The sequence below is a fragment of the Roseomonas elaeocarpi genome (genome assembly GCF_042433915.1).
Classification (GTDB): Bacteria; Pseudomonadota; Alphaproteobacteria; order Acetobacterales; family Acetobacteraceae; genus Roseomonas; species Roseomonas elaeocarpi.
Genome location: NZ_JBHLUN010000013.1, coordinates 1 through 57671 on the forward strand (window position 1 = coordinate 1; position 57671 = coordinate 57671).

A 57671-nucleotide genomic window follows, 5' to 3' on the forward strand; every position below is an offset into this window, starting at 1 on the left:
TTTCCGCCGCGGCGCCTTCCGCCACCATCACGTCGTGCGCGTCGAGCTCGACGTGGAAGTACTCGACCTCGGCCACCTCCTCCTGCACCACGGTGGCGCCGTTGATCAGCGTTTCCGCGTGCACCAGCACGCCGCGGAGAAACAGCGCGTGATCCGGGCTCACCAGGAGGTCGCGGTGCGGCACGCCCTCGGCCAGCGAGCCGGCGCGGAAGCGCACCGGCCGGGCGCGTTCTGGCATGGGGTGGTGGCGCAGCGCGACGCGGCGATGGCCGACCCAGCGCACAGGTCGGAAACCCTCCGCGCCCAGTAGCACGCGCACGCGGTCGCCCTCGCGCAGCTCCTCCACCGGCACCTCGCCGCGATCGGTCAGGATGCGGGTGCCGCGCGCGTAGCAGGGCTCAGCGGCCCAGGCCTGTAAGGTCGAAAGGCTGACTGTTTCGGAATAGGGACCCGTGCCGCCATACTGGCTGACGGAAAATTGCACCTGCTCAACATCGTGTAGCGTAAAGGAAGGTTCGGCGGCGTTGGCGTAGGAAACAGTCAGCCCGCTGGGATCACCTTTAACGAGGCCGAAGGAGTAAGCCGCGCGAACAAGGCTGCTATCAGGAACCTTGGTCGGGCCACTATAGGAGCTGCTGATATAAGCAGTGTCGAAACCCGCGCCGCCATCTGCCAGACCACTGCCGGTGAACTCCAAGGTGTCATTGCCTGCACCGCCTTCCAGTGTGCCAGCACCTGATAGACTATCGTCGCCGCCGCCACCGCGCAGGAGATCCTGACCACCCCAACCCCTGATGGTATCGCCAAGAGAGCCACCAATGATCGTGTCGGCCAGACCGCTTCCGGTGATGTCGAAGCGCTCGAAGTTGGCCGCGGTGCCACCACCCGACAGATGCATCATGCTGCTGAGAGTGAGTACGCTGCCGTGGTAAGGGTCCAGGTCCGTGCGGAGCGTATCGATCCCGTCACCTCCGTCAAACGTGCTGCTGCTGGCGCCGGAGATCCAGTCGTTGCCGCCGCCACCGCTCAGCACATCCTGACCACTCAAATAAACGTAGCCGGGGGTGGACGTGTAGCCCGCGATCGTATCGTCGAAGTCACCGCCGGTGATGGTGTCGTTGCCGGAACTGCCTTGAATGTCGAGAATTTCGAAATTCGATACAGCAGGACCGCCCGGGATCTGGTTCGTGGTGCCGAACAGAAACTCGCCGTTCACGTCATCCTTGAACTTCGCGTGCAGCGTGTCGTTGCCGTCCCCGCCATCGGCCGCACCGGCTGCCCCGCCTTGAAGTGGCGCCCCTATATAGATCTGATCGTCACCCCCGCCGCCACTGAGGAAATCCGAAGGCCGGGATGCCAGGGAATAGCTGGCGAGACGCGTCGGGTCTGTTCCGTCGATGCTGGCGCTGCCAGCGACGAGGATATCGTCACCTGAGCCACCAAGGAGCGTGGGCGTATAGCTATAGGATCCGGTGCCTGTGCCGTAGGTCGCCTGAATCACCATCTGGCCGCTCCATTGGACGATGGCTGCGGGAGCCGAACAGTCGGACAGCACGTCCCATCTCCGGAAGTCTCCGGCAGATCATTGCGGACGTAAAGTGACCGGACATGCGTCTGACGTGTTGGATAGCCGTCCGCCGTGAAGCCATCCGTGGTTCAGAGGACCCATGGGAGCCCCTCAGTCTTCTACCTCCACCAGCACCGGCACATGGTCGGAACACTGCTCCCACCCCCGTGCGGCCTTGAGCACCTGATGCCGTCGCAGCCCGGGCGCGAGGTCCCGGCTGACCCAGACGTGGTCCAGCCGCCGACCGCGATCGGCCGCCTCCCAGTCGCGGGCGCGGTAAGACCACCAAGTGTAGAGCTTCTCCTCCTCCGGCACGAAGTGGCGCAGGGCGTCGTGCCAGTCGCCGGCGCGCTGCCAGCCCGTCAGAGCCTCGACCTCCACCGGCGTGTGCGACACCACGCCCAGCATCTGCTTGTGTGACCAGACGTCGTGTTCCAGCGGCGCGATGTTCAGGTCGCCCACCAGCACGGCGCGCTTTGCCGCACCGCGCCCGGCGGTCCAGGCGGTGGCCTCGGCGATGAAGTCCAGCTTGTGCGCGAATTTGGGGTTGGCATCCCGGTCAGGCGTGTCGCCGCCGGCAGGGACGTAGAAGTTGTGGACCTCGATCGGGCCGCCCGGTGTTTCCACGTCGACGCCCAGGTGGCGGCAGTCGCCCCGGGCGCACCAGTCGGGCTCATTGGGGCGGAGTGTGAGCGGCAGGTGCGACAGCACCGCCACGCCGTTGTAGCCCTTCATGCCGCGGATGATGCGGTGCTCGAAGCCCAGCGCGGCAACCGCATCGTGCGGGAAGTGCTCGTCCGGGGACTTGGTTTCCTGCAGGCACAGCACGTCGGGCCGCAGCTCATCCATGAGCTGCCGCAGCAGCGGCGCGCGTAGACGCACGCTGTTGATGTTCCAGGTGACGATCTTCAACGGAGCAGACCTACGTAACGGGGCATGGAGGAAGGAAGGCGCCGCCCGGATGCCACGGCCCGGGCCGGGAATGCCGCCGCGAAAGCGGCGGCTCCCTTCCGCCCGTCAGGCTCAGCGGATCGTGGTGCGGACCTCGCCCACGCCTTCGACCGTGCCTTCCAGCACGTCGCCCCGCTTCACCGCGGCCACGCCCTCGGGCGTGCCGGTCATGATCAGGTCGCCCGGCGCCAGCGTCACGAGTCGCGACAGGTTGGCGATCACCTCGGGCACCGACCAGATCATCTTGGACAGGTCCGAGACCTGGCGGGTTTCGCCATTCACGCGCAGCTCGATGCGGCCCTTGCCCGGGTCGATGCCGGCGGCGGGCACCATCTCGCCCACCGGGGCGGAATGGTCGAAGCCCTTGCTCATGTCCCAGGGCCGCGCGGTCTTCTTGGCGGCGTTCTGCAGGTCGCGGCGCGTCATGTCGAGGCCGCAGCAGTAGCCCCAAACGTGCTTCAGCGCGTCGGCCTCATCAATATCCTTGCCGCCGGTGCCGATCGCCACCACCAGTTCCATCTCGTGGTGCAGATCGTTGGTCGCGGGCGGGTAGGGCATGTCGGCGCCGCCCGTTACCACGGCGTCAGAAGGTTTGGTGAAGTAGAAGGGCGGCTCGCGCGTGGGATCGGAGCCCATCTCGATCGCGTGCTCGGCATAGTTGCGGCCCACGCAGAAGATGCGGCGCACCGGGAAGGCGCCGCCGCCCCGTACGGGGATGGTGGCCAGCGGGGGTGGGGCGATCACGGTATCGGCCATGGCGCTGCGCGTACTCCTTGCGGAAAGACGAACGCAGCATAGGCGGGCGGGATGAGGTGCGGAAGCGGGGGAAGGTCAAGACCACGAGTGGCGCCCGGCCTAGGGGGAAGCCGGGCGCCGTACTCATAACAACTTCCGATCGGAGTCGTGGTCGGGCGAGCCGGTGGGGGGACCGGCCGCTGTCGGCTAGAGTAGAAGCCGACAGCCACAGTTTAGCCCCGATTCAACTTGCGATGCAAAAGGAAGTTCTCCGCAAGACGCGGGTGTGAGTCACGCCAGTCATCACCCCCTCGTTACCTTCGTTACGACGCGGAATGATTCGCCGCGTGGCTCCGGAACGAGGCTTCTTCAGGCAGCGGCCGTCAGCCGCGGCGGCTGGCTGCGGGCCCGGCGATGGTTCTCGGCGGCCTGTCCGAAGACTTCGAAGAGTCGGCGGCTCCGCGCATCCTCGCGCCAGTCATATTCCGGGTGCCACTGAACACCGCAAGCAAAACCGCGCGAACCTTCCACGCGCACCGCTTCCACGGTGCCATCGGGCGCCCAGGCCTCGGCCGCCAGCCCCGGGGCCAGCCGTGCGATGCCCTGGTTGTGCAGGGAGTTCACCGCCACGGCCTCCAGCGCCCCCAGCCCGCGCCAGTGGGCCGCCAGGTGTGAGTCGGGCGCCACGCGCACCGCGTGCGCCTTGCCGGTGCGGACGCTCGACATCGGCTGATCAGAGGGCGTGGAATGGTCCATGCGGCCGGGCAGGTCCTGGATACGCTGGTCCAGCGTGCCGCCGAGCGCGACGTTGAGCTCCTGAAATCCGCGGCAGATGGCCAGCAGCGGCAGCCCGCGCGCCAGGGCCGCGCGGATCAGCGGCAGGTTGGTGCTGTCGCGCTGGGCATCCTCGGGCGTGCCTTCCAGATGCGCCGGCCCGCCGTAGAGCGTGGGGCAGACGTTGGAACGCGAGCCCGTCAGCATCACGCCGTCCAAGTGGTCCAGCACCTCGGCCAGCGGCGCCTCGCCGAAGGCCGGGATCAGCACCGGCACCCCGCCCACGGGCCCCAGCACCACGTCGGGGTAATGCGCGGACACGGCGTGGTTGGGCATGCCGATCGCCCCGAAAGCCTTCATGCAGCAGGGAATGCCGATCAGCGGGCGCATGGCGTGTCCTGATTCTCCTTAGGCGGGGCGACCGTAGCAAAATCGTAGCAAACACTGTGCCGGCTCGTGAGCAATCCGGCGAAACAGTTCCTACTGCCGACGGCGCGCCTCGTTTTCCATGAAGCGCGGGTCGTTGAATTCGAAGAGCAGGGGGTCGAAGCGGCCGCCCACCTCGATCTGTGACAGGCTGACGCGGGTTTCGCGGCGCTGGGGGTCGAGCACGACCCACTGCCGCAGTTCCATCGGGCTCTCGGCCAGAACCAGCGTCAGCTGCCCTTCGGAAGGGCTGCTCGTGCGCTGCACCGTCACGCGCAGGAAGCCGCCGGACCGCTCGCCGCCCACCACCGTCACGTCGCCCGACAGCTTCAGCTGCGGCTGGAGAAGGAAGGACAGCGGCGTGGCCGAGGTCGGCACCACGCTGGGCTGCCCGAGCTCACGGTCGAACTGCATGAACTGGCTATGACTCGCCACCAGCAGCAGCCCGTCGGCGGCATCGTACTCGAAGCGCATCCGGCCCGGCCGCCAGATCCAGGCGGTGCCCTGGGCGCTGCTGCCGCTCTGCCCGATCTGCAGGAAGCGCGCCTTCAGCGTGGTCAGGCTGTTGAAGTAGTCCTCGATTCGCCGCAGGTCGGCCTGGGTGAGGCCGCCGCGCGCGGCGGACTGGGCAAAGGACCAGCGAGGCGCGAGGGCCAGCAGGGGGGCGGACAGCAGCAGGGAGCGGCGCAACATGACCGACATGTGGCGGGCAGGTCGTGGCAGGAAAAGGGCGGATCGGCACCCAACCGGCGGTGTGCCCGCCACCCTGCCCCGCGACGGTTGCGGGGCGGGCCGCGATCGGTGCCCGTCGTGGCAGGCAGGTACGTCGGTGACCACCTCGGGCAACCCCCTCGGGCCGGTGCCCGGGTGGCCGCGCCCTCGCAGGCTCAGTCGGCGAAAAGGCCCACCGGCACGCCGGCCACCTCCATGCGGAGCTCCAGCAGGCTGCCCTCGATCGGACCATCGCCGTCCTTGCGCAGGCTGGTGACGTAGAGCGTCCGCATGTCGGGGCCACCGAAGCAGGGCATGGTCGGCCACTTCACCGGCAGCTTGATCTGCCGATCCAGCGTGCCGTCGGGCAGCCAGCGGTTCAGCACCCCGGCCGACACGCCCGCCGACCAGTAGCCGCCTTCCACGTCGGTGGCGCCGCCATCGGGCCGGCCGGTCTCGTTGGGAACCTGCGCGACCTCCCGCTGCGGGCCGATGGTGCCGGTCTCGGGGTCGTAGTCGGCGGTCCAGATCCGGGCATGGCGGGTGTCGGAGTGCCACAGGGTCCGCCCATCCGGGCTCCAGGCCAGGCCGTTGGAAATGATCAGCCCGTCCACCAGCCGACGGCAGCTGCCGTCGGCCGAGATGCTGTAGAGCGCGGCGCCCGCCTCCTTGTCGTCGGTGTCGTCCATCGAGCCAACCAGGAAGCGCCCTTCCGGGCTCGCCTTGCCGTCGTTGAGGCGGTTGCGCGGCCGGTCGGGCTCGGGGGCCACCAGCAGTTCCAACGCGCCGCTCACCGGGTCGAAGCGGTGGACACCGCTGCGCAGCGCCACGAGCAGCCCGCCGGAGCGGCACAGCGCGAAGGAGCCGATATGCTCGGGCAGGGTCCAGCTCTCGAGGCGCTGGCCGTGCACGTCCACGCGGTGCAGCGTCGGGCGCTGGATGTCGATCCACCAGAGGTGGCCGGTACGCCCGTCCCAGACCGGGCACTCGCCCGTGGTGGTGGCGGGCGGGGCGTCGAGGATGCGGATCTGCGGGTCGGCCATGGCGGTTCCTCCGGCACTGGTTCGGGCAACGATGAAGCGAACGGCCGGAAACTGCGAGAGGGGAGCGGCCCGGTCACCGCCGCGCTCATCCGGTGGCCCTGCGCATCTGACAAGGATGGTTGCCGCAATTTAATCGCGCTGCGAGGCATCTTTGCCGGATTTCGGACGGCGATGGGTTTATGCGGAGCCACCCTGGGGAGGGTGGAAGTTGATGAATCCGTTTGCGAAATCTTTCTCCTGCGTTGCTGCGACGCCCCCGCGCGAGCAGGCCGTGCGCCTCGGCCGCGCCGCGCTGCTCGGGGCGGCGGTGCTGTCGCTTCCCATCTGGCTCCTGTCGGCGGCCCCTGCCTCGGCACAGTCGATCGAGGAGCTGAAGGCCCAGCTCAACATGCTTCAGCGCCGCATCGAGCAGCTGGAAACCGAGCAGAAGCGTGCCGCCCGGCGGGAAGCCGAGGCACAGCGCCAGGCGAGGCTGGCCTCACAGGATGCGGCGCGCAACGCGCGCGTGGCCGAGGCATCCCCCACCCAGGCATCCCCCACCCAGGCGCCCGCCACGAACCAGGGCGCCCCGGCAGCGGCCCCGAGCTCGGCATCCCAGGGCTTGACGGCTTCTTCCGCGGGGCGCCAGCCCGCGGGCGATCAGGCCCCGGCAGCGCAGTTCCCGATGGCCCAGAGCGGTACCGGAACCGTGACCCCGCCGCAGGGGCGCGGCGGTTCCGGGCAGCCGCAGCCGGCACCCTCCACCACGCCCTCCCGCCAGGCCAACGACCAGGCACCGCCGCAAGTGGCCTCGGCCCTGCCGGTACAGGAGCAGGCAGCCAACGACCCGCTGTCGCAGTGGCGCGGCTCCTTCCCCGGCTCCTTCCGGGTGCCCGGCACCGATACCTCGGTCCGCCTGTACGGCTTCGCCAAGCTGAACATGATCGAGGATCTCGGGCCGCGGAATCGGTCCGACTCGCTGGGCAGCGGCATCCCGCTGGACCACGGCGCCGGTGGCGGCCGTACCAACGGCGACTTCCAGGCCAGCGCCCGCCGGTCACGCCTGGGCATCGAGACGCGCACGCCCTTCGACCGCGACTTCGGCGAGGTCCGCACCCAGCTCGAGATCGACTTCGCGGGCCAGACCAACGACCTGACCGCGCAATCGACCAGCAATCCGTATACGCCGCGCCTGCGGCAGGCCTTTGCCGAGTTCGGCAACTTCGAGGCCGACGGCTGGGGCACGGTGCTGGTGGGGCAGTCGAACTCGCTGTTCAACGACAGCGTGCTGATCCCGCTGCAATGGCTGAACGACTGGACGGCGCTGGGCGCCAGCGCGGTGCGGCAGGCGCAGCTGCGCTACACCCACCGCTTCGCCGGCGGCCTCACCACCAGCATCTCGCTGGAAAATAGCTACAGCGACGTGACCTCCACGAGCGGCACCAGCTATCCCGACAGTAACGGCGGCGCAGGCTTCGGCATCAGCGAGGCGCCCGACCTCGCGGCGCAGGCGATCTACCAGGGCGACTGGGGCTTCGCGGCGCTGCGCGGCGTGGTGCGCGAGGTGCGGATCGACAACGGCGCGGCCAGCAACGCGGCGCAGCGCTACAACGACACCACCGTGGGCTACGGACTGGGCTTCACCGGCGCCTTGAACCTCCTGGACAAGCGGCTGGTGCTGGCGACCACGGTGAACTACGGCAAGGGGCTGGGACGCTATCTCGACAGCTCCTCCAACGGCTACAGCGCGGTGACGGACTTCGGCTTAAGCGGCGTGTCCGGCGCGCAGGCCAAGATCGACGCGGTGCAGGTGCTGTCGGGCATCGTCGGCGCGCAGTACCACTGGAGCGACAAGTGGCGCTCCAACGCCATGCTGCACGGCGTGCGCCTGAACTACCCGAGCTACGTGCACGACTTCGCGGGCTGCATCGGGGCGTCCTCCGGCACGGTGTGCGACGGCGTGAACCGCGACATCTGGGCCGGCGTGATCAACCTGATCTACAGCCCGGTGAAGCCGATCGACCTCGGCATCGAATACACCCACGAGGAGCGCACCCTCGAAACCCGCGACCTCAACGGCACGCGCGGCGGGCAGGCGGACCGCATCCAGGCCTCGGCGATCGTGCGGTTCTGAGGCGCCGCCCCGTCACGGCGAGGCGGCTGCCACCGCGTCGCCGTCGGCGGCGCAGCAGTCCAGGATCCAGTCGCGGAATACCCTCATCGCCTCGCTCAGCGGGCGTGAATGGAGGCGCGTCAGCCAGTAGCGGCCGGTGCTGACCTCGGTCGCGAAGGGCTGTTGCAGCCGCGTCTCCCACGCCGCGTGGCGGAACAGCCGCGCCGGCAGCAGGGCGACGCCGTGTCCCTGCGCCGCAGCCTCGGCCAGCGCCAGCGAGGAGTCGAAGACCGGCCCACGCAGCGGCGGGCAGGCGGCGCCGGCGGCGGCGAACCAGCGCGTCCACTCGTCGGCGCGGTAGGAGCGCAGCAGCACCTCCCGCCCCAGCCCTCCCGGGGTCGGCGCCAACAGGCGCTCCGCCACGGCGGGCGCGCAGAGCGGCGTCAGCGGCGCCTCGAACAGCGGCAGCGCCTCGGTGCCGTGCCAGGCACCGTCGCCGAAGCGGATCGCCCCGTCCAGCCCTTCGCCCGCCAGGTCCACGCGGTTGTTGTTGGTCAGGATGCGCAGGTCCACGAAGGGATGCGCCGCGGTGAAGCCGCTCAGCCGCGGCAGCAGCCAGCCGATCGCGAAGGTGCCCACCACGCCCAGCGTCAGAACCTCCCGCACACGGCCGTCGCGAAAGCGTTCCAGCGTGCGGCCGATGCGTTCGAAGCTTTCGGCCAGCACGGGCACCAGCGCCTGCGCCTCGTCGGTGAGCGCCAGGCCACGCGGCAGGCGGCGGAACAGCGGCACGCGCAGGATCGCCTCGAGCTTCTTCACTTGGTGGCTGATCGCGGCCGGAGTGACGCAGAGCTCATCCGCCGCGCGCACGAAGCTGAGGTTGCGCGCCGCGGCCTCGAAGGCGCGCAGGGCATTGAGCGGGAGGTTGGACGGCAGCATCCGGACGGCTCGCGAGACTTAGTTTTGCTAAACCTTTCCACGAGGCTTCGTCGTTTGTCGAACCCCGCCCGCCGCGTGCATCTGGCGGCGTTGCCGGAGGGGGAACAACACGATGAACAGCACCAGGCGCGGCGTGATGCTGGGCGGGATGGGCTTGCTGGGTTGCGGCCTGGGCGCCGGAACGGGGCAGGCGGCGGCGCAGGCCGGCGGGGAGATCCCGGGCCTGCGGGCGAAGCTGGCGGAGATCGAGCGGCGCGCGGGCGGCCGCCTGGGAGTGGGGGTGTTCGACGCGAACACCGGCCGCACGGCCGGTCACCGCCTGGATGAGCGCTTCCCGATGTACAGCACCTTCAAGCTGCTGGCCGCGGCGGCGATCCTCCAGCGGGTGGACCGCGGGTCGGAAAAGCTGGACCGCCGCATCCGCTTCACGCGGGAGGAGGTCGTGACCTACTCACCCGAAACCACGAAGCACGTCGGCGGCGACGGCATGACTTTGGCCGCGATCTGCGAGGCCGGGCTGACGCTCAGCGACAACACGGCCGGCAACCTCATGCTCGGCGCGATCGGTGGGCCGCCGGCGATCACCGCCTTTGCCCGGTCAGTGGGCGACCGAGAGAGCCGGCTCGACCGGACGGAGCCGACGTTGAACGAGGTGCCGCCCGGCGAAGTGCGCGACACCACGACGCCGGGTGCCTTTCTCCAGGCACTGCGCGCGGTGCTGCTGGGTGACGCACTGTCGGCGGCGTCGCGCGAGCAGCTCCATGCCTGGCTGCGCGCCAACAAGACCGGCGACACCCGTATCAAGGCCGGGCTGCCGGCGGGTTGGCGCATCGGTGACAAGACCGGCTCGGGCGAGGCGGAGAACGGCAACGACGTCGCGATCCTCTGGCCGCCGGAGGGAAAGCCGGTGATCCTGTGCGGCTACGTCTACGGCGCGAATGGCGGCCGGGATGCGGTCAACGCCGCGCTGGCGGCGGTGGGGGCTGTGGTGGCGGAGAGCGTCGTGGGGTGATGTTCGGGCGTGGTGCCGTTCGGGGGATGGCTCCGCCTTCCCCCGGACCCCTAGCCGCCAGGAACCTGAGGTTCCTGGACCTCCCGGGAAGGGGCGCCTCAGGCTCAGGCGCCTGCTTTCTCGGTCGGCTCACGCCGGAGAGCCTGGCTCTCCGGCGACTGCAAGCGCAGCCCGCACGACCTAATAGACTTCTTGCCTACCCTACCTCACGGCGCACACTACCGGATCAGCCCGCAGTGCTCCGGCTAGCCGAGCGGCACCAAACTCCAGGCGGGGTCTCGGGGTGGCCCTGCCACCCTGAGCAGAAAGGGGCCGGGAAAGGCAGCGCCTTTCCTGGCCACGGCGCCGCGCAGGAAGCGCCGCGCCGTGGGAAGGCGCCTGGCCTTAGTAGCGGTAGGGCTCGGGCTTGAACGGACCCTGCTGCGGCACGCCGATGTAGTCGGCCTGCTGCTGCGTCAGCACGGTCAGCTTGGCGCCGACCTTGGCGAGGTGCAGCGCCGCCACCTTCTCATCGAGGTGCTTGGGCAGGGTGTAGACCTGCTTGTCGTAGCTCTTGCCGTTGGTCCAGAGCTCGATCTGCGCCAGCGTCTGGTTGGTGAAGGAAGCCGACATCACGAAGCTCGGGTGACCCGTGGCGTTGCCGAGATTCACCAGGCGGCCTTCGGACAGAAGGATCAGGCGCTTGCCGTCGGGGAACTCGATCTCGTCCACCTGTGGCTTCACGTTGCTCCACTTGTAGTTGCGCAGCGCCGCAACCTGGATCTCGGAGTCGAAGTGGCCGATGTTGCACACGATGGCGCGGTGCTTCATGGCGCGCATGTGGTCGGCGGTGATGACGTCGACGTTGCCGGTGGCGGTGACGAAGATGTCGGCGCGCGGCGCGGCGTCCTCCATCGTCACGACCTCGTAGCCTTCCATCGCCGCCTGCAAGGCGCAGATCGGATCGACCTCGGTGACCAGCACGCGGCAGCCGGCGTTCTTCAGCGAGGCGGCCGAGCCCTTGCCCACGTCGCCGTAGCCCGCGACGCAGGCGATCTTGCCCGACATCATCACGTCGGTGCCGCGACGGATGCCGTCCACCAGCGACTCACGGCAGCCGTACAGGTTGTCGAACTTCGACTTGGTGACGCTGTCGTTCACGTTGATGGCGGGGAAGAGCAGCTTGCCTTCCTTGGCCATGATGTAGAGGCGGTGAACGCCCGTGGTCGTCTCCTCGGACACGCCCTTGATCGAGGCGGCGAGCTTCGCGAACCAGCCCGGCTTCTCGGCGACCAGCTTCTTGATGAGCGCGAAGAAGACGGTCTCTTCCTCGTTGCTCGCCTTGTCGAGGAAGGCGGTATCACCGTTCTCGGCGCGCAACCCGTAGTGGACCAGCAGCGTCATGTCGCCGCCATCGTCCAGCAGCATGTTCGGCACGTCGCCGTTCCAGTCGAGCGTGCGGTACACGTAGTCCCAGTATTCTTCCAGCGTTTCGCCCTTCACGGCGAAGACCGGCACGCCCGTCGCGGCGATCGCGGCGGCGGCGTGGTCCTGGGTGGAGAAGATGTTGCAGGACGACCAGCGGACCTGGGCACCCAGCGCGGTCAGCGTCTCGATCAGCACCGCGGTCTGAACCGTCATGTGCAGGCAGCCGGAGATGCGGGCGCCCTTCAGCGGCTGGTCCTTGCCGAATTCCTGGCGCAGCGCCATCAGGCCGGGCATCTCGTCCTCGGCCATCGACAGTTCCTTGCGGCCCCACTCGGCGAGACCGATGTCGCGGACCTTGTAGTCGTGGGCGGAGATGTTGGTGTCGGGCATGGTGAACCGGGCCTCGGCGCTGTGGAATTGCGGCCCCTCTTAGCCCGGCCAAGCTCGAAAGTCACGTATCAAGATATCTTTATATGGTGCGCCGAGGGGCGTCACCTGAGTAGGCACCTTCCTGACCATGGCCGTGGCAGGATCGGGCCTGACGCGTCCCGGAGGAGAGAAGGAATTCTCTCCCCCGGACCCCGACTCATCTTTCTTTGGGGCGCTGCCGCGGGAAGGTGGCCAAGGCCGTGCGCTCCGGGTCCATGACCCGGAGCAGGGAACATCGCGGCGCTGGTTGAAAGAAGCTTCTTCGCTTCGCGACCGCTCACAACCGCCCTGCGGCAGCGTCCCGAAAAGATGAGGGGCGAGGGTCCGGGGAGGGGGAGAACACCTTCTCCCCCTCCCTGGGGCGACCACTCGCGCCCGGGCGCTCAGACGGCGCGCGGCTTGGCCAGCATCGGTGCCGCGGCCACCCCGCCGCCGGGGCCGCCGAAGGTAAAGCGCTCGATCTTGCCCACGATGAACCAGTAGCTCAGCACCGCCAGGATGCCGTGGAGACCCACGAAGAGCAGGGCGCCGTTGAACGAGGCGCTCGACTCCAGGATGTAGCCGATGGCCACCGGCATGATGATGCCGCCGACGCTGCCGGCCGCGTTGAACAGCCCGCCGGTCAGGCCGATCGCCTCGCGCGGGGCGGTGTCGGCCACCACGGTCCAGCCGAGCGAGCCGAAGCCCTTGCCGAAGAAGGCCGCACACATCAGTCCGACCACCATGCCGTTGGCGTCGGTGTAGTTGCACAGGATGATGCTGGCGCTCAGCACCAGGCCGATGGTGATCGGCACCTTGCGCGCGAGGCTGAGCGAGCCGGTGCGGCGCAGGAGCCAGTCCGAGAAGAAGCCGGTGGAAACGCCGCCGACGCAGCCGCAGATCGCCGGCAGCGAGGCGATGAAGCCGGCCTGCAGGATGGAGAAGTGCCGCGCCTGCACGAGGTAGGTCGGGAACCAGGAGATGAAGAAGGTACTGATCGAGGCGATGCAGTACTGGCCGAGGAAGATGCCCACCAGCATCCGGCTGCGCAGCAGCTGTCCGATCGACACCTCGTTGCCCTTGGGCGCAGCCGGACTGGCCGAGGGGGCGCCGCCCAGTTCCGTCAGCGCGCCGCCCGCGCGGATATAGCTGATCTCGGCCGGGGTCACGCGCGGGTGCTGCGCCGGCGCGTAGTAGACCAGCGCCCAGACCAGCGCGAGGATGAGGCCGATCGCGCCCATCACGCTGAAGATGTGCTCCCACCCCATGACGTGGTTCAGCCAGCCCATCAGCGGCGTGAACACCGCCAGCGAGACGTACTGCGCGGAGTTGAAGATGGCGCCGGCCACGCCGCGCTCATCGGAAGGGAACCAGGCCGCGATGATGCGGGCCGAGGCCGGGGTGACCGGTGCTTCCAGCAGGCCCAGCAGGAAGCGCAGCGCGAAGAGTGCCACCACCGGAAAGGCCACGTAGCCCACGCCGCTCATCAGCAGGGTGGCGAAGGACCAGCCGGCGAGGCCCGCCAGGATCGCGACCTTGGCGCCGGTGCGGTCCACCAGGTAGCCCGAGGGCACCTGGGCGATGAAGTAGCTCCAGGAAAAGGCCGAGAAGAGCCAGCCGAGATCGGCCGGACTGATGCCCAGGTCGTGCGTGATGCTGGGTCCCGCCACCGACAGGGTGGCGCGGTCGCCGGTGCTGAGCGCCAGCACGAGGGTGATCAACGCCAGCACGTAGAAGCGCTGGTGACCCGCGCGCGGCGGGTTCGCATCGTTCATGGAGAGATTCCTTAAGCCTTCTGGAGCGTCGTGCGCGGCCGTGCATCGGCCGCTGCTGCTTGGTTCGCGGGCGGGTCCTCTGCGCCCGGATTCTCAGACCCGAGTTTTCGCGACCGTGTTCTCTCGTCGGGGAGGCGGTGCCGTCGGGCCTGCGCTTGGCCCCCGCCAGAGTGTCGCGGGGCGGCGCCGGCACGCCGCCCCGTGACGCCTCACATAAACGCGGTGGAACCGTCCGGGCGCGTGGGAACCTTGCGCTCCCAGTGCACGTAGTTGTCGGTCTGCAGGTATTCCTCATCGATCTCGACGCCCCAGCCCGGACGGTCCGGCCGCAGCGCGAGGTAGCCGTCCACCGGCAGGTACGGGTCCTTCACGTAGCGCGCCTCGCCATGGGTCTGGCCGCTGACCCCGCTGCGGCGCTGGGAGGCCGCGCCGTCGCCGCCCTCGAAGCCGTAGATCGGCCCCATCGGCAGGCGGTATTCCAGGATGCGGAAGTTGGGCTGCGCGGCGCTGAAGTGCAGGTTCACCGCGGTGGCGAGCGGCCCCATCGGGTTGTGCGGCGCAACCGTGACGTGGTGCGCCTCGGCGATGGCCGCGATCTTGCGCATCTCCAGCAACCCGCCGACCACGCAGATGTCGGGCTGGATGATGTCGCAGCCGCGCACCTGCAGCAGGCGCAGGAACTCGAAGCGGCTGTAGAGGGATTCACCGGTGGCCAGCGTGCACTGCAGGCCTCGCTTGAGCTCGCCCCAGTTCTCGAAGTTCTCAGGGCGCAGCGGCTCCTCGAAGAACAGCGGGTCATAGGGGGCGAGGGCATTGCCGAGCTGGATCGCCTGCGTCGTCTCGAAGATCTTGGCGTGCGCGTCGAAGGCGATGTCGTAGCTGTTGTCCACGGTTTCGCGCAGCTGGCGGAAGTACTCGGCGCTGGTGCGCACGACCTCGCCCCAGCGGTTGCGGTGCATGTCGACACGGTAGGGGCTGAGCTTGAAGGCCGAGAAGCCCCAGCCCTCGCGCAGCGCATCCATCTCGTCCCGGGCCTGGATCGGGTCGGGCGCGGTGTAGACGCCGGCGTAGACGCGCACCTTGTCGCGCGCGTTGCCGCCCAGCAGCATATAGACCGGCACGCCCAGCGCCTTGGCGGAGATGTCCCACAGGCAGTGGTCGATGGCCGAGATCGCGGCCAAGCCCAGCGCGCCGGGTGGGAAGCGCGACTGCTGCATCAGCAGCTGGATCAGGTACTCGATGCGGCGCGGATCATGGCCGGCGATGAAGTTCGCGAAGTAGTCGAGGAGCGGGATCAGCGCCCGGTCCGGCCCGTGGTTGTAGCACTCGCCCCAGCCGGTCAGCCCATCGTCGGTGTCGATGGCGACCAGCACGCGCGGCCGGTCCTTGTCGCGCGTCATATAGGCGCGCAGGCGCTCGATTCGCATTCTTGGTGTCCTCCCCTCCCGCCGAGGGTTGGAAGGAGGGAACCCTCCTGCCCCACGGCCTGTCCGGAAGGAGGCCGCGGGGCGTGAAAAAATGCAAACTGCAATATCAGTTCATGAAGTGATCTTCATGTTCTGGGCCGTACGTGGCGACCCATGGCCCCCCGCGCCGGGGCATTCCGCACTCCGCAGCAGGTTCCGCCGGCCAGCCTCAGGCCAGCCGGCGCCGTTGCTTCTTTCAGAGAGCCGAAAGCACCGCCTGCGACACACGGTCCACCTGCTCCTCGTCGAGGTAGGGGTGCATCGGCAGGCTGAGGATGCGGGTGCACAGCATCTCGCTCACCGGCAGGGCAGGGCGTCCGGCATGGTGGTCGCGATAGGCGGGCTGCGCGTGTAGCGGCAGCGGGTAGTACACGCCGGTCGGCACGGCGGCCGCCTTGCAGGCCTCCTGCACGCGGGTGCGCGCCGCGGTGTCGGGCAGCAGGATGGAATACAGGCCCCAGGCGCTCTCGGCGCCGTCGCGCACCTGCTGCAGCTGCACCTTGCCGCCCAGGCGATCGGCGTACCAGCCGGCGGCACGGGCGCGGCTCCGCAGCTCCTCCTCGAACAGCGGCAGCTTGCACAGCAGCACCGCGGCCTGGATCGTGTCGAGCCGGCCGTTCATGCCGGTGCGCAGCACCTCGTAGCGCTGCTTGCCCTCGCCGTGGGTGCGCAGCGAACGGTAGAGTTCCGCCTTCTCGGCGCTGTCGGTCAGGATCGCGCCGCCGTCGCCGTAGCAGCCCAGAGTCTTGGTGGGATAGAAGCTCAGCGCCGCGGCGCCGCCCCAGCGGCCGAGGCGCTTGCCGTCCAGCGCCGCTCCGAAGGCCTGCGCCGCATCGTCGAGGGCGAACATGCCCTCTTCCGCGCAGATCCGCTCGATCGCGGGCCAGTCCGCGGGCAGGCCGAACAGGTCCACGCCGATCACCGCGCGCGGCCGCAGCTTACCCTCCGCCTTGACCGCGGCGATGCGGCGCTTCAGGTCGGCGATGTCGATGTTGAAGGTGCCCGGCTCCACGTCCACGAAGACCGGCGTGGCGCCCAGAACCAGCGGCACCTCGGCGGTCGCGGTATAGGTGAAGGCCGGCAGGAACACCGCGTCGCCGCGGCCCACGCCTTCGCCCATCATCACGATCTGCAGTGCGTCCGTGCCGGAGGACACGCCCACCGCGTGCGCGCAGCCGGCGAACCCGGCCAGCTTGCTTTCCAGCTCATCCACCTCGGGGCCCTGCACGAAGCGCCCGGAATCGAGGACGTGGGCGATGCGGCGGTCCAGCTCCTCGCGGATCAGGCGCTGCTGCGCCTTCATGTCGAACAGGGCGATGGGGCGGGCGGCGGCGGCAACGGCGTTCATACGGGTCCCAGCAGGTGGTTCAGGCCTGGACGATGTAGGCCCCAGCTCCGCCCGAGGCCAAGTCACCGTTGGTTTCCGCCGGCAATCTCCGCGCCCCATCACCCGCCCCCGCCTCGCGGGGGATGCCCGGCCGCGCCGCCACCGGGGCGTCGGTGAAGCCGTCCTGGTTCTCGGCAAAGCCCGCCGTCAGGCCTTCCGGCAGGGTCCGGACCGGGCGCGGCAGGGGAAAGGGCAGGGGGTGCAGCGCGTCTGCCAGCGTGGCTGGAGCACCATGACGGGACACAGGCAGGCTGCCCGCCGGCCCGGAACCCGCGGTGCCCCGGCCTGCGGTGCCGGTTCCGCCCTCTGCCCGCGCCGCGCCTGCGGCCGCATGGCTTGCTGCTCCGCCACCCGTACCCTGCCCGCGCAGGACGCCGCGCGTGTCCACCACCAGCGCGGCGTGCCGGCGCACCAGTGCCAGGTCCATGCCCCGGTGCGGCGTCACCACCACCACCGCGTCCTGCGCCCGCAGCAGTTCCGCCGTCAGCGCCTCGCTGCACAGGGGCGGGGCGATGCCGCTCAGGCGCCGCGTCACCGGGAACTCCGGCACCAGCGGGTCGTGGTAGCAGAGCTCGGCGCCGTGGCCGTCCAGGATGCGGAAGATCTCCACCGCCGGGCTTTCGCGCGTGTCCGGCACGTCGGGCTTGTAGGCGAGGCCGAGCAGCAGGATGCGGGCGCCCCGCAGGGTCCGCCCCCGCGCATCCAGCGCGTCGCGCAACCGGTTCACCACGTAGTGCGGCTGCGCGTCGTTCACCCGGCCCGCGAGCTCGATGAAGTCGCTCGGCACGCCGAGCTCGCGTGCCTTCCAGGCCAGGTAATAGGGATCGACCGGGATGCAGTGGCCGCCCAGGCCGGGACCGGGGCGGAAGGGCATGAAGCCGAAGGGCTTGGTGGCGGCGGCGTCGATCACCTCGTGCACGTCGATCGCCAGCGCGTGGCTGAGGCGCTTGAGCTCGTTCACCAGCCCGATGTTCACGGCGCGGAACACGTTCTCGTAGCACTTGGCGAGCTCCGCCGCCGCCAGCGAGGAGACCGGCACCACGCTGCCCGCCACCGGGGCATAGAGCGCGCAGCCCACCGCGAGGCAGTTCTCCGTGGCGCCCGCCACCAGCTTCGGCACGCGCGCCACCGTGCCCTCCGGGTTGCCGGGGTCCTCGCGCTCGGGGCTGTAGATGCAGAAGGCGTCCTCGCCGGCCCGCAAGCCCGCCTCCCGCAGGGCGGGCAGGACGTATTCCTCGGTGGTGCCGGGATAGGTGGTGCTTTCCAGCGCCACCGCCTGGCCGGCGCGCAGGTGCGGCACCAGGGCGCGCAGCGTGTCGCGCACCGCCGAAAGATCGGGCTCCTTGTGCGCGCCGATCGGCGTCGGCACGCAGATCACCACCGCGTCGCAATCACGTGCCGCGGCCATGTCGCCGTGCGCCACGATGCCGCGGATGCGGCTGTCGGCGATCCCGTGCACCGGGGATCGCCCGGCGTTGATCGTCTCCACCTTGGCGCCGTCGATGTCGAAGCCGCTGACCGGGAAACCCATCTCCGCGAAGCGCAGCGCCAGCGGCAGCCCGGCATAGCCCAGTCCCACCACGCCGATCCTGGCCACCCGTGCCTCGATCCGGCGGAGCAGCGCCTCAGCCATTGGGGAGTAACCTTCTGCCCGAGAGGCGCCGGAAGGCGCGGCAACAGGGATGCCGGATGAGGTGACCGATGAGCTGCCCGACCGGGCATCGGCAGGAGTGCCAGGCTGGGCAGGGCTCATCGCGGGCTCAACTCCGTCGGGCTGGACGCTGGCGGGCCGGGTGTTGGCGGGTCAGGCGCCCGCCCGTCCGGTGGCCGCATGGTGCGGGTCGTGGTCGAACTCGGGCACGAGGCGCGACAGCTGCCCCAGCGCCAGCCGCGGCTGCCCGGCGCGGCAGGAGGCCGCGATCTCGTCGATCGCGCGGCTCACCAGCGCGGGGTCGGCGGTGCGGGGCGTCGCCACCAGCAGGCCCGGGAAATGCGTCGGGTGCGGCGGCTCCTGCCCGTGGAACAACTCTTCGTAGAGCTTCTCGCCAGGGCGCAGCCCGGTGAAGCGGATCTCCACGTCCTCGTCCGGGCGCAGGCCGGCGAGACGGATCATCCGCCGCGCGAGGTCCACGATCTTCACCGGCTCCCCCATGTCGAGCACGAAGATGCCGCCCTCGCGCAGTTCCGGCGGCTGGTCGGCGCGGTCCTCGGCCCCCACTACGGAGGCCTGGAGAACCAGCCCAACGGCCTCGCGCACGGTCATGAAGTAGCGGCGCATATCGGGATGCGTCACCGTCAGCGGCCCGCCACGCTCCAGCTGCCGGCGGAACAGCGGCACCACCGAGCCGGTGGAGCCCAGCACGTTGCCGAAGCGCACCGTGACGCAGCGCATGCCCCCGGCCGCCGTCCCGGCCCCGCCGATCCGCGCCTGCACGTCGAGGCTCTGGCAGTACATCTCGGCCAGCCGCTTGCCGGCACCCATCACCGAGGTCGGGTTCACCGCCTTGTCGGTGGAGATGAACACCATCGCCAGTGCGCCCGCCGCCCGCGCCGCGTCGGCCACCACCCGGGTGCCGAGGGCGTTGGTGAGCAGGCCTTCCGCCGGGTCGTTCTCCACCATGGGAACGTGCTTCAGCGCCGCGGCGTGGAACACCAGCTCCGGCCGCGCTTCGTCGAACAGGCGGCGGATGCGCGTCTCATCGCGGATATCGGCCAGCACGGCGCGGCGAAGGACGTTGGGGTGCCGCTCCCCGAGCTCCAGGTCGATCGAGTAGAGCGCGAATTCCCCGTGGTCGAGCAGCGTCAGCGCCGAAGGCCCGAGTGCCGCCAGCTGCCGCGCGAGCTCCCCACCGATGGTGCCGCCGGCGCCCGTCACCAGCACGCGCCGCCCCTGCACGAGGCGGGCCATGCCTTCGCGGTCGAGCGGCACCTGCGGGCGATCCAGCAGCTCCTCGATCTCCACCGGGCGCAGCGTCACGCGGCGCGCCGGCGCGTCGGCGGTGGTCTGGCCGTTGCGTTCCAGTGCCGTGGGGTCGAGCGAGGTCGGGCGCGGGGCGCGCCGCACCGTCACGCCGTGGCGGTCGGCTGCGTCCAGAACCTCCTCCAGCGCCTTGCCGGACAGGCCGTGATCCACCAGCACCAGCAGCGCGGGCAGGCGGCCCTCGCCGCGCAGGCGTTCCAGCACGGCGGCCGCGTCGTCCAGCGCGCCCAGGATCGGTGCGCCCTGGATGCGCCGGCCGGCCTGCCGCGCGCGCGGCGCCAGGATGCCCAGCACCTGGAAGCCTGGGGCCCGCTGCGCCGACAGCGCGCGCAGGAAGATGTCCACCGCGTCGCCTGCGCCCGCCAGCAGCGCCGTCCGCGGCGGCGTGTCGGAGGCCGGGCCCGCGCGATGGGCGTGCTGCATCCGGGCAATCAGCCGCGTGCCGCCCAGCAGGGCCACCAGCGACCCGGCGTGGAGCAGCGGAAAGGCCAGGCTCGGCAGGGGCCAGCGGTAGCCGTCCGGCGTGAAGAGCCAGAGGCCCGCGTAGAAGGTCGCCGCCATCACCACCGCCGCGGCGATCACCGCGGAGATGTCGGGGATGGAGGCGAAGCGCCAGTACTGCCGCGGCAGGCGCAGCGGCAGGGCGCCGAGCAGGAAGGCGCCGACGCCCCCCGCCAGCGCCGGCGGCCACCATTGCGGCGGCGGCCAGTTGCCGGGCGCGTCCAGCCACAGGGCCAGCGGCAGGGCCAGCGCCGCGAGTGCGAGGTCGAGAGCGAGATTGAGCAAGATGCGTCGGGGCGCCATTGCTCCCCGTCTAGCGCGCTGCGCGCTTCGGGGCCAACTCTCCCGCGTCGGCGGCGGCACCCGCGGTCCTTTCCGGCGGCGATCCCGGGTGCCATCCGGCAGGCCGGCGTACGGGCGCATCCGCCGGCGGGGCGAGCGGGGCCAGGTCGTGGTACAGGGCGCGCAGGCGCTCGGCCTCGGCCGCCCAGCCGAAGCGGCCGCGCGCCGCCGCCCGCCCGGCGGCCCCCAGCGCCGCGCGGCGCGCCGGATCGCGCAGGTCCCGCACCGCCGCCGCGATCGCTCCCGGGTCGGCGGTGTCGACCGCCAGGCCGCACCGGGCTTCGCGCACCACCGCCGCGACCTCGGTGGCGAAATCCGGCACGATCACCGGCAGGCCGGCCAGCATGCAGTCGAAGAGCTTGTGCGGCAGCGCCAGACGGTGGTTCTCCACCCCCGGCTGAAACAGGATCAGGCCCACATCGCCGCCGGCCGCCAGCGCCAGCGCCGCCGGCCGCGGCCGCCAGCCCAGGGTTTCCACGCGATCGCCCAGCCCCAGCGCCCGGGCACGCTCCAGGAAGGCAGCCTCGCCGCCATCGGTGAAGCGGCCGATCAGCCGCAGCCGCGTGTCGGGCGGGCACAGCCGCAGGGTGTCCAGCATCTCGGCCGATCCGCGCGCCCGCGTCAGCGCGCCCAGGTGCACCAGCGTCACGGGACCTTCGGGGTGCTGGCGCGGCGCCACGGGCAGGTCCTCGGCGTAGTTGCGCACCGGCACGATGCGCGCCTGGCCGAAATCCCCGTCCAGCCCGTCCTTGGCCACCACCACCGCGTCGGCCCTGGCGCCCATGGCGCGGCAGGCGGCGCGGATCGCCCAGCGGCCCAGCGGCCGCAGAGCGCGCGGCAGCCGCGCGTCGAGGCGCGAGGGGTAGTGCTCGTGCACGTCCAGCACCACCCGGGCGCCGCTGCGCCGCGCGGCCAGGATCGCGGCCAGCCAGCTGTCGGGTTCCGAGGCATGCAGCACCACTGCCCCCGACTGCGCCGCCCGGTTCACCAGCCCGGGCAGCGCCCGCAGCCGCCCGCGCCAGCCCGGCGCCCTGCGAAAGGTGGAGATCGCCACGCCGTGCGCCTCCGCCGGCGCGGCGCGGTTCCCCGCCGCCTCGGGGCACAAGTGCACCACGCGCCAGCCGCCCGCGGCCAGCGCGGCGCCTTCCTTGCCCACCACGCGGACATCCTCGGGCGGGTGCGCGGCCGAGAGCATCGCCACCAGCGGTGCCAAGGGCTGCGCCGCCAGCGGATGCGACATCGGGGCCAGCGATCCGGACCCGGCACCGCCCAGCCCTTCCGGGGCCCGGGCTGCGGAAGGAGGAAAGGACGTCGCGTTCATGCGGCCAGCCGCTCCGCCCCGAAGTGTTCGCGCAGGTGTTCGGCCATCCGCCGCCCGGCCTGCCCGTCCCAGAGCGGGACCGGACGCGCCCTGGGCCAGCAGCCGCCCAGCACTTCCGCCACCGCGTCGGGCAGCGCCGCCGGGGCGACGAGGCGGTTGGCGCCCTCCAGCGTCACCGGCCGCTCGGTGGACGGGCGCAGCGTGAGGCAAGGCAGCCCCAGGATCGTCGCTTCCTCCTGCACGCCGCCGCTGTCGGTGGCCACCAGCCGGGCGCGGCTGAGCAGCGCCAGAAAATCGCCGTAGCCCAACGGCGGCAGGATGCTGACATTGCCGGGCACCCCGTCGGGCAGGCCGTCCTCCTCCGCCAGGCCGAGGGCGGCCAGGCGCGCCGCGGTGCGCGGGTGCATCGGCCAGGCGAGCGGCAGCCGGCGCGACGCCTCGGCAATGGCCTGCAACAGCGCCCGCAGCGCCACCGGATCGTCCACGTTGGCGGGCCGGTGCAGCGTCACCACGCCGTAGCCGCCAGGGGTGAGGCCGGCCGGCAGGGGGCGCCGCCGCGCCGCGGGCAGGGCGCGCAGGAGGCTGTCGGCCATGCTGTTGCCCACCGCCCGCACCGATGCCGGGTCGTGGCCCTCGCGCAGCAGCCGGGCCGCGGTGGCCTCGTCGGGCGCCCAGAGCAGGTCGCTCACCGCGTCCATGGCGCGGCGGTTGATCTCCTCGGGCATGTCGCGGTCGCCGCAGCGCAGGCCCGCTTCCAGGTGCGCCACGGGGATCGCCAGCTTGCGCGCGGCCAGCGTGGCGGCCAGCGCGCCGTCCACGTCGCCCGGCACCACCACCAGCGCCGGGCGCCGCGCTTCCCACAGCGCGGCGCAGGCCACCATGGTGCCGGCCACCAGCGCCGCATGCCCGCCGCCCGCGACGCCCAGCGACACGTCAGGCGCCGGCAACCCCAGATCCGCGAGGTGCGCACCGAACATCCGCGCGTCGTGGTGCTGGCCGGTATGGACGATCACCGGCTGCAGGCCGACGGGATGGGCGCGCAGCGCGTGCCACAGCGCCGCGATCTTGGGCAGGTTGGGCCGCGCCGCGACCACCAGGTGCAGCTCGGCCACGCCACCGGGCGCCGTGCCCGCTTTTGCCTGGATCATGCCATCCCCCTCATGCTCCGACCCGCGCCGCGGCCTCCACCACCTCGCACAGGCGGCGGGCCTGAAGGCGGCGGTCCCACAGCCGCATCGCCTGCGCCCGTGCCGCCAGCCCCATGGCCTCGCGCCGGGTCGGATCGGCCGCCAGCGTGACCAGCGCGCCTGCCAGCGCCGCGGCGTCGCCCGGCGGCACGGCGATGCCGCTGGGCCCGGCCTCCACGATCCGCGCAGCGCGACCGGCCACGTTGGTCACCACCGCTCGCCCCGCCGCCAGCCCGTCCATCAGCTTGTTGGGCGCGGTCCATTCCGCGAATTCCGGCACGTCGGCCAGGCAGTGCAGCGCGACCTGCGAGCCCGCCAGCAGCTGCGCCAGCTGCCGCTTGGGCATCGGGTCGAGGAAGGTGAGGTTGTCCAGCGCCCGCACCTCGGCCTCGGCCCGCAGCCTTGCCTTCTCGGCGCCGTCGCCCACCAGCACGATCCGCACCCGGCGCTCGCCGCGCCCGCGCAGCACGGCCGCGGCGTCGAGCAGCGCGTCGAGCCCGTTGGCCCGGCCATGCGCCCCGGCATACACTGCGAGGCATTCCCAGGGCGCTGCCTCCACCGGCCGCCAGGGTGACACCTGCGGGCCGAACAGGTCGAGGTCGCAGCCGTTGGGCACCACGTGCACCCGCCCGGCCGCGGCGCCCCGCGCGATCGCGGTGCCGGCCATGCCCTCGGTCAGGCCGATCACCGCGGCGGCGTTGCGGCAGGCGCGGTCGGCCAGGTGCTCCATGCCCGCCAGCGCCCAGCCCGGTGCCTCGCCCATGGCGCGCGGCAGCTCGGGCCAGGGATCGCGGATCTCGAACACGAAGGGCGTGCCGTGCCAGCGATGCGCGGCCAGCGCCGGGATCGCCACGGTCAGCGGCGTCGAGGACGCGAACACCACGTCCCAGCGCCCGCGCAGCGCGAGGCCGGTGGCGCGGCTGGCGAAGCGCCCGAAGGCCACCGCGCGCGCCGCCAACCCTTGGGCGTTGCCGCAGGGGATGTCCCACTGCACCACGCGGAAGCCCGCGCCGCTGCGCCCGTCGCGGCGGCCGTTGCGGAAGGGCAGGCGCAGGCCCGTCTCGGCCCCGGCGTAGCGCCCGCAGGCCAGCGTCACCGCGTGTCCACGCGCCGCCAGCGCCGCCGCCATGGCGTGGGCGCGCGTGGCGGTGGCGCCGTCGAGCCCGGAGTAGTGCTGATGGAGGTAGAGCACCCGCAGCGGCGTCGGCGACGGCGCGCTGCTTAGCAGCGAGTCCAGGGCGTTGCCGCGAAAGGCTGGATGGTCCGTGGCACCCCCGAACGGAATGATGCCGTGGCTCCTCGCGGTGAGCGTGGACAGGCGGCTGTCGGAAAGGTCGAGAGGCATGCGTCGTGGAACCGGACGGAAATAAGGTGAGAAGGAAGGTTCAGGCGCGACCGGCGCGATGCGCGCAGTCCAGGATCACCGCGACCACGCGGTCCTGCTCGGCCTCGGACATGGCGCCCGAGGGCAGGCACAGCCCGCGCTCGAACAGGGTCGCGGCCACGCCGGTGCCGGTGAAGCGGCTGCCGCGGAAGGCCGGCTGCATGTGCAGCGGCTTCCACACCGGCCGGCTCTCGATCCCGGCCTCCTCCAGCGCGCGCCGCACCGCTTCGCGGTCGGCGCCGAAACCCGCCGGGTCGATCTGCAGCGCCGTGAGCCAGCGCGTGGAGCGCCCCCACAGCGGTTCGGGCATGAAGTGCAGCCCCGGCACCCCAGCCAGCGCCTCAACGTAGCGCGCGAACACCGCGCGCCGGGCCGCGACGCGGTCGGCCAACGCGCCCAGCTGCACCCGGCCGATCGCGGCCAGGATGGACGACAGCCCGTAGGAATAGCCGGTGGTCTCGTGCTGGTAGTGCGCCGCCGCTTCCTTGGCCTGGGTGGCCAGGTGACGCGCCCGGGCGATCAGCGCCGGATCGTCCGAGGCCAGCGCCCCGCCGCCGCCGGCGGTGACGATCTTGTTGCCGTTGAACGAGAACACCGCCATGCGCGCGCCCCGCCCGGCCCCCTGGCCCCGATGGGTGGCGCCCAGCGCCTCGGCGCTGTCGCTCAGCACCGGCACGCCCCAGTGCCCACAGATCTCGGTGATCGCGGCGAGGTCGCTGCACTGGCCATAGAGGTCCACCGGCACCACCGCGCGCGGCAGCCGGTTGCGCCGCGCGGCATCCGCCATCGCGTCGCGCAGCAGCTCGGGGTCGAGCGTCCAGCTCTCGGGCGACACGTCCAGGAAGCGCAGCTGTGCGCCCATCTGGGCCGCCGGCGCCGCGGTGGCCACGAAGGTCAGCGTGCTGCACCACACGGTGTCGCCGCGCTCGATCCCCAGCAGCCGGTAGCCCAGGTGCAGCGCCGCGGTGCCGGAACTGACCGCCGCGACGTGCGCGAAGCCGCTCGCCGCGGCGACCGCTTCCTCGAAGGCCGGGATGGCCGGGCCGGCCGGGGCGATCCAGCCGCTGTCGAGCGTGGCGCTGAGAGCGGCGTACTCACCGCCCGCCAGCTGCGGCGGCGACAGGTGCAGCCGCCGAGGCGCCGGGATGGCCCTGGCTGCCGGACGTGATGGAAAGCACAGGATGCTGGCCTCTTCGGAGTGCGTCAGACCCAAGCCCATGTCGGACCCTTCATGCCGGGGCTCGGATGCCGCCGTGCACTCACAACAAATGCTCGTGCGGCGCGAGCGCAAGGAATCAATTCAACCTTTGGTAACCGAAAAGCTTAAAATTTCTCGGAAAGCTTAATTCGCTGCATGCCGGACACAGAGGAGTGACAATTTGTTCTGTAGAACAAAACAGAATGTTCGTCAGAACTACTTGCTTGCGCTCTGATTGTGCCGGAATTGCTTCGCTAATGCTTGTCCGTGTGCTGCGCGGGCGCGCGCCCGCAGTCAGTTCCCGCTGCCGAGTCGCGGGCTCGTGGCATGTCCCGGGGCCGAGGCACCCCGCCCCTGCAACAGCACCCCGAGGCTGCCCAGCGCCGCCGCCACGTCCCCCCGCAGGCTGACCCGCTCGGCGTAGCGGGCATCCCATTCCAGCCGCTCCTGCCAAGGTAGGGCGTTGCGGCCGCGCGCCACGCTCAGGCCCAGGAGCCCCGGCCGCACGCGCAGCCGCAGCCGCTGCCGCGCCGTGAAGTGCGGCGTGTAGTCGGGTGGCAGGGGGCGCGGTCCGATCAGGCTCATCTCGCCGCGCAGGACGTGGAGCAACTGCGGCAGCTCATCCAGCCCGGTGGCGCGCAGCCGGCGCCCGAAGGCGGTCAGGCGCGGCGCGTCCTCCTCGCCCTCGAAGCGCTGGGGGCGCATGGAGCGCAGCTTCCACAGGGTGAAGGGCTGTCCGTTCCGCCCCGCCCGCAACTGCCGGAACAGCACCGGCCGGCCGAGGCGCAGCGCCACCATCCCCGACAGCAGCAGGAGGACCGGCAGCCCCGGTAACAGCAGCAGGAGCACCACCAGCAGTTCCAGCGGCCGCTTTCCCCAGCGCTCGTAAACGCCGGGACGGTGGGCGGCCCCGTCACACACGACGCACCTCCACCGCGGCGGACAGCGCCAGGCCCAGCGCGAACCACACCATGCGGTTGCCGAGGTCGGTGGACACCATGGCACCGAGCGCCACCGGCAACGTCACGGCCACCAGCCGTCCCGCCCGGCCGGGGTCGAGCCGCGGCAGCCGGCGGAGCAGCACGACCGCGCTGCCGCCGAAGCAGCCGAGCCAGAGCAGCAGCCCGATCGGCCCACCCTCGGCCAGGGCTTCCAGGGCGTGGTTGTGCGGGTAAAGCCCGCGCTGCTCGCCGTAACCGGCGGCCACGGTGAAGCCCCCGGTGCCCAGGCCCAGCGGCGCCGCCTCGCCCGCCCAGTCCAGCGCCGCCGCCCACAGCACGGGGCGCGCCGAGGCCGCGATCCCTTCGCCGGTGAAGCGTTCCAGCGTTCGCAGCCCCTGTGCCCGGTCGGGATCCGACAGGAGGATGCCGAGCCCGAGCAGCCCGGCCAGCGCCGCCGCACCTACCCAGGCCATCGCCATCCGCCACCGCCGCGCCGCCAGGAAACGGGCCGCCGGCGCCAGAACCACTGCCCCGCCCAGTGACAGCAGCGCCGCGCGCCCACCCGGCAACAGGGCGCCCACTGCGAGCCCCAGCACCAGCAGCGCCCAGAACAATGGCCGGAACAGCGTCCGCAGCGCGACGGCAGCCCGGTGCGGGCTTGGGCGGGGTGGCGCAGGAGGGAGTGGGGCAGGAGGGGGCGGTGCGGTGCGGGGCAGGGTTTGGTTGCGGACGCCCGCGAGCGCCGGTTCCGCCATGCCCGCCGTGCGGCCGCATCCGCCGGCGCGGCTTTCCACCAGCCGCAGCGCCGCCAGTGCCGCCGAGCAGGCCATGGCCAGCCCGGCCAGCTGGTACTGCACCCGCGTCGCGTCGCTGGCTCCCACCAGCCCGCCCAGCACCGCCGTGCCGGAGGCGAGGCCCCAGGCAATGCCCGCCGCCACGAAGGGACCGATGATCAGCACCGTGCCCGTGAACCAGCGGCGCGCGGCGTCGTCGGCACCGATCAGCAGCCCGGCCAGCAGCATCGCCGGGCCCAGCAGCACCGCCTCGGGCAGCTTCTGCGCCAGGATATCGGTGGAGGCGCTCCAGGTGCCGGCGATCACCAGCCACAGCCACAGCGCCCCGGCCGAACCGAGCGGCAGGGCGATCGACGGGCAAAGGGTCCAGCGACGCGAGGCCACCAGCCAGGGCAGGGTCGGCAGCAGCGCGGCCGCCGCGGCCAGCGTGACGTCGAAGGGCAGGAGGCTGAGCTGCGGCGCCGACTTCAGCGCGCCCGCCATCTGCAGCACCGCGCCGGCCAGCCCCGCCAGCGCCGCCGGGGACCCGGCGCGCGGCAGCGGCACGACCCACAGGGGCACGGCCCAGCGTCGCGTGGTCTCCACCCGCCCCGCACCCGTCAGCAAGGCTTCTTCCCCTGGCGGAACAGCGCAGGGGTCACGGCGGCGGGCCGCGCAGCACCGGCTCCGCCCAGGCGCCGCCGTGCCGGTGGCCGCCCGGGTGGGGCTCCGCCTGGCTGCCGGGCATCGCGGCGGGCGGCGCGGGGCCGGGCGGGACCGCACCGGCGGCAGCCTCGTCGGGCAGCCGCAGCAGCACGAGGCAGGCGCTGCCCAGCACCGTCGCCAGCGGCACGGCCACGAGCAGCAGCACGATCAGCAGCGGCCGGTTGGGCAGCGTGGGCGCCAGATCCACCGAGGGGGCCGAAACCAGCCGCGCCGCCACTGCCGTGTCCGCCAGCAGCACCAGCGACGCCCGCTGGTGCTGCGCCAGCAGGTCGTAGAGCGGGGTGCGGAGATACACGTCGCGCTCACGCGCCAGGCGGTCCTGCAGGGTGGCGGTGCGTCGCGCCGCCAGCTCCGCGAGGTCGGCGCGCACCTTGTCCTCGGCAAAGGCGTGCAGGCGCGTGAGAGCGTCCAACGCCACCTCGCGGTCCGGATGCGGCAGCTCCAGCGTCACCGTCACCGCCGAGAGCGACTGCGTCACCGCGAGGTTGCGCTCCAGCCACCGCTCCAGGTCGTCGCTGTCGCTCGTGATCCGCAGGCCGAAGGTGTCGCGCACCCAGCCCATCAGCCCCGCGCCGCGCTGCTGCGTCAGCCACTGCGGCAGGCGGGTGTCGCGCGCCAGCATCGCCGCCGCCTCGGGCGAGCGCAGCAGCGCCAGGTACACCGCGAAGTTCCCGCCCGGCCGGTTGTCCAGCAGGCTGCCGGTCTGCAGCACCGCGTTGCTCTGGATCAGCGTCGAGGTCGCGAGGCCGGTGGTCTCGGCCGGCGCGATCACCGCGCTCGCCACGTATTGCCGGGGCCAGAGCAGCACCAGCGTGATGCCCAGCGCGAGGATCACCGCGGCCACGACGGCCATGCGCCAGCGGAGGCGCCAGAGAAGGTGCAACAAGAGGTTGAGCGGCATCCGGCGACCCGATGGTCCTGTGGCGGACCATCCGGCAAGCCGGGGTCATGGGCAACCGGGGATTGCGCCGCCCATCGTGGTCACGCCCGGAAGGGGAGGAACTGTGGCCCCCGGGACGCGGCCAAGCACCGTAAGGAACCGAGCTCTGCCGGGGCGAGGCGCTTCAGGCCGCGCCCGTCACGCCTGAGAATCCCCTGGGCGCGGCGGCAGCCGGATCAGGGTGACGATCCAGTTCACCGGCGCCTCCGCTTCTGCCAGCAGCACCGGCACCGGCCGACGCTGGCCGTAGCGCGGCGCTTCCCAGCCTTCCTCCAGCCACAGTCGCAGCGGCGCGTCGGCCGAGATCGAGATCCGCCCGAGCGGCGAGCGCAGGCCCTGCGCCTCCATCTCCCAGGCGGCCGGGGCCAGGCGCCAGCGGAGCGTGGCGCGACGGAACGGACCGGCGAGCTCGTCACTCACCACCCATGCGCGGTTCAGCCCGCTGACCCGCCGCGCGTGGCGGTTGCCGCGGTGGTCCAGCACCCAGGCACCATCGGCCAGCTCGCCCGTGTCCGGCCAGCGGGCGCGCAGGAAGCGGCCGGCGCGCGGCATCGGCTCGGCTCCGTCGAACACCACCGTGTTGTGTCCCGCCGCGTCCTCCAGCCCCTGCGCGACCGCGAGGTCCTCCGGCGCGGGATTGTAGCTGAGCGTGCCGCCGTCGCGCAGCAGGTTCACCGGGCCGTCCCAAAGGTCGAGATGCAAGAGGTCCGACTGCCCGGGGCGGAAGATCAGCGGCCCGGTGCGCAGCAGCAGCCGCGCCCCGTCGCGGTTCCAGCCGCGGCTGCCCTCGGCGACCCAGCGCGGCTCGGCGCGCAGCAGCGGCGGGCGCGGCAGTTCCAGCCAGCGGCAGCCCGGGTCATGGGCGTGGCCGGCCGAGGCGCGCAGGAACAGCCGCGCCGCGCGTTCCGCGCTGCCCCGCGCGTCGGTCGCGCCGCACAGCGACAGGTCGGCGAAGCGGGAGCCGTCGCCATGGCCCAGCAACGGCACCGCGCCCGTGACCGGGTCCACCAGCCGCAGCAGCCAGCGCGCGGCGGCGGCGGCACGCGCGGAAAAGGGTTCGGGGAAGGGCAGCTGCGCGTAGGTCCGGCGCAGCCATTCCGCCACCGACAGCACGTCCAGCAGCAGCCGGTGGTACTGGGTGGACACCTGGGCGAAGCCGCCATCGGGCCCCACCAGCCGTTCCACCGCGCGGCTCAGCGCGTCCCCGTGCGGCACGGCGTCCTCACCCAGCGCCAGGGCGCAGGCGAAGAGCCCGGCGGGCTCGCTGATGCTGTGGTTGTTGTCCTGCGCCTCGGCGTAGCGCCGCGTGGCCGCGATCCGGCGCCCGTGCACCGCCGCCAGCGCCCGCAGCCCCGGTGACGCCGCGCCGCCGCCCAACAGGGCATGCGCCAGCATCAGGTGCAGCATCCGCAGCGAGGCTTCCTGCGCGCAGGCCCAGTTCGGCCCCCGGTAAGGGGGATTGGCGCGGCACCAGGCGGCGAGCCAGTGTTCCGCTCGAACGAGGTGCCCGCCCTCGGGGTCGAGCCGGTGCGCCAGCGCCAGGGTCGGGATCTCGGCCAGCCGGTTCCGTTCCCACACCGGTCGGATGTCGCCAGGACGGAACAGGTCGATCCGCAGCGCGTGCTCCCGCGGGTCGAAAGGGCCGTGCGCCACCGGGTCGCCCACAGCGGCCGCCGCCGCCAGCACCGGCACCAGCTCGTCGCGCAACACCTCGGGCAGAGCCGGGAGCGACCCGGCGGGCAGGAAGGGCCCCTCCGGCACCGGCTGGTCCGGCAGGGCGCGCCGTGTCACGCCGCCGATCATGCGCAGCCGGTGGCCGAGCGCCCGGCTCACGGGCGTCGGTCCCAGACGCCAGGCCGCGTCGAGCTGAAGAAGAAGTCGCGGCGCTTGGAAAGCCATTCAAGCGCGTGGTAGAGCAAGGTTGCGCGCCTGTCAGGTGGAAGATCTACCTTGTTGGTCGCGCCCGGGTTGAGGGGTGCCCGGAGCCGGGGGGCTCAGGATGAGCGTGCAACAACTATCCCGCCATGCCGTGGCGATCCTGGTGCTCGTGCAGGCCCTGGCGCCTGGCTGGAGCCATCCGGCCGCCGCGCAGACGGGCGCGGCCTCGCCGATGCTCAGCCCGCCCCAGCTTCCGCCGACGCTTCCCGGGGGCCTGCCGCTGAGCTCGCTGTCGGGCCAGGGTCAGACCGACGTCCTGCAGCGCATCCTCGACGCCGCCTCGGGCCGTTCCGGCACCAGTCTTTCGCCCGCACCGCTCTCCGCGGCACCGCCTCCGGCAATGGCCTTCCCGGCCCAGGGGCTTTCCACCCTGCCCAGCGCCCCCACCGCCGCGTCCGCCCCGGCGGAGCCCCTGTCGGGCACCGAGAACTTCTTTGCCGCCCGCCTGCCGGACCAGCAGCCGCCGCTGCGCCAGTTCGGCTACGACACCTTCCGCCCGGCCAGCCCCGGCGCGCCCGCGGTGGCCACCGGCGCCCTGCCAGACGACTACGTGCTGGGCCGTGACGATGAGGTCGCGATCGCGCTGCGCGGGCGGGCACGCACCTCCTACACGCTGCGCATCGGACGCGACGGAATGCTGGCGATGCCGGACATGCAGCCCGTTCCCGCCGCCGGCCGCACGCTGCGCGACCTGCGCGCCGATATCCAGAACCGCGTGGCGAGCGAGCTCGGCGGTTCCGAGGCCTACGTTTCGATCGGCCAGACCCGGCAGATCGGCGTGTTCGTGGCGGGTGAGGTGGTGCGCCCCGGCCTGCAGCCGCTGCCCGCGCTCACCAGCCTGCTCGATGCCCTGAACGCGGCGGGCGGCGTCAAGCGCACCGGCACGCTGCGCGCCATCCGGGTCGAGGGGCCGAACGGCGCCCGCACCGTGGACCTGTACGGCGCCATCGTCGGCACCGGCAGCAACCCGGACCTGTCCTTGCGCGAAGGCGAGCGCGTGGTGGTGCCGCCGCTGGGCGGCGTGGTGGCGGTGGCGGGCGACGTGACGCGGCCCGCCATCTACGAGCTGCCGCCCGGGGCCGGCGCCGCGCCGCTGCGCAGCGTGCTGAACCTGGCCGGCGACACGCTGCGCCCGTCGGGCAACCGCTTCCTGCTCCAGGGCACCGATGCCGGCGGCAGGCGGGCCTTCGCCGAGATCGCGCCCGCCGCCCCCCTGCGCCGCGGCGACGCGGTGGTGGTGCAACCCGGCGCCGACGTCGCTGCCAATGCGCTCCGCCTCACAGGACACGTCTTCGCCCCCGTCACGCGATCGGCCGGCGGCGGGCGCGGCGGCGGCTTCGGCCTGCGCCAGCTGCTGAGCGACCCGCGGGTGATCCGCCCCGATCCCTACGTGCGGATGGGCGTGGTGTGGCGCGTCGACCCGGCAACGCGGGTGCGGCGCTTCGTGGGCTTCGATCTCGGCCGCGTGCTGCGCGGCGAGGCCGACCTGCCGCTGCGCGAGGCGGACGAGGTCATCATCCTGGCGCAGAGCGACATCCTGTGGCTGAGCTCGCCCCCGGTGCAGCGCGCCCTGCGCGGTGAGATGTCAGCCCCCGTTGTGCTGCCGGTCACCGTCACCGCCGGCACCACGCAGCGCCCGGGCGACAGCGGCACGCCGGGCGCCAGCAGCGCCGCGCTGAGCGCGCCCGTGCCCGCCGCCCTGCCCAGCCCCACCGACTGCCCGGCGCTGCAAGCCCTGGCGGTGGCGGCGCAGGCCAGCCCGCTGCGCTACGCCCACGCGCGCGGCGCCGGCTTCCCCGATATCGGCAACCCACCCTGTCCGCAGGTCTTCCTCGACTACCCGGCGATCTTGCCCTTCCTGCTGGACCAGACAGTGCTGCTGACCGGCGAGGTCGGGCTGCCGGGCCTCTACCCGATCCTGGAAGACACCGGCCTCGACCAGGTGCTGGCCGCGGCGGGCGGCGCCGGCGACACGGCCGACTTGGCGGCAGTGGAATTCGCGCGCGAGCCGCTGGAACAGGCCGGCGCCATCCCGCTGACGCGCCTGCAGCTCGATCTCCGGTCGCGCAACTTCGCCGCGGTGCGCCTTTCCCCGCGCGACGCAATCCGGATCCCGCGCGGCTTCGGCGACCGTGAGATCGGCCCCGTCACGCTGACCGGCGAGTTCGTCCGCCCCGGCACCTACGACATCCGTCGCGGCGAGCGGTTGAGCGAGTTGATCGCCCGCGCCGGCGGGCTGACGCCGCAGGCCTACCCCTACGGCGCGGTGTTCACGCGCGAGAGCGTGCGGCAGCGCCAGCAGGACGGTTTCGACCGCACGGCGCGCGAACTGGAGTCCAGCCTGATCCAGGTCGCGGCGGGGCAGGCGGTGGCGGGATCGCGCGCCAATGGCGGCGACCTCGGCGGCGCCATCAACGCGGGGCGCGAGATGGCCACCGCCCTGCGCCAGGCGCGCGCCGCCGGCCGCATGGCGGTGGAAGCCAACCCGGTGATCCTGGCCGCGCGCCCCGAGCTCGACGTGCTGCTGGAGCCGGGCGACCTGCTGGCCGTGCCCAAGCGGCCCAACGAGGTGACAGTGGTGGGCGCGGTGCTCAACCCCGGCTCGCTGCAGTTCACCACCGGCTGGCGCGCCTCGGATTACGTCCGCGGCTCCGGCGGGGCGCAGCGTTTCGCCGACGGCAGCCGCGCCTTCGTGGTGCTGCCCAACGGGCAGTCGGTGCCGGCAGGCCTCGGTGCCTGGCAAGCAGGTGGTCCGCCGGTGCCGCCGGGCTCGCTCGTGGTGGTGCCGCAGGATCCCAGCCCCTACGAGACCTGGGGCTTCATCCGCGACCTGACGCAGGTGCTGGGACAGGTCAGCGTCAGCGCCGCGGCGCTTGCGGTGATCTCCAAGAACGCGCGCTGAGGCGGCTGGCCAGCCTGGGCCGTCCTCCTGGGCCGTCCTCCCGGGCCTTCCCCTCGCTTTACCCTGTGCGTCCTACCCTCCGCCCGCTGCCGGCGGCTCGCGCGGCGTGGTCGGGCGTGCGGACTCGTCGTACTGTGCGGGAAGACTGGCCGCAGCGGGTTCCCCTCGCGTCGCCGCGCGTGCCTGGCGACGGCCCCCCCCGAGCGGCCGGCGCGGGCCGGGTTCCGGGGGTGTTGGCGCGGTGATGTTTTCGCCCAGATCCTCAACCTGCGGTTCGAGCCTGCCCACCATCGCGGCGAAGGGTGGAAACAACCCGTCCGGCACACTGCACCATAAGTTGCTGTGTCGAAACGAACACAGGAACCCGGCAGGGATGCTGCTTCGGTCGAAAACACGCGCAAGTTGTTTCTGTCCTAACCTAGATGAATGTCGTGCAAAGGCGGCCTGGCTGAACATCCGCGGCATGGAAGCACCTGAACACGGACATCGGCATCTGCCTTCGTCAGCAGGCAGGTACACGGCGGTGATGGAACTGCCCCCGCAGGGCGAGGCCGCGCCTCATCCGCCCCCCTCCTACAAGGAGCTTGCGCAGCGCGTCGTCGAGCTGACGGCGGCGAACCGGGCACTGCGCCGCGAAGCGGATCAGATGAGCCTGATCGCCGAGAGCGCCACGGACTACGCCATCATCGCGCTCAACCTCGGCGGGCGGATCACCGGCTGGAACTCGGGCGCGGAACGCCTCCTGGGCCATACCGAGGCGCAGGCCCTGGGCCGGTCCGGGGCGATCGTCTTCACCGCCGAGGACCGGGCGGACGGCGTGTTCGTGAGCGAGCTCTGGCGGGCCTTCGACCAGGGCAGCGCCCCCAACGAGCGCTGGCACGTGCGCCGGGACGGCACCCGCTTCTGGGCCGTCGGCGCCATGGTGCCCCTGCTCGACGACATGGGCCGGGTGAGCGGCTTCCTGAACATCATGCGCGACGGCACGGCGGCGCGCGACGCCGAGAAGCGCACGGAGTTCCTGCTCGCCGAAGCCCGGCACAAGGTGAAGAACATCTTCGCGGCGGTGTATGCCCTGGCCGCGCGGCACGCGGGTGCCGGGGGCGATTTCGGGCCGGCCTTCAACGCCCAGCTGGCGGCGCTGGCCCGTTCGCACGAATTGCTGGACGCCAGCGCGGCAACGCTGGCCGAGGTGATCGGACGCTCACTGGAACCCTACGGCGCGACCGGGCAGACGCAGGCGGCGGGGCCGCCGGTGCCCCTGAACCCCTGCACCGCCACGGCGCTCAACTCGATCTTCCATGAGCTCGCCACCAACGCCGCCAAGTACGGCGCCTTTTCCACGCCCGAGGGGCGGGTGGAGGTGAGCTGGGTGCTGGAGCCGGCCGAGGCCGGTGGGCCGTCGGAGGTGGTGGTCACCTGGCGCGAAACGGGCGGGCCGCCGGTGTCGCAGCCCGTGCACCGGGGCTTCGGCTCCCGCGTGATCGAGCGGAGCCTGGCTGCCGAGGAGGGCGGCTCGGCGCAGCTCGACTTCCGGCCGGAAGGGGTGATCTGCCTGATCCGCCTGCGCTGCGAGCCCGGCCTGTCATAGCCGCCCCGCTCCCAAGGGGCGCCCGGGACCGGCACGCGGGGCATCACGCCCCGCGCGGCAGCACGGGGTGTCCGGTGCCGCGCGAGGCCGGAACCATCACCGCCGGCTCGTGCCCGGCGCGAGGCGCCGCGTCATTCCTCACCGAGGCGGTGGCAGATCCAGTGCTCCGCCGCCTGAAGGCTGGCGAAGGTCGGACGCTTCGGTCCGCCCACGCCGCCGAAGCCGTGCTCCAGGAACCAGTGGCCCGCCATCTCGCCATGCTGATCCGACAGCTGCACCAGCACCGCCACCAGCCGGTCGGCGACGAACACGAGCCGACCTTCCTCGTCCGAGCTCCCGGTGTCGACGCGCACGGGGCGCAGGTCAGGCGTCATGTGGCGCGGTCCTGATGCAGGTAGGCCGGCGTGAAGTCGCAGACGCGCGCCAGGCCATCAAGGTCCAGAACCGCAACTCCCGAAGGCTGCAGCCCAATCAGACCGTCGCGCCGCAGCCCCTCCAGTTCCCGGCTGACCTCCACCCGCGTGAGACCGATCGAGTCGGCAAGGTCGTCATGCGTCAGCGGCATGCTGTGCACCGGTGGCAATATGATGCTGAAGCGCCACGCCACCTCGCACAGCAGGTGCGCCAGATGTTCACGCGCGGTGCGCCGGCCCAGGCACAGCATCCATTCGCGGAGTACGGCGGCATCGGCCAACGTGTCGCGCCACAGGGCCGCCGCGACGCGGGGATGCCGCCAGGTCAACTCATGCAGGGCGGTATGCACCACGCGGCCCACCACGGTGGGCACCAGCGTGCTGACACCGTAGTCCATGGTGCCGAGTTGAAGGCCTTGCAGGTCCAGGAAGTCTCCGGGGATGTGGAACGACACGACCTGTCTGCTCCCGTCTGGTAGGGATTTGTGGTGACAGGCGAAGCCGTCAAGGATGAGTTGGCAGGCGGAAAGCGTGTCTCCTTCCCGGACCAGCGGATGATTCGCCGGCCAGGTCTGCACATCCATGGGCAGCGCCAGGATGGCCTCGGCATCGTCGGCGGAAAGCCTGGCGAGGCTCTGGAGCTTCCGCAGGAGGTGCTGCCGTCCGGCATCGTGGTCGGCACCCGACATCCTGAAGCCTCCCTGGAGGGGGACGCGCGAAGCGGCCTGAACCGCTTCCCAGCGCCCGATTGCATGAACCCGGTATCGCGAACCCGGCGCCGCGAGGCCGGGCGATCTCCCTCGCCGCGGAGGCGCGCGCCTAAACGCTCCCGCTGCGATTCCGTATAACATGGTTTATGATTCGTAACGATCGTCGTATCCGGGGGTGACACGATGGAGGGGAAGCCCAGCCCGCTGGTGCTGAAGCTGGCCCATGGCGCCGCCCTCACGCCCGAGGACCGCGCCCTGCTGGAGGGCGTTTCGCGCGAAACCCACCTGATCGGCCCCCGCCAGGACCTGATCCGGGAAGGGGCGCGCCCCGAATACGTGCAACTGGTGCTGGAAGGCTTCGCCTGCCGCTACAAGGTGCTGCCCGACGGGGGGCGGCAGATCGTGGCGCTGCTGCTGCCGGGCGACCTTTGCGACCTGCACGTGACGATCCTGGGCGAGATGGACCATGCGATCGGGACGCTCACGCTGTGCAGGGTCGCGCGGCTCAGCCGCGGCATGGTGGCGGACCTGGTCTCCGTCAGCCCCAACATCACCCGTGCCCTGTGGTGGGCCACGCTCGTGGACGAGGCGGTGCTGCGCGAATGGCTGGCGGGCATGGGCCGGCGTCCGGCCGACAGGCAACTCGCGCACCTGTTCTGTGAGCTGCTGCTGCGCCTGCAGGCGGTGGAGCTGGCCTCTGCCGACAGCTACGACTTCCCGCTCTCCCAGATCGACCTGGCCGACATTCTCGGGCTTACCCCGGTTCACGTGAACCGCATGCTGCAGCATCTCCGGGCCGAGGGGCTGGTGACGCTGCACAACAAGCGCCTGACCATTCCCGACGTGCCGCGGCTGCGCAGCTTCGCGGAGTTCGACCCCACCTACCTCCACATGCGACCGTAACGGGCGGCGCACGGCGCATCCCGCGCCCCCTGCCGCCCGTTGAGGGGCAGCAGGAACGGGGATGCGGCGATGGCCGGGGCAAAGCACGAGACGATCAAGGTGAACCGGGCGCCGGTGCTGACCCTGTGGGCCGCCGTGGTGGCCGAGCGGCTCGGGCACGACCGCGACGCGGCGATCACGCTGGGTCGGGCCGTCGCCGGCTCCAGCGCCCGCGTCAAGGCCAGGGCGATCGGCATCACCGAGGCGGCGGAGGAAGCGGGCGACCTGCGCGACGAGGCGCGCAGGCAGCGGGCCGCGCGGGAGCCGCAGCCGCGGGCCGTGCACCTGCTCGGCCGCGACGTGCCGGTGGTGGAGGAAGGGGGTGCGCTGCGGGCGCTGGACCACGACCGGCCGGCCTCGCCCAGGGCGGCGGCCGGCTACGTCGAGCGGGCCTTCGGCGAGCACCTCGCCGCCGTCCGGACGGCGATGGAGGAACTGGCGGGCTCGTTGGAGCCGGCGGAGCTGAACCGGGTGGGCTTCCGCTTCTACGAGCATTTCCGGCCGGAGGTGCCGGCGGGCGCCAGAGGCTGGGGCGCTAAGGGCGCGCTGGACCTCGGCAGGATCCGCTCGGCCGGAGGCTAGCGCGGGCGGCGGGCGCCGGGTTGCCGGGTTCCGTGGTCCGACGAGTGGCGCCGAGCCGGTGGAACCGCCCCGTGGCGTGGCCTCTGGTAGCGTCGCTCCCGTAAGGCGCGACACGCGCGCTCCCGGCCCGCTGGCGCTTGCCTCCTACCGCACCGTCAGCGAAGCATCGTCGTCAGCTCCCCTTGCAACATGGCGATGAAGTGCCGGGCCAGCTTCGACGGGGGCGCGTCCGGCGGGGCGAGGACCTGGACGGGAAACTCCACCGTGGGCGTCAGTGGCCGCACCACGAGGCGCCCTCCGAAGGGCAGGGTGCTGACCGGGTCCAGGACGGCCACGCCCATCCCCGCGGCGACCATGGCGCAGGCGGCCGCCGCGTTCTGGGTTTCGGCGACGTAGAGCGGCCGCACGCCGTGGCGGTCGAACAGGTCCTCGATCACGTCGCCCAACTGGAACTGCCGGCCCAGCAGCACGCAGCGCTCGCCCTCCAGCGCCGCCAGCGGCACGGTGCCGGGCGCGCTCAGCCTATGGCCGGGCGGCAGCACCAGGGCCGCGGGGATGCGCAGCGTCGGTGCGGCCACCGGCATGCTGTTGGTGGGCAGCGGCAGGGCGAAGCCCAGCTCCACCTGACCCGAATGCACCAGGTCCTGAACCTCCAGCGAACTGACCACAGTGATGGACACGCGCGGCCCCCCGGGCTCCAGGCCCAGGCGCGCCAGCAGCCGCGGCAGCAGGTCCATGCCCAGCGACGGCATGGCGGCGACCCGGAACTCGCCCGCGGTGGCGCTGCGCATGTCGTTCGCCAGGCGGTCGACGCGCTTGGCGGCCTGGAACAGCAGCTCCACCTCCGCCTCGAAGCGCCGGGCCTCGGCGGTCGGCACCAGCCGGCGCCGGCTGCGGTCGAACAGCACGAGGTTGGTGTCTTCCTCGAGCGCGCGCAGCAGCTTGGTGACCGCGGGTTGCGTGATGCGCAGCATCTCCGCCGCCCGCATGACCGAGCCGCTGCGGAGCACCGCCCTGAAAGCCTCGAGCTGGCGCAGCCGGGCCGGTGTCATGGTGTCACAACCTGGAGGAATGATAGGCGGAGGATAATGAATGCAGGTTTCCTGCGGTGCTAGGGCATGATGCCGGTCGAACAGGAAGAGCAGGCGCTTCGCAGGATGTCAGGTTTCCTTGCCCCGCTCCCGTGGGCCCGCTTTCGTGGCCCTGGGGAACGGGTGCCTGCGCGGCCGGCCCGCCGCAACCATGGGCACCCGCGGCGGAGATGACGGATGCCGGGCAACCCCGCGACCAGGGTTTCGCCCGTCGGGGTGGCGCACCCCTGGGCTGGCATGATTGATGCTCCGCCCGGAACCCGGTGACCCACCTGCGCCCCTCGACCCGAACCTATGACCACCCGGAACTGAACGCCATGACGCAGCCCAAGCAGATCAGCCTCGGCCTTTCCATGCGCTACCTCGGCTACCACGCCGCGGCCTGGCGCCACCCTTCCGCTGATCCCGACGCGGCGTCGAAGCTCAGCCACTACGCCAGGATCGCCCGCACCGCCGAGAAGGCGAAGCTCGACATGCTGTTCCTGGCCGACGGCATCGGGTTGCGCACCCGGGACGAGCCGGCCGGGGCGCTCTGCCGCTCCCACCAGACCTTTGAGCTGGAGCCGCTGACGCTGCTCTCGGCGCTGTCCTCCATCACCAGCCATATCGGCCTCGTGGCGACGGCCTCGACCACCTACAACGAGCCCTACCACATCGCGCGCAAATGGGCTTCGCTGGACCACCTGTCCGGCGGGCGCGCGGGATGGAACATCGTCACCTCCTGGTCCGAGGCGGAGGCGCGCAACTTCAACCGCGACAAGCACATGGAATACGACGAGCGCTACGAGCGCGCGGGCGAGTTCGTCGAGGTCGTGAAGGGACTCTGGGACAGCTGGGAAGCGGACGCGCCGGTCTTCAACAAGGAGAGCGGCATCTTCTTCGACCAGTCCAAGATGCACACGCTCAACCACGAGGGGAAGCACTTCAAGGTGCGCGGCCCCCTGACCATCCAGCGCACGCCGCAGGGGCGCCCGCTGCTGGTGCAGGCGGGGGCGGCCGAGCAGGGGCTGGAGATCGCGGCGCGCTCCGCCGACGTGGTGTATTCCGCGCCGCTCGACCTCGCCTCGGCCCAGCGATACTACGCCGACGTGAAGGGCCGCATGGCGAAGTACGGGCGCCATCCGGACACGCTGAAGATCATGCCCGGCGTCACGCTCTTTATCGGCCGCACGCGCGAGGAAGCGCGGGAGAAGTACAACCAGCTGAACGCCCTGGTGGAGCCGGAGCTCGGCCTGTCCTACCTGTTCGGCCAGTTCGGGGACCTGTCGGGCTATCCCGTTGATGGGCCGGTGCCGGAGCCGGTGGGTGCTGCGGTCAAGAGCATGGCCCGGAGCTCCTTCGCGATGGCGCAGCGGGAGAACCTGACCATCCGTCAGCTCTACACCCGCATCGCCGCCGGCTTCGGCACGCGCGTGCTGATCGGCACGCCGGCCGACATCGCCGACGACATGCAGGAATGGGTGGAGGGCGGCGGCGCCGACGGCTTCAACCTGTGCCCGCCGGTGCTGCCGCTCGGCCTCGATGAGTTCGTGGAGATGGTGCTGCCGGAACTGCGCGCGCGCGGCATGTTCCGCACCGAGTACGCGGGGCCGACGCTGCGCGAGAACCTCGGCGTGCCGGCACCGGCCAACCGCTACAGCCGGGGAACTGTCTGACGGCGAAGGCTGGGGCGGGGCGCGGAAGTTCTTCGCCACGCCGCCCGCCTGTCGTGAAGACCGGCCGCGGATCAGCCGATCGGCAGGTAAGCCGGGGTCCATCCGCGACGGGGTGGAATGAGGTGAAGGGCGCCGGGCACTTTTCCGTGCCCGGCGCCCTGTCCGAACATGTCCCCCGGGCCCACCCCGGGGGACAAACTCAGTTCATCCCGCCGGCCAGGGCTTCCGCCACGCGCCGGGCAAACTGCGCCGGGTCGCGTGGGCTGTCGCCGTCCTGCACGCGGGCGAGGTCGAGCAGCAGCCCCGCCGTGTCCGCCAGCGCCTCGCCCGTTTCCGCGCGTGCCGCGAGGCCGCGGATCAGCGGGTGACGCGGGTTGATCTCCAGCACCGGCAGGCCGGCACCGAAGCCGCGGCCGGCGCGCTGGAGCAGGCGCTGCATGTGCAGGTCCGGCCCGTGCTCGGGGGCGGCCAGCACCACGGCGCTGTCCACCAGCCGGTCGGTGGTGCGAACCTCGGACACCTCGGTCCCCAGCGCCTCCTTCAGCAGCGGCAGCAGCGTCGCGACATCGGCGGCCTCGGGGAGGGCGCCGTCATCGGATTTGATGCCTGAAAGGTCCACCGAGCCCTGCGTGATGCTGCGGATCGGCTTTTCCTCGAAGCGCTCCATCCGCTCCGGCCAGAAGGCGTCGATCTGGTCGGACAGCAGCAGCACCTCCACGCCGCGGGCGCGGAAGCCCTCGAGCTGCGGCGACTTCGCCAGCGCTTCGGGCGACTCGCCCGACAGGACGTAGATCGCCTCCTGCCCGTCCTTCATGCGGGACACGTAGTCCGCGAGCGAGGTCCAGCCCTCCACGGCGGAGGAGCGGAAGCGCAGCAGGGGCGCGAGGTCCTTGTGCTCTCCGCCTTCCCAGAGGCCTTCCTTCAGCACGGAGCCGAAGTTCTCCCAGAACTTCGCGTAGTCCTCGGCATCCTTGGCCCGGGTCTTGAGCTCACCCAGCACGCGGTTGGTCACCGCCTTGCGGATGCGGGCCAGCACCGGCGTCGCCTGCAGCATCTCGCGCGACACGTTCAGCGGCAGATCCTCGGTGTCCACCACGCCCTGCACGAAGCGCAGCCAGGAGGGCAGCAGCTGCGCCTCGTCGGTGATGAACATGCGGCGGACATGCAGGCGCAGGCGGCTGTCGCGCTCGCCCTCCACGGGCTGGAAGGGCTTCATGCCGGGGATGAAGAGGAGGGCGGTGAAGTCCACCGCGCCCTCGGCCGTCCAGTGCAGCGTGGCCCAGGGCTTGTCGAAGTTGTGGCCGAGGTGGCGGTAGAACTCCGCGTAGCTTTCCTCGGTGATCTCGGACTTCGGCTTGCGCCAGAGTGCGGTGCCCTCGTTGGCGGGCTCGTCCACCCCGTCCTCGGCCACGGTGATGGGGATGGTGATGTGGTCGGCCCACTTGCGGATCACGGTCCGCAGGCGGATCGGCTCCAGGAACTCCTCGGCATCCGCCTTGATGTGCAGCACGATGTCGGTGCCGGGCTCGGCGCGCTCGGCCGGCGCCAGGGTGTAGTCGCCGCGCCCCTCGGAGCTCCAGCGCCAGGCCTCCTCCGCGCCGGCGCGGCGGGACGTGACCTCGACCCGCTCGGCCACCATGAAGGCGGAATAGAAGCCGACGCCGAACTGCCCGATCAGGCTCGGCCGGTCGCCCGGCTTCGCGTCCGCCAGGGACTGGGTGAAGGCGCGCGTGCCGGACCGCGCGATGGTGCCGAGGTTTTCCGCCATCTCGGCCTTGCTCATGCCGATGCCGGGGTCGGAGATGGTGATCGTGCGCGCCGGCTTGTCCGGCACGATCCGCACCGCGGCGCCCTCGGGCAGGGCGGGGGCGCCGCCGGTCAGGGCCTCGAAGCGGCGCCGGTCGGTCGCGTCGGCGGCGTTGGCGACCAGTTCCCGCAGAAAGATCTCACGGTCCGAGTAAAGGGCGTGAACCACCAGGTCCAGCAGCCGCCCGACCTCCGCGCCGAACTCGTGGCGCTCCACCGTTTCACTCACGGGCATTCTCCAGAAGCTGGGAAAATCAGCCACGCGATATGAAAGGAAGCCGGGTGGCCTTCAAGACCACCTCGTGCCGGCCCGGACCCGCCTCCCGGGTCATCCCGTGCCAGCCGTCACCGAAGGCGCCGGTCGCCGCTGCCGCCCGCCCGATCGTAAGAGGCGTCGCCATCTGTGACCGGATCGAGCTGCGGCGAGACGTGCGGCTAGAAACGACGTCCCTGCACACGAGGTGCCACGAAGGCTCGCGGCGCCCTCAGCCCAGCAACCGGATCAGAAGCGAGGCGAGGCTGGCGATGGGCAGCAGGAGCTGCACGGGGCGAAGGCGGCTGAAGTAGCGCGGGGCCTCGCCCCGGCGGGCGGCGATGGGGTCGAGGATGATCATAGCGAGGTAGCCGGCGAGGAGGATGAGCACCGAGACCAGGGGCCAGGGGGACAAGAGCGAGGCAAAGCCGAGACCGAAGAACAGGATCGTGGTGGCAAGCTGCGTCAGCGTGGGACCGCCGGGCTGGCGGAAGCTGAGGCCGCGGCGGACGCCGGAAAAGAAGCACAGCAGCGCGCCGGCCAGGATCAGCGTGACGCGCAGGATGGCGGGCGCCTGCGCCGGCAGGAGCCAGACGGCCACAGCCCCCACCACGACGGGGATCATGGCGGCGTAGGCCAGCACGAGGCTGACGAGTGGCGTGCGGGTCTGCGGGTCCTCGGTGCCGGCGGCGAGGTGGGTCGGGATGGTGTCCATGGCCGCGTTAACGACCGGGCGGCCGCTTCGGCTCCCTGCTCACGCAGCCTTGGCCAGTGACCGGCGCGGAGGCACGCCCCGCCTGCGCCTGCGCCTGCGCCTTGTCGGGCGCCGACGGGCCGTGCCGGCTCAGCCGGTGCGGCCACCCCAATGGACGCACTTGGAGGTCTGCCCGATGCCGGGATTGAGCACGTTGCAGGGATCGAGCGCCCGGTAGAAGCGCCGCAGCGACTCCTTGGCCGCGTAAAGGTGGCCCACATTGTGCTCGGCCGGGTATTCCGCGCCGCGCCGGTCCAGGATGCGCCACATGCGGTGCTCGAGCGCCAGGCAGTCCTCGCCCTTCCGCACGATGTAGTCCTGGTGGAAGACGTGGCAGAAGAAGTGGCCGTAGTAGAGCCGGCGCAGGATCGGCGCGTCGAACTCCGCGGGCAGGGTTTCGAACCATTCCTCGTCGTTGCGGCGAAGCGCGATGTCGAGGGCCAGGATGTCCTCGACCTCCGCCGCGTGCACCGCGCGGTAGCGTACGGCGGCGCCGGCCGCGGCGAAGCGATGGAGGAAGGCCTTGCTGCCTTCCTCCGCCGTGCACTCGAAGTAGCCGCCCTCGTTCTCCCGGAAGAAGCTGTCGAGGAAACCGCGCGCCTCCGCGATCCCCTCGTCCGACATCTTGAGCAGGAGATGGTGCTCGTAGCGGTCGCGGTACTCCTTCATGCGGGCCGGCAGATGCGAGGGAAACAGCCGACTCAGCCCCTGCAGGCCGCGGTCGATCAGGTTCGCCGGCAGCCGGCCGGTCCGGCGCAGCAGCATGTCCAGGCGCGACTTCAGCGCGAAGACGCGGGGCAGGCGCGCGGTGCCGAGGCGCTGGATCAGCAGAAAGGTGTCCTTGCCGTATTCCTCGGCCACGTCGAAGGCGTCGCGGTGCATGTACTCGCCGGCAACGGGCAGGTTCTCGAAGCGTCCGAGGATGTGGCGGCGGATCCGCGTCAGCACCGCCGTGTCATTGGTGCCGACGTAGAAGACCCTGGTGTCCCGATCGGCCGGAAAGGTGTCGAGGCGCACCGCGAAGACGGCCAGCCGCCCCGCGCAGCCGGACGCCTCGTAAAGGCGGCGCTCATCGGCGTTGAAGCGGGCCGGCGTGTCGGCGTCGATGTCGCGGACGTGGTCGACGTATTCCCGGTCCGAGGCCCAGCGCCCGTCGTCGCGCGACACGTCGCCGGGGCCGACCTCCCACCGGTCCAGCCGGCCCAAAATCTCCTCCGGCGTCTCGCCCAGCGCGATCCCGAGATGGTTCACGAGGCGGAGCTGCCCCTCCTCGTCCACCTGCGCGAAGAGGGCGAGCTGCGTAAAGGCGGGGCCGCGCCGGACCAGCGCGCCGCCCGAGTTGTTGCAAACGCCGCCAAATACGGAGGCGCCGAGGCAGGAGGAGCCGATCACGGAATGCGGCTCCCGCCCCAGCGGCTTGAGCGCCTGTTCCAGCTGGTCGAGCGTCGCGCCGGGCAGGCAGACGACCTGCTTTCCATCCTCGATCAGGTGGAGGCGCCGCATCCGCATGGTGTTCACCACGACCACCTCGCGGTCGTACTCGTCCCCGTCGGGGGTGGAGCCGCCGGTCAGCCCGGTATTCGCCGCCTGGGTGATCACGATCCGCCCCGCGGCGACGCAGAGCTGCAGCACCCGCCACTGTTCCAGCAGGCTGCCCGGGCGGATCACCGCCAGCACGCGGCCGCCGCCCGTGCGATAGCCGTTGCGGAAGCGCACGGTTTCCTCCGCCCCCGTCAGAACGTGCCGCGCCCCGACAACGGAGCGCAAATCACCCAGCAGGACCTCCGGCGCGGGCAGGGGCGGGGGCGTGTCCCCTACGCCGCTGCACAGGAAGCGTGTTTCGGGGCGGGACAGCGAGGACGCGGACATGGGGTTCCTCATGGTCTTGCGGCGCCGGTGGCGGCCGTGCGGCAGGCGCGCTGCCAGGGGCAAGCCGGCGCCGCCGTCGCGGTGCACCTTAAGCGGCGAAGCGCTCGAAAAGATCGGGCGGACCCATCTGGCCGCCCTTCAGCATCAGCTCCACGCCGTCCAGCCGCGGGTCGTCGCTGTGCCCACGGCAGAGCACCACGCCGGGTGCCAGCATGTCGAGGTAGGAAAGGCCCCAGAACTCGAGCGCCTGCGCCCCCAGGCTCGAGGTATCGCCGCCGGCGATGCCCAGGCGCCGGACCGGCGCTTCCGCCATCAGCAGCCGGAGGAAGCGGGCGGTGGCGCGCGCCACGTCGAGGGGGCCGAGCCGGTCCGTGGCGGCGGGGCGCTCGGTCGCCACCATGACGTGCCGGCCGTTGCGCAGGCGGCTCACCACCGCCTCCAGCAGCGCCCGCATCGCCGCGTCGTCGCCGGCCAGGGCCGCGGCGCCGATGCGGAAATGTTCGTAGGAGGGTGAGGCCTCGAGTTGGGCCCGCGTCACGGGCGACAGGCTGCCGACCATCACGAAAACCGGGCTGCGGGCCGGGGCGGAGGGCGCCGCGGCAGCTTGAGCCGCCCCGGACTGGGCCGCCCCGGATTGGGCCGCCCGGGACTGGGCCACACCGGGATGGGCTGCCCCAAGTTGAGCCATCTCCGGCTGGGCAGGGACGCGCTGCGCGGCGACGGACTGGTGCTCGCCCGGCCAGGCTTCCGCCAGGGCTTCCGCCACGCTGCTGGGCCCCAGCGCCAACAGCGGCGCGGCGAGGGCCCGCGCGCGCAGCAGGCGGCCGATGGGAACGAGGTCCTCCTCCCGGCTGACGTCGAGCAGCACGGCCTCGGGCGCCTCGCGCAGCAGCGCGGCCAGCCGGGCGTCGAGTTCCCCGGCCGGCAGCGCGTAGGCGGGAAAGGAAAGGGAGGCGACGCGGCCCATCCCCTGCGCGGCCAGGTGCCGCCGCAGGTCCGCCTCGTGCATCGGGGTCACGGGGTGGCGGCTCATGGTCGGGTGACGGTCGAGGCGATACACCTCGCCCCCGGTGCTCGCGGCCGCGAAAAGGTTGCCGAACAGGCAGTAGCGCCCCAGTCCCGGCTGCCCGCCCACCACCGGCAGGAAGCGGTTCGGGAAAGCGGGGCGCAGCGTGTCCATCGCCACGGCGAGGCTGCCGACCTCCGGCGCGCTGTCGAAGGTGGAGCAGCACTTGTAGTGCAGCACCCGCACACCCAGCCCCGCGAAGAAGCGCCCCACCGGCTCGAGCGCCGCCCGCATCGCCTCGGGCGGCATGGCGCGGGCGGCGCCGGCGATCCCCACCGCCTCCAGCGTCCCGGCACGGCTCAGCTGCGCCGGCGTGGGAACCCCCAGGAACAGCAGCGCGCGAATACCGCGCCGCGCCAGGGCCGACAGCGTGTCCGTGGCGCCGGTGAAATCGTCGCCGTACCAGCCCAGGAAGGGAGGCGTCATCAACGCGCCGCCGCGCCGAACTTCCGCAGCGCCGCATGAAGGGCCGGGTGCTCGGCCGCGGCGTCTTCCAGCGACTCCCCGCGCAGCACGGCGTCCCAGGCCTCGCGGATGGAGGCCACGCCGGCCGCCGGCCCGTCGGGATGCGCCATGATGCCGCCGCCCGACATGAACAACAGGTCCGCATGCCCCGTCGCCCGCCAGGTGACCGGCACGGTGCCCGCCCACTGGCCGGAGGAGAAGGCGGGCATGACCCGATCGTCCACAGTGGCCGCCATCGGTGTCACGCAGTCACGGGCCGACTGGACCACCTCATCGTCGGTCTGCGCGAATTTTCCGGCAAGGCCGTGAACGTGCATGTGGTCCACGCCGGCCAGCCGCCACAGCGCCTGATAGGCCTGGAAGGAGATGCCCAGCAGCTCGTGCCGCGACAGGGCGCCGTAGCCGTTGCGGTGCCCGTGCAGCGCCAAGTCGGTGTGGCGGCGCAGCGTTTCCACGGCGGAGAAGCCGCACCAGTTCAGGCTGACCATCACGCAGGAGCCGCCCTCGCGCGCCACCAGGTCGGCGTGGCGGCGCATGGCGTCCGTCTCGTCGGTGATGTTGAAGGCGACCATGACGTGCTTGCCGGTGCGGTCCTGGTGCCGCCGGACCTCGGCCATCACCGCCGGGATCCGCTCGGCCAGGGGCGCGTGCAGCGGGTCGGCGCTGATCTCGTCGTCCTTGATGAAGTCCAGCCCTGCCTCGCAGAGCGTGCGCACGAGGGCCGCGGTGTCCGCGGCGGAAAGCCCGACATTGGGCTTGATGATGGAACCGACCAGCGGACCGGACTCCACGCCGGTCAGCCGCCGCGTTCCCGCCAAGCCCTGCCGCGGCAACTGGAAGGCTTCGCGCCACGCCGGCGGCAGCAGCACCTCCTCGAGCCGCAGTCCCGTCACCTCACCCAGGTCGAACAGGTTGCCGGCGACGACGGCCGCCAGCGTCGGCAGGTTCACGCCCACATTCGCCGCGGGAAAGCGGATGGTGACGCGCGCCCGCCGCCACGGGCCGCCGATGTTCTGCCGCGTCAGCCAGGCGTTGGACAGGCTCGGTGTGGCGGCGGGGGCGAGTTCCTCCACCGACAGCACCTCGGCGCGGGCGCGCTCGCGCAGCGCGTCGGTTTCGCCGGACACGCGGGTGAAGGTGCCGCAGGACTGCTCGCCCGCCATGACCTCGGCCACCTTGCGCGGGTCGAGCGGCGTTTCGATCAGGTAGCGGGCGGTGAAGTGTTCGGGCATGGTCAGAGCTTCTGCAGGTCCGGAAAGGGGCGGACCGGATCGCTGCCGTCCCAGTTCTCGGAGGCCTCGCGGATCATGCGGAACATCGTGCCCTTGGGCCCTGCCACCTCGGACAGCTCCACCACCGTGCCGGGATGGTACTCGGTGTCGAAGTACACGAAGCGCCCGCGCTCCCCGACCTCGCCGCTCATCACCACCTTGAAGCCTTGGGCGAGCATGCGCTCGAGGTCGGCGTCGAAGTTCTCGGTCCAGGAGGCGACGTGCTGCAGCCCGCTGCGGCCGCCCTGCGCGAAGTCGCGGTACATCGAGGGCACGTCGTTGCGCGTCTGGATCAGCTCGACCTGCAAGGGGCCGGAATTGGCCAGCGCCACGGAGTTGTGCGGCTCGTAGCGTTCCCCGCGATAGGTGTAGTTCCGGATCGGGACGCGCGGGTTGTAGAAGAACGGGCCGACGCCCAGGACCCGCGTCCAGTAGTCCATCGCCGCCTCGATATCGGGAACGACGTAGCCGGCCTGCCGGATCTCACCGAAGAAGCGACTCATGAAAACGTCTCGCTCGTGCTGGGAATGGGGATCAAAGAAAACCGGTGGAGAACCACGGAATGGCGGCCACGAGGGCGAGACCCACCAGCAGCGCGGCGACGTAGCCCCAGATGTAGCGGAGCCCCTCGTCCGGGTTGATCTTGCTGGTGGCGCAGGCGCCGTAGTAGCCGACGCCGAAGGGCGGGGCGAAGAGGCCGATGCCCATCGCGAAGACCACCACCATGGCGTAGTGCACCTCGTTGATCCCGACCGACTTCGCGATCGGGAACAGCAGCGGGCCGAACAGCACGATGGCCGGAATGCCTTCCAGCACGCTGCCCAGGATGATGAAGGCCACGATCGAGACCAGCAGGAAGCCGTAGCGCCCGCCGGGCATCGCCGTCATCAGCCGCGCCAAGTCCTGGCTGAAGCCGGACTGCGTCAGGCCCCAGGCCATGGCGGTGGCGCAGCCGACGATGAAGATGATGGCGCCGGTCAGCGAGGCGGTCTCGATCAGCATCGGCCGCAGCCGGCGCCAGTCGAACTGCCGGTACACCAGCAGCCCCATCAGCGCGGAATAGGCGATGCCGATCGTGGACACCTCGGTGGCCGTGGCGACGCCCTCGACCACCGCGGTGCGGATCACGAAGGGCAGGGCGATCGCCGGCAGCGCCACCACCGTGAGCCTGGCGATCTCGCGCTTCGGCACCTTCGCGACGTGGCGCAGGTCCTCGTGCCGGTAGCGGCGCCAGACCACGAAGCACAGCGCCGCACCCAGCACCAGCGCCGGCAACAGCCCGCCGGTAAACAGCGCCGCGATGGACACGCCGGTCACCGAACCGATGGTGATCAGCACGATCGAGGGCGGGATGGTTTCCGTTTGCGCACCCGTGGCCGAGAGCAGCGCCACGAGGTCGCCCTCCCTGGCACCGCGCTTCTTCATTTCCGGAAACAGCACCGGCGCGATCGCGGCCATGTCGGCGACCTTTGAGCCGGAGATGCCGGAGACGAGGTACATCGCGCCGATCAGCACGTAGGACAGGCCGCCGCGGACGCGACCCAGGATGCTGGCGAGGAACTGGATCATGGCGCGCGCCATGCCCGTCATCTCGATCAGGGCGCCGAGGAAGATGAACAGCGGCACCGCCAGCAGGATCAGGTGCGACATGCCCTCATCCAGCCGGCCCACGATCACCACGATCGGGGTGGAGGTGGTCAGGCCGAGATAGCCGAAGGTCGCGAGCGCGAAGGAGAAGGCGATCGGCACGCCGGCAAAGACGCAGAAGGCCACCACGCCCACGAAGAAGATCAGCAGGTTCAGCTGCCCGAGCGGGCGCAGCGCCGGGCCGGCGAACCAGAAGGCGCCGATCACCGCCACCGTGGCCAGCGCCGCCACCGCCACGGTCGCGGCGGAACCGTGGCGGACGAGGCGAAGCAGCGCGGCCGCGATCATCAGCACGATGCCGGTCGGCAGCGCGGCGGCGCGCCAGGCGTTGCTGATCTCGAGTGCCGGGGTGACGATGAAGCCCTCGTCCTGCGCGTATTCCAATGCCGGATGAGCCACCAGCACCAGGAAGGCGAGCGAGGTCGTGATCGCCAGCGCTTCCAGCAGTGCCCGGACCTGCGGGCTGGCACGCGCCACCAGCCCCGTCATGCGCATGTGCCCGCCCCGTTGCAGGGCGATCACGGCGCCGAGCATGGAGAGCCACAGGAACAGGATGGAGGCGAGCTCGTCGGACCAGACCAGCGGCGACTGGAACACGTAGCGCGCCGTTACGCCGGCCCCCAGGATCACGATCTCCGCCAGGAGGATTAGGGCGGCGACGTTCTCCACCACCGTTGCCAGCAGCCGGTCGAGGCGCCGGGCGACGCCCGCGAGGCTGCGGCCTGAGATGGGATCCTCGATGCGCAGGGTGCCCGCCGGGCTGATCATGCTACGTCCCTCGCCTGACCTGTTGATCCGCTTCAGAGCGTGCCGACGGCACCTTCCAGCGCGCCCCAGGCCTCGGGCCCGAAGCGCTCCTTCCACTCCTTGTAGAAACCAGCCTGACGGAGCTTGGCGCGGAAGCTGTCGGGGGAGGGGCTGTTGAAGCTCAGCCCCTTGGACTTCAGGTCATCCACCACCGACTGGTTCAGCGTGCGGATGTCCTCGCGCTGCTTCAGCCCCGCATCGTTGATGGCGTCCGACACGATCTTCTGCATGTCGGCCGGCAGGCCGCGCCAGGCGCGGCCATTGGCGATGAACCAGTAGCCGTCCCAGATGTGGTTGCTGAGCGCGCAGCTCTTCTGCACCTCGTAGAGCTTGGCCACCTGGATGATCGGCAGCGGGTTTTCCTGCGCGTCGACGATGCGCGTTTGCAGCGCCGAGTAGACCTCGCTGAACTGCAGGCTCGCGGGGGCCGAGCCCAGCGCCTTGAACATCGAGATGGAAAGCGGGCTGACCGGCACGCGGATCTTCAACCCGTCCATGGCCCCCGCGTCGCTGATGGGCTGACCGCTGGTGGTGATCTGGCGGAAGCCGTTGTCCCACATCTTGTCGAAGGCGTAGAGGCCGGCCTTGCCGATGGCCGTGCGGACGATCTCGCCCACCTTACCGTCCATCGCCTTCCAGACCTGGTCGTAGTCGGCAAAGGCGAAGCCCACGGCGTTGATGGCCGCCACCGGCACCAGCGTCGCGATCACCAGCGCGGAAGGAGTGAAGAAGGTGATGGCACCGCTGCGCACCTGCGCCAGCATGTCGGTGTCGCCGCCCAGCTGGTTGTTGGGGAAGATCTTGACCTCGACCCGCCCGTTGGACTCCCGCGCGATACGCTCGGCGGCTTCCTGGGAGCGGATGTTCAGCGGGTGGGTCAGGGGAAGGTTGTTGCCGTACTTCAGCTCGAACTCCGCGGCGCGCGCCAGGCGCGGGGCGCCGAGCATGGCGAGTGCGGGCAGGGCGGCCGCGGTCCGCAGCGCACCGCGGCGAGACAGGATGGTCATGACGTTCCTTCCCCAGAACTTGATGCTTTTTGATGCATCGACTTGTTGGTCTTGAGGGTAGAAACTCGGGGAACTCCCCGTCAAACGCGTTTCTTGATGGTTTTTGATGGTTTCTGAGCTGTCCCCAGCCGCTGCACGCCCCACCGTGGCCGACGTCGCGCGCCACGCGGGCGCCTCGACCGCCACGGTGGACCGGGTGCTGAACGGGCGTCCCGGCGTGCGCCCCGCCACCGCGCAGCGCGTGCTGCGGGCGGCGCTGGAACTCGGCTACATCACCGAGGCGCCGGCGGTGGCGCCCGAGAAGCCCCTGCGCCTCGCCTTCGTGTTGCCGGCCGGCTCGAACCGCTTCCTCAACGCGCTGGGCCGGCTGGTCGTGAACTCCGCCGAAACCTTCGCCACTGCCAACATGCAGGCGCGCGTGGACCATATCCGGAGCTTCAGCCCAGACCTCCTTGCGCAGCACCTGCGGCGCAGCGGGCGCGAGGTCGATGGCGTCGCCTTCATGGCGCTCGAGCATCCGGCGGTGCGCGAAGCGGTGAACATGCTCGACGAGCGCGGCATTCCCACCGTGACGCTGATCTCCGACGTCGCCAACGCGCCCCGCTCGGCCTATCTTGGCCTCGACAACCGCGCGGCCGGGCGCACGGCGGGCTACCTGATCGCGCGCTTCATCGGCCCACGCCCGGCCAAGGTCGCCATGATCGCCGGCAGCCTGAGCTATCGCGCTCACGAGGAGCGCGAGATGGGCTTCCTGCACCTCTTCGCCGAGATGTTTCCGCAGGTGGAGGTCGTCGGCCTGCGGGAAGCACAGGACGACGATGCGGTCAGCTACCGGCAGACGCGCATGCTGCTTCTCCGCTACCCGGAGCTCGCGGGGATCTACAACATCGGCGGCGGTGCGGCCGGCGTCGGGCGCGCGCTGCGGGAAGCCCGGCGGGAGCACGACGTCGTGCTGGTGGGGCACGGGCTGACCCCGGAAACCCGGGAAATGCTGCTCGACGGCACCATGGACGCGGTGATCACGCAGAACCTGCGCGCGACGCTGATGGACTGCATCAGCATCTTCGCGAATCTCCGTGCCGGGCTGCCCTCGCTGAAGGGTGTCGACACGCCCCGGGCCGAGATCGTGTTCCGGGAAAACCTGCCCTGAGGCCCTGGTCCCGCGGCGCTGCCGGGACGACCCCGCCACCGCCGCACGATGGGACCGGCGGCGCCCCTGACACGTTCCAGGGTGGCTCCCCGGGGCGGTGCCTTGAAGCAGTTCCTTGAAGGAGTTCCTTGAGGCAGTTCCCCTGGGCGCCTCCCCGAACGTCAGCCGCCGCGTGCGGCGGAGGATGACCAGTCGCCGCGGATGGCGTTTGTCTGCGCCGCCAGCTCCTCGGCGCGGGCGATCTCCTCGTTGAAGCCCATGAGGCTGAAGTCCGTCATGCGCGTCGGGTAGAGAATGCCGTCCAAGTGGTCGTTCTCGTGCTGCACGACGCCGGCGTGGAAACCTTCGACCTCGGCCGTGACGGTGCGCCCGTCGCAGTCCACGCCGCTGTAGCGCACCCGCTTGAAGCGCGGCACCGCGGCCCGCAGTCCGGGAATGGAGAGACAGCCTTCCCAGCGCAGGTGCTTCTCCTCGCCCACGGGCTCGACCACGGGGTTGATGAGGACGGTGTTGCCGACCACCGTGTCATCCGGCGCCCCGCTCGACCGGCTGGGCAGGACCCGGAACACGAAGAGGCGAAGCGGCACGTGCACCTGCGGCGCGGCGAGGCCGGCACCGGGGGCGTCCTCCATGGTCTGGAACATGTCCTGCACCAGGCGACGGATCTCCGGCGCGCCCGGATCGCGCACCGGCAGGCAGCGTTCCAGCAGAACGGGGTGGCCCATGCGGGCGATCTTCAGGACGGTCATGGCCGGAGAGCATAAGCCAGGCGGGGCGGAGGTAAACTCCGCAAGGACGCCCCCGGGCGGCGATGGCCGCCCCGCACCCGCCGTGCCCCGATAACCGCCCTGGCTCAGGCGAGCCGCAGCCGCACGACGTTCCAGGACGCCGCAGGAAGGGTGGCAGTCAGCCGCCCTTGCGCGATCCTGACACCCTCCAGCGCCGCCGGGCTCACCGTGTCCGGCGCGTCCTTGGTGTTGACCGCCGAAAGGTCGTCGTGGCGCAGCTGCCGGGCGAGCGCGACCTCGGTCGCCTGCAGACCGCGCAGCTCGACCTCGAGGTCCAGGCTTTCCTGCAGGTGGCGGTTGAGCAGGAAGAGCGTGACGAAGCCGCCGTCGCGATCATGCACGGCGGCGGATTTCAGGTACGGCACCGTCGGCATGGCGAAGCGGTGCTCCTGCGTGCCGCGCGGGTCGTAGTAGTTCGTGGCGTAGGTTTCCGATTCCACCCGGGACTTCAGCACGCGGCCGCGCCCGAGATTGGACATCTGCGCGAAGGGGTGGAAGATCGTCTGGCGCCAGGCGGGGCCGCCCGTTTCGGTCATGATGGGCGCGATGGCGTTCACCAGCTGCGCCAGGCAGGCCGCCTTGACCCGGTCGGCGTGGTTGAGCAGCGAGATGCAGGCGCCACCGAAGGCCAGCGCATCCCCCATCGTGTAGACCTCCTCCAGGATCCGCGGCGCCACGGGCCAGCCGGGCACGGTGCGTCCTTCCCGCTTGCCGCGCGTGCGGTACCAGACGTTCCACTCGTCGAAGCTCAGCATCAGCCGCCGGTCCGAACGCCGCTCCGCCGCCACCGCGTCGGCGATCGCGACGATCTCGTCGATGAAGCTGTCCATCAGGTCGGCGCTGGCCAGGAAGCTCGGCATGTCGTCGGCGTAGTTGTTCAGGTAGGTGTGCAGCGAGATGAACTCGACATGGTCGAAGGTGTGTTCCAGCACCTCGCGCTCCCACACGCCGAAGGTCGGCATGTTGCGGGCGGAGGAGCCGCAGGCCGCCAGTTCCAGCCGCGGGTCGATCCACTTCATCATCTTGGCGGATTCCGTGGCCACCCGGCCGTACTCCCAGGCCGTCTTGTGTTCCATCTGCCAGGGACCGTCGACCTCGTTGCCCAGGCACCAGAAGCGGATGTCGTGCGGCTTCTCCCAACCATGGGCACGGCGCAGGTCCGACCAAGCCGTGCCGCCGGGGTGATTGCAGTATTCCACCAGGTTGCGCGCCGCGTCGGGCCCGCGCGTGCCGAGATTCACCGCCAGCATCGGCTCGATCTGCGCTTCACGGCACCAGTCGATGAACTCGTTGGTGCCGAAGGTATTGGGCTCGGTCGACATCCAGGCGAGGTCGAGACGGCGCGGCCGCTGCTCCACCGGTCCCACCCCGTCCTCCCAGTTGTAGCCGGACACGAAGTTGCCGCCGGGATAGCGCATGATGGTCGGCGCCAGCTCCTTCACCAGCGCCAGCACGTCCCGGCGGAAGCCTTTCTCGTTGGCCTCCGGATGGCCGGGCTCGAAGATGCCGCCGTAGACGCAGCGCCCGAGGTGCTCGACGAAGGCGCCGAACAGGCGCTCGTGCGTGTCGCCGATGGCGACGTCGCGGTCGATGGTCACGTGCGCCTTCATGGTAGGCTTCCTTCCCTTGATCCTGGTGTTCGCGCGGCAGCCTCGCTGCCTGGGTCGTCCTCTGGGGTGCCCTCGATCGTGAGCACCGCGTCCTTCAGCTGGACCGAGTACGGGTGCGACGGGTGCGACAGCACCGCGCGCGCGTCGCCGGCCTCCACGACTTCGCCCTGGCGCATGATCACGATGCGGTCGCTGATCGTGTAGGCCGTGGCGAGGTCGTGGGTGATGTAGATGATCGACACGCCGAGCCTGTCGCGCAGGTCGCGGAACAGGTTCACGATGGTCATGCGCAGCGAGGCGTCGATCATCGACACCGGCTCATCCGCCACCAGCAGGGCCGGGCCGGGGATCAGCGCCCGCGCGATGGCCGCGCGCTGCAACTGGCCGCCCGAAAGCTCGTGCGGGAAGCGCCCCCGCACCTCGGCGACCGACAGCCCGACCTGTTGCAGCGCCGTTTCGGCGGCTTGTTCCGCCGCCGCCTGACCCCGGGCGCCGGCGAGGTTACGGGCCGTGCTGTAAAGGTAGCGGTCCACCCGGGTCAGCGGGTTGAAGGCCTCGAAGGGGTTCTGGAAGATCGGCTGCACCCGCCGCATGAAGCGCAGCCGCGCCCCGCGGCCCCGAAGCGTGGCCACGTCACTGCCCTGGAACAGGATCTGCCCCTCGCTGGGCGTGCTCATGCCCAGCACCATGCGCGCGAGGCTCGACTTGCCGCTGCCGGACTCCCCGATGATGGCGAAGACCTCCGGCCGCTCCGCCGCCAGCGTGAAGGACACGCCCCGCACGGCCGCGACGCGCCTGCGCGAAAGTAGCCCGCCGCCCGCGTAGGTCTTGCCCACCTCGCGCAGTTCCAGCAGCGCCGCGGTCACGGCAGGATGCCCTGTCGCGCGGCGTGGCAGGCGACGCGGTGACCGGCCTCCAACTCCTCCATCGGTGGCACGACCTCGCGGCACACCGGCATGGCGAGCGGGCAGCGCGGGTGGAAGCGGCAGCCGGGCGGCGGTGAGGCGAGGCTGGGCGGCCGGCCTTCCAGCCCGTGGCGCGGCGCGTCGTCGCCGATCCGCGGCAGGCTGCGGATCAGGTGCGCGGTGTAGGGGTGCAGCGGGCGATGGAACAGCGCCCGCGTCGGCGCTTCCTCCACCAGCCGGCCGGCATACATGATGCCAAGCCTGTCGGTGAGGTTGGCGTGTACCGCCATGTCGTGCGTGACGAACAGAACGGAGGAGCCCATCTCCCGCTGCAGCCGCCGGATCATCGCCAGCACGCCCTTCTGCACCACGACGTCGAGCGCGGTGGTGGGCTCGTCGGCGATAATGAAGTCGGGCCGGCACACGGTGGCCAGCGCGATGGTGACGCGCTGTCGCATGCCGCCCGACAGCTCGTGCGGGAAGCTGTCGAGCACCGCGGGCCTGAGCGACAGGTGGGCGAGGTGATCCTCGACCTGTTGCAGGAAGGCGGGAAGCGGCAGCGCCATGTGGTGCAGGGCGAAGTCGATAAAGGACTGCCGGATCCGGCGCACCGGGTTCAGCACGTTCATGGAGCCCTGCATGATGTAGGACAGGTTGCGCCAGCGCGTCGCCGCCAGATCCTCCGCCGACAGGGCGTAAAGGTTGCGCTCGCCCTGCCCGAAATCGAAGCGCACCTCGCCGCCGACGACGTTGAGCGGCGGACGGATCGCGCGCGCCACCGTCTTGATCAGCGTGCTCTTGCCCGACGAGCTTTCACCGGCCAGGCCGTAGATCTCGTCGCGCCGCACCTCCAGCGTGATGTCATCCACCGCGCGAACCTCGCGCAGCGTGCCGAAGTAGCGCATCTGGTAATAGGCCCGCAGGCCGCGCACCGACAGGACGGGCGTCACGCGCCGCCCCCCATGCGGGCAAGGCGGGAGCGCGGGTCGATATACTCGTTCATCGACACGGCCAGCAGGAACAACCCGATGAACACCGCCACCACCAGCGCCACGGGCGCCGCGATCCACCACCAGATGCCCGACACCAGCGCGGCGTGCTGGTTGGCCCAGTAGATCATGCCGCCGATGGTGGGCGTGTTGACGTCGGTGAAGCCCAGCACCGAGAGCGTGACCTCCAGCCCGATGCTCCAGTTCATGTTGTTCATGGTGGTGGTGAAGACCACCGGCATCACGTAGGGCAGGTGCTCGCGCGTCACGATTTCCCGCGCGCTCATGCCGGAAAAGCGGGACTGCGCCGTGAACTCGCGCGTCTTGAGCGACAATGCGACGGAGCGGATCAGCCGCGCGTCGTAGGCCCAGCCGAGGCAGGCGGCGACGAGGGCCAGCAGCACCCAGCTCATCTGGTCGCGCATCACGAAGTAGAACAGCACCAAGATCGGGAAGATCGGCACCACGATGAAGGTG

At 71.3% G+C, this 57671-nt stretch carries 45 protein-coding genes (1 of these 45 running past the window's edge); 8 read left to right on the forward strand and 37 right to left on the reverse strand.

The genetic code is table 11. The features are described from left to right. The 6 genes from ACFFGY_RS17580 to ACFFGY_RS17605 form a co-directional block, all read right to left on the reverse strand. Positions 1 to 1555: Hint domain-containing protein (locus ACFFGY_RS17580; protein WP_377045822.1), on the reverse strand; the 1555-nt coding region annotated here is incomplete at its 3' end. 123 nt (positions 1556 to 1678) lie between these two features. Next, complete coding sequence (locus ACFFGY_RS17585) at positions 1679 to 2479, reverse strand: exodeoxyribonuclease III (RefSeq protein WP_377045823.1); 801 nt, start codon at positions 2477 to 2479, stop codon at positions 1679 to 1681. Positions 2480 to 2590: 111 nt separating this feature from the next. Beyond that, positions 2591 to 3274, reverse strand: a complete 684-nt coding sequence (locus ACFFGY_RS17590) for a fumarylacetoacetate hydrolase family protein (protein WP_377045824.1) — start codon at positions 3272 to 3274, stop codon at positions 2591 to 2593. Between the two features lie 348 nt (positions 3275 to 3622). Next, positions 3623 to 4417 carry a gamma-glutamyl-gamma-aminobutyrate hydrolase family protein gene (locus tag ACFFGY_RS17595; RefSeq protein ID WP_377045825.1) on the reverse strand — a complete coding sequence of 265 codons (795 nt, stop codon included), beginning with the start codon at positions 4415 to 4417 and terminating at the stop codon, positions 3623 to 3625. A 90-nt stretch (positions 4418 to 4507) separates the two neighbouring features. Continuing rightward, a complete protein-coding gene (locus tag ACFFGY_RS17600) occupies positions 4508 to 5155 on the reverse strand; it encodes a LolA family protein (RefSeq protein ID WP_377045826.1) in 648 nt (215 codons plus the stop codon). A 185-nt stretch (positions 5156 to 5340) separates the two neighbouring features. After that, a complete protein-coding gene (locus ACFFGY_RS17605) occupies positions 5341 to 6207 on the reverse strand; it encodes an SMP-30/gluconolactonase/LRE family protein (protein ID WP_377045827.1) in 867 nt (288 codons plus the stop codon). A gap of 211 nt (positions 6208 to 6418) precedes the next feature. Between ACFFGY_RS17605 and ACFFGY_RS17610 the strand changes: the two genes are divergently transcribed. Next, on the forward strand, positions 6419 to 8320 hold the full coding sequence (locus ACFFGY_RS17610; protein WP_377045828.1) for a porin: 1902 nt from the start codon (positions 6419 to 6421) through the stop codon (positions 8318 to 8320). 12 nt (positions 8321 to 8332) lie between these two features. On the opposite strand, the gene ACFFGY_RS17615 is transcribed toward ACFFGY_RS17610, so the two are convergent. After that, positions 8333 to 9238 carry a LysR substrate-binding domain-containing protein gene (locus tag ACFFGY_RS17615; RefSeq protein WP_377045829.1) on the reverse strand — a complete coding sequence of 302 codons (906 nt, stop codon included), beginning with the start codon at positions 9236 to 9238 and terminating at the stop codon, positions 8333 to 8335. Positions 9239 to 9350: 112 nt separating this feature from the next. Here ACFFGY_RS17615 and bla point away from each other — a divergent pair, with 112 nt between their 5' ends. Next, the gene (gene bla / locus ACFFGY_RS17620; protein ID WP_377045830.1) at positions 9351 to 10250 is read left to right on the forward strand and encodes a class A beta-lactamase; all 900 of its coding nucleotides are present in this window, start codon (positions 9351 to 9353) and stop codon (positions 10248 to 10250) included. A gap of 384 nt (positions 10251 to 10634) precedes the next feature. Here the strand turns inward: bla and ahcY are convergent, their stop codons facing one another. The 14 genes from ahcY to ACFFGY_RS17690 all read right to left on the reverse strand — a co-directional run bounded on the left by ahcY (position 10635) and on the right by ACFFGY_RS17690 (position 30819). Further along, positions 10635 to 12047 carry an adenosylhomocysteinase gene (ahcY, locus tag ACFFGY_RS17625; RefSeq protein ID WP_377045831.1) on the reverse strand — a complete coding sequence of 471 codons (1413 nt, stop codon included), beginning with the start codon at positions 12045 to 12047 and terminating at the stop codon, positions 10635 to 10637. A gap of 422 nt (positions 12048 to 12469) precedes the next feature. Next, positions 12470 to 13840 (reverse strand): MFS transporter, encoded by a 1371-nt coding sequence (locus tag ACFFGY_RS17630; RefSeq protein ID WP_377045832.1) that lies wholly within the window; start codon positions 13838 to 13840, stop codon positions 12470 to 12472. A gap of 209 nt (positions 13841 to 14049) precedes the next feature. Next, the gene (locus tag ACFFGY_RS17635) at positions 14050 to 15267 is read right to left on the reverse strand and encodes a mandelate racemase/muconate lactonizing enzyme family protein (protein ID WP_377045833.1); all 1218 of its coding nucleotides are present in this window, start codon (positions 15265 to 15267) and stop codon (positions 14050 to 14052) included. A 235-nt stretch (positions 15268 to 15502) separates the two neighbouring features. Beyond that, positions 15503 to 16654, reverse strand: a complete 1152-nt coding sequence (locus ACFFGY_RS17640; RefSeq protein WP_377045834.1) for a DegT/DnrJ/EryC1/StrS family aminotransferase — start codon at positions 16652 to 16654, stop codon at positions 15503 to 15505. Between the two features lie 19 nt (positions 16655 to 16673). Further along, on the reverse strand, positions 16674 to 18326 hold the full coding sequence (locus tag ACFFGY_RS17645; protein ID WP_377045835.1) for a nucleotide sugar dehydrogenase: 1653 nt from the start codon (positions 18324 to 18326) through the stop codon (positions 16674 to 16676). A 171-nt stretch (positions 18327 to 18497) separates the two neighbouring features. Continuing rightward, positions 18498 to 20477 carry a polysaccharide biosynthesis protein gene (locus tag ACFFGY_RS17650; RefSeq protein WP_377045836.1) on the reverse strand — a complete coding sequence of 660 codons (1980 nt, stop codon included), beginning with the start codon at positions 20475 to 20477 and terminating at the stop codon, positions 18498 to 18500. Between the two features lie 10 nt (positions 20478 to 20487). Continuing rightward, a complete protein-coding gene (locus tag ACFFGY_RS17655; protein WP_377045837.1) occupies positions 20488 to 21756 on the reverse strand; it encodes a glycosyltransferase in 1269 nt (422 codons plus the stop codon). A gap of 77 nt (positions 21757 to 21833) precedes the next feature. Next, positions 21834 to 22985, reverse strand: coding sequence for a non-hydrolyzing UDP-N-acetylglucosamine 2-epimerase (gene wecB, locus ACFFGY_RS17660; protein WP_377045838.1), 1152 nt, complete (start codon positions 22983 to 22985; stop codon positions 21834 to 21836). Between the two features lie 10 nt (positions 22986 to 22995). Continuing rightward, positions 22996 to 24369, reverse strand: coding sequence for a glycosyltransferase family 4 protein (locus ACFFGY_RS17665; RefSeq protein WP_377045839.1), 1374 nt, complete (start codon positions 24367 to 24369; stop codon positions 22996 to 22998). A gap of 40 nt (positions 24370 to 24409) precedes the next feature. Next, the gene (locus ACFFGY_RS17670; RefSeq protein WP_377045840.1) at positions 24410 to 25627 is read right to left on the reverse strand and encodes a DegT/DnrJ/EryC1/StrS family aminotransferase; all 1218 of its coding nucleotides are present in this window, start codon (positions 25625 to 25627) and stop codon (positions 24410 to 24412) included. A 273-nt stretch (positions 25628 to 25900) separates the two neighbouring features. Further along, positions 25901 to 26527, reverse strand: coding sequence for a sugar transferase (locus ACFFGY_RS17675; protein WP_377045841.1), 627 nt, complete (start codon positions 26525 to 26527; stop codon positions 25901 to 25903). Next, complete coding sequence (locus ACFFGY_RS17680) at positions 26520 to 27947, reverse strand: O-antigen ligase family protein (RefSeq protein WP_377045842.1); 1428 nt, start codon at positions 27945 to 27947, stop codon at positions 26520 to 26522. Before ACFFGY_RS17680 ends, ACFFGY_RS17675 begins: the two co-directional genes overlap by 8 nt. 31 nt (positions 27948 to 27978) lie before the next feature. Then, on the reverse strand, positions 27979 to 28947 hold the full coding sequence (locus ACFFGY_RS17685) for a hypothetical protein (RefSeq protein WP_377045843.1): 969 nt from the start codon (positions 28945 to 28947) through the stop codon (positions 27979 to 27981). 177 nt (positions 28948 to 29124) lie between these two features. Beyond that, a complete protein-coding gene (locus ACFFGY_RS17690) occupies positions 29125 to 30819 on the reverse strand; it encodes a heparinase II/III domain-containing protein (RefSeq protein WP_377045844.1) in 1695 nt (564 codons plus the stop codon). Between the two features lie 172 nt (positions 30820 to 30991). On the opposite strand from ACFFGY_RS17690, the gene ACFFGY_RS17695 reads away from it, so the two are divergent. After that, positions 30992 to 33826, forward strand: coding sequence for an SLBB domain-containing protein (locus tag ACFFGY_RS17695; protein WP_377045845.1), 2835 nt, complete (start codon positions 30992 to 30994; stop codon positions 33824 to 33826). Between the two features lie 526 nt (positions 33827 to 34352). Continuing rightward, a complete protein-coding gene (locus tag ACFFGY_RS17700; RefSeq protein WP_377045846.1) occupies positions 34353 to 35414 on the forward strand; it encodes a PAS domain-containing protein in 1062 nt (353 codons plus the stop codon). A gap of 131 nt (positions 35415 to 35545) precedes the next feature. Here the strand turns inward: ACFFGY_RS17700 and ACFFGY_RS17705 are convergent, their stop codons facing one another. Further along, the gene (locus ACFFGY_RS17705; RefSeq protein WP_377045847.1) at positions 35546 to 35788 is read right to left on the reverse strand and encodes a hypothetical protein; all 243 of its coding nucleotides are present in this window, start codon (positions 35786 to 35788) and stop codon (positions 35546 to 35548) included. After that, positions 35785 to 36516, reverse strand: a complete 732-nt coding sequence (locus ACFFGY_RS17710; protein ID WP_377045848.1) for a Crp/Fnr family transcriptional regulator — start codon at positions 36514 to 36516, stop codon at positions 35785 to 35787. Before ACFFGY_RS17710 ends, ACFFGY_RS17705 begins: the two co-directional genes overlap by 4 nt. 204 nt (positions 36517 to 36720) lie before the next feature. Between ACFFGY_RS17710 and ACFFGY_RS17715 the strand changes: the two genes are divergently transcribed. Together ACFFGY_RS17715 and ACFFGY_RS17720 are read left to right on the forward strand one after the other, a co-directional pair. Beyond that, complete coding sequence (locus tag ACFFGY_RS17715) at positions 36721 to 37440, forward strand: Crp/Fnr family transcriptional regulator (RefSeq protein WP_377045849.1); 720 nt, start codon at positions 36721 to 36723, stop codon at positions 37438 to 37440. Positions 37441 to 37509: 69 nt separating this feature from the next. Continuing rightward, the gene (locus ACFFGY_RS17720) at positions 37510 to 38061 is read left to right on the forward strand and encodes a hypothetical protein (protein WP_377045850.1); all 552 of its coding nucleotides are present in this window, start codon (positions 37510 to 37512) and stop codon (positions 38059 to 38061) included. Between the two features lie 155 nt (positions 38062 to 38216). Here the strand turns inward: ACFFGY_RS17720 and ACFFGY_RS17725 are convergent, their stop codons facing one another. Continuing rightward, complete coding sequence (locus ACFFGY_RS17725; protein ID WP_377045851.1) at positions 38217 to 39113, reverse strand: LysR family transcriptional regulator; 897 nt, start codon at positions 39111 to 39113, stop codon at positions 38217 to 38219. Positions 39114 to 39469: 356 nt separating this feature from the next. Here ACFFGY_RS17725 and ACFFGY_RS17730 point away from each other — a divergent pair, with 356 nt between their 5' ends. Beyond that, positions 39470 to 40807 (forward strand): LLM class flavin-dependent oxidoreductase, encoded by a 1338-nt coding sequence (locus tag ACFFGY_RS17730; RefSeq protein WP_377045852.1) that lies wholly within the window; start codon positions 39470 to 39472, stop codon positions 40805 to 40807. Between the two features lie 199 nt (positions 40808 to 41006). Here ACFFGY_RS17730 and htpG read toward each other — a convergent pair whose 3' ends face one another. From htpG to ACFFGY_RS17770, 8 genes are all read right to left on the reverse strand, one after another. Next, the gene (gene htpG, locus ACFFGY_RS17735) at positions 41007 to 42842 is read right to left on the reverse strand and encodes a molecular chaperone HtpG (protein ID WP_377045853.1); all 1836 of its coding nucleotides are present in this window, start codon (positions 42840 to 42842) and stop codon (positions 41007 to 41009) included. A gap of 256 nt (positions 42843 to 43098) precedes the next feature. Next, a complete protein-coding gene (locus ACFFGY_RS17740) occupies positions 43099 to 43581 on the reverse strand; it encodes a DUF3429 domain-containing protein (RefSeq protein WP_377045854.1) in 483 nt (160 codons plus the stop codon). 129 nt (positions 43582 to 43710) lie between these two features. Then, positions 43711 to 45489 (reverse strand): D-lactate dehydrogenase, encoded by a 1779-nt coding sequence (gene dld, locus ACFFGY_RS17745; RefSeq protein ID WP_377045855.1) that lies wholly within the window; start codon positions 45487 to 45489, stop codon positions 43711 to 43713. Positions 45490 to 45577: 88 nt separating this feature from the next. Continuing rightward, on the reverse strand, positions 45578 to 46981 hold the full coding sequence (locus tag ACFFGY_RS17750) for a four-carbon acid sugar kinase family protein (protein WP_377045856.1): 1404 nt from the start codon (positions 46979 to 46981) through the stop codon (positions 45578 to 45580). Continuing rightward, a complete protein-coding gene (locus tag ACFFGY_RS17755; protein WP_377045857.1) occupies positions 46981 to 48252 on the reverse strand; it encodes a ribulose-bisphosphate carboxylase large subunit family protein in 1272 nt (423 codons plus the stop codon). Before ACFFGY_RS17755 ends, ACFFGY_RS17750 begins: the two co-directional genes overlap by 1 nt. A gap of 2 nt (positions 48253 to 48254) precedes the next feature. Next, positions 48255 to 48794 (reverse strand): VOC family protein, encoded by a 540-nt coding sequence (locus ACFFGY_RS17760; protein ID WP_377045858.1) that lies wholly within the window; start codon positions 48792 to 48794, stop codon positions 48255 to 48257. Between the two features lie 31 nt (positions 48795 to 48825). Beyond that, entirely contained in the window at positions 48826 to 50706 is a 1881-nt protein-coding gene (locus ACFFGY_RS17765) for a TRAP transporter large permease (protein ID WP_377045859.1), read from the reverse strand. A 32-nt stretch (positions 50707 to 50738) separates the two neighbouring features. Then, positions 50739 to 51752: a TRAP transporter substrate-binding protein gene (locus tag ACFFGY_RS17770; protein ID WP_377045860.1), complete on the reverse strand. Its 1014-nt coding sequence runs from the start codon at positions 51750 to 51752 to the stop codon at positions 50739 to 50741. Between the two features lie 106 nt (positions 51753 to 51858). Between ACFFGY_RS17770 and ACFFGY_RS17775 the strand changes: the two genes are divergently transcribed. Beyond that, a complete protein-coding gene (locus ACFFGY_RS17775) occupies positions 51859 to 52902 on the forward strand; it encodes a LacI family DNA-binding transcriptional regulator (protein WP_377045861.1) in 1044 nt (347 codons plus the stop codon). 161 nt (positions 52903 to 53063) lie between these two features. Here ACFFGY_RS17775 and def read toward each other — a convergent pair whose 3' ends face one another. The 5 genes from def to ACFFGY_RS17800 form a co-directional block, all read right to left on the reverse strand. After that, a complete protein-coding gene (def, locus tag ACFFGY_RS17780) occupies positions 53064 to 53651 on the reverse strand; it encodes a peptide deformylase (RefSeq protein WP_377045862.1) in 588 nt (195 codons plus the stop codon). A 104-nt stretch (positions 53652 to 53755) separates the two neighbouring features. Then, a complete protein-coding gene (arfA, locus tag ACFFGY_RS17785) occupies positions 53756 to 55300 on the reverse strand; it encodes an arabinosylfuranosidase ArfA (RefSeq protein ID WP_377045863.1) in 1545 nt (514 codons plus the stop codon). After that, the gene (locus tag ACFFGY_RS17790) at positions 55297 to 56166 is read right to left on the reverse strand and encodes an ABC transporter ATP-binding protein (RefSeq protein WP_377045864.1); all 870 of its coding nucleotides are present in this window, start codon (positions 56164 to 56166) and stop codon (positions 55297 to 55299) included. The genes arfA and ACFFGY_RS17790 overlap by 4 nt, the downstream gene beginning before the upstream one ends. After that, positions 56163 to 57155 carry an ABC transporter ATP-binding protein gene (locus tag ACFFGY_RS17795; RefSeq protein ID WP_377045865.1) on the reverse strand — a complete coding sequence of 331 codons (993 nt, stop codon included), beginning with the start codon at positions 57153 to 57155 and terminating at the stop codon, positions 56163 to 56165. The genes ACFFGY_RS17790 and ACFFGY_RS17795 overlap by 4 nt, the downstream gene beginning before the upstream one ends. After that, positions 57152 to 57671: the 3' portion of an ABC transporter permease gene (locus ACFFGY_RS17800; protein WP_377045866.1), read on the reverse strand. 344 nt of this gene lie beyond the right edge of the window; only the last 520 of its 864 coding nucleotides appear in the window; the start codon falls outside the window, past its right edge; the stop codon is at positions 57152 to 57154. The genes ACFFGY_RS17795 and ACFFGY_RS17800 overlap by 4 nt, the downstream gene beginning before the upstream one ends.

Bases quoted from the DNA above. Each gene is read 5' to 3' on its own strand.
- ACFFGY_RS17705 (WP_377045847.1), bottom strand. From the start codon at position 35,788: ATGACGCCTGACCTGCGCCCCGTGCGCGTCGACACCGGGAGCTCGGAC.
- arfA (WP_377045863.1), bottom strand. From the start codon at position 55,300: ATGAAGGCGCACGTGACCATCGACCGCGACGTCGCCATCGGCGACACG.
- ACFFGY_RS17600 (WP_377045826.1), bottom strand. From the start codon at position 5,155: ATGTCGGTCATGTTGCGCCGCTCCCTGCTGCTGTCCGCCCCCCTGCTG.
- ahcY (WP_377045831.1), bottom strand. From the start codon at position 12,047: ATGCCCGACACCAACATCTCCGCCCACGACTACAAGGTCCGCGACATC.
- ACFFGY_RS17775 (WP_377045861.1), top strand. From the start codon at position 51,859: ATGGTTTCTGAGCTGTCCCCAGCCGCTGCACGCCCCACCGTGGCCGAC.
- ACFFGY_RS17665 (WP_377045839.1), bottom strand. From the start codon at position 24,369: ATGCCTCTCGACCTTTCCGACAGCCGCCTGTCCACGCTCACCGCGAGG.
- ACFFGY_RS17605 (WP_377045827.1), bottom strand. From the start codon at position 6,207: ATGGCCGACCCGCAGATCCGCATCCTCGACGCCCCGCCCGCCACCACC.
- wecB (WP_377045838.1), bottom strand. From the start codon at position 22,985: ATGATCCAGGCAAAAGCGGGCACGGCGCCCGGTGGCGTGGCCGAGCTG.
- ACFFGY_RS17610 (WP_377045828.1), top strand. From the start codon at position 6,419: ATGAATCCGTTTGCGAAATCTTTCTCCTGCGTTGCTGCGACGCCCCCG.
- ACFFGY_RS17725 (WP_377045851.1), bottom strand. From the start codon at position 39,113: ATGACACCGGCCCGGCTGCGCCAGCTCGAGGCTTTCAGGGCGGTGCTC.
- ACFFGY_RS17640 (WP_377045834.1), bottom strand. From the start codon at position 16,654: ATGAACGCCGTTGCCGCCGCCGCCCGCCCCATCGCCCTGTTCGACATG.
- ACFFGY_RS17750 (WP_377045856.1), bottom strand. From the start codon at position 46,981: ATGACGCCTCCCTTCCTGGGCTGGTACGGCGACGATTTCACCGGCGCC.
- def (WP_377045862.1), bottom strand. From the start codon at position 53,651: ATGACCGTCCTGAAGATCGCCCGCATGGGCCACCCCGTTCTGCTGGAA.
- bla (WP_377045830.1), top strand. From the start codon at position 9,351: ATGAACAGCACCAGGCGCGGCGTGATGCTGGGCGGGATGGGCTTGCTG.
- ACFFGY_RS17650 (WP_377045836.1), bottom strand. From the start codon at position 20,477: ATGGCGCCCCGACGCATCTTGCTCAATCTCGCTCTCGACCTCGCACTC.
- ACFFGY_RS17715 (WP_377045849.1), top strand. From the start codon at position 36,721: ATGGAGGGGAAGCCCAGCCCGCTGGTGCTGAAGCTGGCCCATGGCGCC.
- ACFFGY_RS17615 (WP_377045829.1), bottom strand. From the start codon at position 9,238: ATGCTGCCGTCCAACCTCCCGCTCAATGCCCTGCGCGCCTTCGAGGCC.
- ACFFGY_RS17645 (WP_377045835.1), bottom strand. From the start codon at position 18,326: ATGGCTGAGGCGCTGCTCCGCCGGATCGAGGCACGGGTGGCCAGGATC.
- ACFFGY_RS17765 (WP_377045859.1), bottom strand. From the start codon at position 50,706: ATGATCAGCCCGGCGGGCACCCTGCGCATCGAGGATCCCATCTCAGGC.
- ACFFGY_RS17740 (WP_377045854.1), bottom strand. From the start codon at position 43,581: ATGGACACCATCCCGACCCACCTCGCCGCCGGCACCGAGGACCCGCAG.
- ACFFGY_RS17755 (WP_377045857.1), bottom strand. From the start codon at position 48,252: ATGCCCGAACACTTCACCGCCCGCTACCTGATCGAAACGCCGCTCGAC.
- ACFFGY_RS17700 (WP_377045846.1), top strand. From the start codon at position 34,353: ATGGAACTGCCCCCGCAGGGCGAGGCCGCGCCTCATCCGCCCCCCTCC.
- ACFFGY_RS17670 (WP_377045840.1), bottom strand. From the start codon at position 25,627: ATGGGCTTGGGTCTGACGCACTCCGAAGAGGCCAGCATCCTGTGCTTT.
- ACFFGY_RS17635 (WP_377045833.1), bottom strand. From the start codon at position 15,267: ATGCGAATCGAGCGCCTGCGCGCCTATATGACGCGCGACAAGGACCGG.
- dld (WP_377045855.1), bottom strand. From the start codon at position 45,489: ATGTCCGCGTCCTCGCTGTCCCGCCCCGAAACACGCTTCCTGTGCAGC.
- ACFFGY_RS17770 (WP_377045860.1), bottom strand. From the start codon at position 51,752: ATGACCATCCTGTCTCGCCGCGGTGCGCTGCGGACCGCGGCCGCCCTG.
- ACFFGY_RS17595 (WP_377045825.1), bottom strand. From the start codon at position 4,417: ATGCGCCCGCTGATCGGCATTCCCTGCTGCATGAAGGCTTTCGGGGCG.
- ACFFGY_RS17655 (WP_377045837.1), bottom strand. From the start codon at position 21,756: ATGTCGCATCCGCTGGCGGCGCAGCCCTTGGCACCGCTGGTGGCGATG.
- ACFFGY_RS17730 (WP_377045852.1), top strand. From the start codon at position 39,470: ATGACGCAGCCCAAGCAGATCAGCCTCGGCCTTTCCATGCGCTACCTC.
- ACFFGY_RS17710 (WP_377045848.1), bottom strand. From the start codon at position 36,516: ATGTCGGGTGCCGACCACGATGCCGGACGGCAGCACCTCCTGCGGAAG.
- ACFFGY_RS17720 (WP_377045850.1), top strand. From the start codon at position 37,510: ATGGCCGGGGCAAAGCACGAGACGATCAAGGTGAACCGGGCGCCGGTG.
- ACFFGY_RS17590 (WP_377045824.1), bottom strand. From the start codon at position 3,274: ATGGCCGATACCGTGATCGCCCCACCCCCGCTGGCCACCATCCCCGTA.
- ACFFGY_RS17685 (WP_377045843.1), bottom strand. From the start codon at position 28,947: ATGCCGCTCAACCTCTTGTTGCACCTTCTCTGGCGCCTCCGCTGGCGC.
- ACFFGY_RS17630 (WP_377045832.1), bottom strand. From the start codon at position 13,840: ATGAACGATGCGAACCCGCCGCGCGCGGGTCACCAGCGCTTCTACGTG.
- ACFFGY_RS17760 (WP_377045858.1), bottom strand. From the start codon at position 48,794: ATGAGTCGCTTCTTCGGTGAGATCCGGCAGGCCGGCTACGTCGTTCCC.